We start from the raw sequence: 57,671 nt of genomic DNA on the forward strand, positions 1-57,671 counted from the left end.
ACCACCCTCCTTTTTCCCCCCCCACCCACTCTGTTTGCTTTTTTTTCCCCCCCCCGGGGGCCTCCCTCGTTTCTTTCGGGGGCCCGCCCCCCGTCCGCACACGGATACCCTTGACAGGTGACCGACGCCCAAGAGACCGCAGCAGACGCTCCACTGCGAACCACCGGAGGCGGCCCTCCGGACGACGGCGGAGCCTCCGCCGCGAAGGCGCCGATCCCTCTGCTCGAGCCCCGCGAGGGCATTCCACCCGTGGTCGCCGACGAAGCGGCGCTCGCCGAGGTGATCGCCGCCTTCGCCGCCGGCACCGGACCCGTCGCCGTCGACGCCGAGCGCGCGTCCGGCTACCGCTACGGCCAGCGCGCCTATCTCGTGCAGCTGCGCCGCGCGGGAGCGGGCACCGCGCTGATCGACCCCGTCGCCTGCCCCGACCTGTCCGGTCTCGGTGCGGCCCTCGCGGACGTCGAGTGGGTCCTGCACGCGGCCACCCAGGACCTGCCGTGTCTGCGGGAGATAGGCATGGTGCCGACCCGGCTGTTCGACACCGAGCTCGCCGGGCGGCTCGCCGGCTTCCCGCGCGTGGGCCTCGGCGCCATGGTCGAGAGCGTGCTCGGCTTCGTCCTGGAGAAGGGCCACTCGGCCGTCGACTGGTCGACCCGGCCGCTGCCCGAGCCCTGGCTGCGGTACGCGACGCTCGACGTCGAGCTGCTCGTCGACCTGCGGGACGCCCTGGAGAAGGAGCTGGACCGGCAGGGCAAGCTGGAGTGGGCGCTGCAGGAGTTCGACGCGATCGCGTCGGCGCCGCCCGCCGAGCCCCGCAAGGACCCCTGGCGGCGGACGTCCGGGATGCACAAGGTGCGCCGGCGCCGGCAGCTGGCCGTGGTGCGCGAGCTGTGGCAGACCCGGGACCGGATCGCGCAGCGGCGCGACGTGTCGCCGGGCAAGGTGCTGTCGGACGGGGCGATCGTGGAGGCCGCGCTGTCCCTGCCGGCGAACGTGCACGCGCTGGCCGCGCTGAGCGGGTTCGGGCACCGGATGGGGCGGCGGCAGCTGGAGCAGTGGCAGTCCGCGGTCGACCGGGCGAAGGAGCTCGGCGAGGCACAGCTGCCCGCGCCGGGCCAGCCCGTGACCGGGCCCCCGCCGCCGCGGGCCTGGGCGGACAAGGACCCCGCGGCCGCCGCGCGTCTCGCGACGGCCCGCGCCGCGGTGTCGGCGCTGGCCGAGCGGCTGAACATGCCCCAGGAGAACCTGATCGCGCCGGACACCGTGCGGCGGGTGTGCTGGGAGCCCCCGCAGTCGGTGAGCGCCGAGTCGGTGGCGGAGGCGCTTACGGGGTACGGGGCCAGGCCCTGGCAGGTCGAGATGGTCACGCCGGTCCTGGTGGCCGCGCTGTCCGCCTAGGAGGGCGCGTGGTGCCTCGCGGAGGCACCACGGCGGAGGGGGACGGCGAGATCAGGCCAAGATCTACCGGTGCGTCCGGGTGCGGGGGCTGGGCCGGTGGTGTGACCTTCACCGCTCCCCGCGCCAGGACTGGGCAGCTACGTTACTCATAAGTAGCATGAGTTCTGAGCGCGCGCTCAGCGCGTCGCGCAGCAGTAGTGCCATCCCGCACCCTGGAGGAGAGCCATCGTGCCTCGTACCGTCAGGGATGTCGTCTTCGTCGACGGCGTCCGCACCCCGTTCGGCAAGGCGGGCCCGAAGGGCATCTACCACGAGACCCGCGCCGACGACCTCGTCGTGAAGGCGATCCGGGAGCTGCTGCGCCGCAACCCCGGTCTCGACCCGAAGAAGATCGACGAGGTCGCCATCGCCGCGACCACGCAGATCGGCGACCAGGGCCTGACCATCGGCCGCACGGCCGGCATCCTCGCGGGCCTGCCGCAGTCGGTGCCCGGCTACTCCATCGACCGCATGTGCGCCGGCGCGCTGACCGCCGTCACCACGGTCGCCGGTTCGGTCGCCTTCGGCGCGTACGACATCGCCGTCGCCGGTGGTGTCGAGCACATGGGCCGCCACCCGATGGGTGAGGGCGTCGACCCCAACCCGCGCTTCGTCAGCGAGAAGCTGGTCGACGAGTCCGCCCTGTTCATGGGCATGACCGCCGAGAACCTGCACGACCGCTACCCCACGATCACCAAGCAGCGCGCCGACGAGTACGCCGTGCGCTCCCAGGAGAAGGCCGCCAAGGCGTACGCCAACGGCAAGATCCAGGCCGACCTGGTGCCGATCTCGGTCCGCCGCACCAACGCCGAGGCCGGCGAGACCGGTTGGGGCCTGGTCACCGCCGACGAGCCGATGCGCCCGGGCACCACCCTGGAGAACCTGGCCGGTCTGAAGACCCCGTTCCGCGTGCACGGCCGGGTCACCGCCGGCAACGCGGCCGGTCTGAACGACGGCGCCACCGCCTCCCTCATCGCCTCCGAGGACTTCGCCCGCGAGAACGACCTGCCGGTGAAGATGCGCCTCGTCGCCTACTCCTTCGCGGGTGTGGAGCCGGAGGTCATGGGCTACGGCCCGATCCCGGCCACCGAGAAGGCCCTCGCGCAGGCGGGCCTGTCCATCGGCGACATCGGCCTGTTCGAGATCAACGAGGCCTTCGCCGTGCAGGTGCTGGCCTTCCTGGAGCACTACGGCATCGCCGACGACGACGCCCGCGTCAACCAGTACGGCGGCGCCATCGCCTTCGGTCACCCGCTCGCCTCCTCCGGCGTCCGTCTGATGACGCAGCTGGCCCGCCAGTTCGAGGAGCAGCCGGAGGTCCGCTACGGCCTCACCACGATGTGCGTCGGCTTCGGCATGGGCGCCACCGTGATCTGGGAGAACCCGCACCACAAGGACGCCGGAGGCGACAAGTGAGCACCACCGCTGAGCTCCTGAAGGGCGCCGCCGAGCTGTTCCCGGGCGAGGTCGTCACGCAGGCGCACGTACGCCACTTCGACCTGCCGCTGGGCGCCGGGCGCTTCGCCCTGATCAGCCTGGACAACGGCCACGACCACACCAAGCCGACCACCCTCGGCCCGCAGTCGCTGGCGAACATCGACGCCGCGATCGACCAGGTCGAGAAGGAGGCCGCGGACGGCGACATCGTCGGCGTCGGCGTCACCGGCAAGCCGTTCATCTTCGCCGTCGGCGCCGACCTCAAGGGCGTCGAGCTGCTGAAGGAGCACAAGGACGCGCTGGCCATCGGCAAGGGCGGCCACGACGTCTTCAAGCGGCTCTCGCAGCTGGCCGTGCCGACCTTCGCGTACTACAACGGCGCCGCCATGGGTGGTGGCGTCGAGGTCGGTCTGCACTGCACCTACCGCACGGTGTCCGCGGCGCTGCCCGCGTTCTCGCTGCCCGAGGTGTTCCTCGGCCTGGTGCCCGGCTGGGGCGGTTGCACCCTGCTGCCGAACCTGATCGGCGCCGAGAAGGCCGTCTCGGTGATCATCGAGAACAGCCTCAACCAGAACAAGCAGCTCAAGGGCAAGCAGGTCTACGAACTCGGCATCGCGGACGCGCTGTTCGAGGGCGCGGACTTCCTGGAGCAGTCGCTGATCTGGACCGCGGCCGTCCTCAAGGGCGAGATCACGGTCGAGCGTCCGGTGATCGACCGCGGCGAGGCCTGGGACCAGGCCGTCGCCAAGGGCCGCTTCCTCGCGGACGGCAAGGTGCACGGTGCCGCTCCGGCCGCCTACCGCGCCCTCGACATCATCGCCGCCGTCAAGAACGGCGACCTCCAGCAGGGCTTCGACGCCGAGGACCAGGCGCTCGCCGACCTGATCATGGGCGGCGAGCTGCGCTCCGGTATCTACGCCTTCAACCTGGTGCAGAAGCGCGGCAAGCGTCCCGCCGGCGCGCCGGACAAGAACCTGGCCCGCCCGGTGACCAAGGTCGGCGTCGTCGGCGCCGGTCTGATGGCCTCTCAGCTCGCGCTGCTGTTCCTGCGCCGCCTGGAGGTCCCGGTCGTCCTCACGGACATCGACCAGGAGCGCGTCGACAAGGGTGTGGGCTACGTCCACGCCGAGATCGACAAGCTGCTCGGCAAGGGCCGTGTCAACCAGGACAAGGCCAACCGCCTCAAGGCTCTGGTGACCGGCGTTCTGGACAAGGCGGAGGGCTTCTCCGACGCGGACTTCATCATCGAAGCCGTGTTCGAGGAGATCGGCGTCAAGCAGCAGGTGTTCGCGGAGGTCGAGGCGGTCGCCCCGGCGCACGCGATCCTGGCGACGAACACCTCGTCGCTGTCGGTGTCGGAGATGGCGTCGAAGCTGCAGCACCCCGAGCGGGTCGTGGGCTTCCACTTCTTCAACCCGGTGGCCGTCCTCCCGCTGCTGGAGATCGTCCGCGGCGAGAAGACCGACGACGCCTCGCTGGCCACGGCGTTCGCCGTCGCCAAGAAGCTCAAGAAGACGGCGGTTCTGACGAAGGACGCCCCGGCGTTCGTCGTGAACCGCATCCTCACCCGCTTCATGGGCGAGATCCAGAACGTCATCGACGAGGGCACGCCGGTCGAGGTCGCCGAGAAGGCCATCGAGCCGCTCGGTCTGCCGATGTCGCCGCTGGTGCTCCTGGAGCTGGTCGGTCCCGCGATCGGTCTGCACGTCTCCGAGACGCTCAACAAGGCGTTCCCGGACCGCTTCACGGTCTCCCCGAACCTGAAGGCGGTCGTCGAGGCGGGCAAGCGCGGCTTCTACGTCTACGACTCCGGCAAGCCGGAGCTGGACCCGGAGGTCGCCGCGCTGCTGAAGCAGGGCGACACCGTCCTCACCGAGGAGCAGGTCCGCGACCGCGTCCTGGACGCCGTCGCCCAGGAGATCGGGCTCATGCTCGACGAGGGTGTCGTCGCCGAGGCCCAGGACATCGACCTGTGCCTGATCACGGGCGCCGGCTGGCCCTTCCACCTGGGCGGCATCACGCCGTACCTGGACCGCGAGGGTGTCTCCGAGCGTGTGAACGGCAAGAGGTTCCTGGCGCCGGGCGTGGCCAGCGTCCCCGCGTAAGCGCTCCGCTGTGAACGCCGGTGCCCCGTACGCCCGTTGGCGTACGGGGCACCGGCGTTTCCTCAGAAGGCCTCAGGCCTCCCGCCAGGCCTCCAGGGCCAGTCCGGGTTCGTCCTTGCGGCGGGTCACCAGGAGCCGGCCCGTCGACGGCGACAGGGTCGCCGCCACGACCCGTTCCTCCTCGTCCAGCGCCAGCGCCACCACCGCGTCCGCCGGCAACTGCGGTCCCGACTCGGTCCACCAGGCCCCCGCGGACTCCTGTTCCGTCGGGTACGCGGCGAAGGCGACGCGGCCGCTCGCCGAGCGCTGGGCGAGCACCGTGCAGTCGTGGCCGTCGAGCGCACAGCGGACCGCGGACACCTGGCCGGGCCCGGCCGACGGCAGGACGGTGACCGGTTTGGCGCCGGGGCGCCAGGCGCACAGGTCGCCGGAGTCCTCGGCGTAGTAGAGCGTGGTGCGCTCCGCCGAGGTGGCCAGGGCGTACAGGGTGCCGGGCCGGACGGAGGTCTCCAGCGCCTCCTGGAGGACGGGGACGGCGCCCGGCTCCTCCTGCCGCCAGTGCAGCAGGGCCCCCGGAACGGCCGCGTACAGCTCGACCAGCCCGGACTCCCCCGCCACCGCGGCCAGTTGCTCGTGGACGTCCCGGCCCTTGAGGTCGTGCCAGGCTCCCCAGCCGCCCGCCTGCTTCTGCCCGCGCATGCTCACGCCGCCCGCCTTGTTGCGGACGAACACGTGGGCGCGGCCCTGCGCGTCGACGGTGACGGCCGGCAGGCCCGTACGGTCGCCGCTGCCGTCCGGGTGGCCGACCGGGACCCAGTCGAGTGCGGCCAGCCGGGGCCTGAAGTGCGTGGAGTGCACGATCCCCGACTCCCCCGGCTTGGTGGGACGCCAGGCGGCCAGATGGGTGTAGGCGTCGGCGCCGTGCCCGAGGGCGGGGCCGGGGCGGAGCTTCTGCTCGCCGCCGATCCGGCGCGCGGGGCCCCAGGGGCCGCCGGGTCCCAGCTCCGCGCGGCACAGGACGGCCTCGTCGGTCGGCAGATAGACGCTGAGGCGGCCGTCACGGCCGCGGATGAGCCAGTCGCCGTTCACCGTTTCACCTTATGCGGGTGGCGCACGGCGGAACGCGCCGCCCCCGGGCAAGCTGGACCACGGCACCGTCCGTACCGAGACAGGAAGTCGACGACATGACCGACAAGTTCACCGTGAGCGTGCTGGGCACCGGCATCATGGGGGCCGCGATGGCCCGCAACCTCGTGAAGGCCGGGCACTCCGTCCGCGTCTGGAACCGCACCCGCGCCAAGGCCGAGCCGCTGGCCGCCGACGGCGCCCTGGTGACCGGGACGCCCGCCGAGGCGGTCCGGGACGCCGATGTCGTCCTCACCATGCTGTACGACGGTCCGGCGACTCTGGAGGTCATGCGGGAGGCGGCGCCGGGGCTGCGCGCCGGGGCGGTGTGGGTGCAGTCGACGACCGCCGGTCTGGAGGGGATCGCCGACCTGGCCGGCTTCGCGCGCGAGCACGGCCTCGTCTTCTACGACGCCCCGGTGCTCGGCACCCGGGAGCCCGCCGAGGCCGGCGCGCTCACCGTGCTGGCGGCGGGCCCGGCCGAGAGCCGGCCGGTGGTGGGGACCGTGTTCGACGCCGTGGGGTCGCGGACGGTGTGGACCGGGGAGGACGGCGGGGCGGGCACCGCGACCCGGCTGAAGCTGGTCGCCAACAGCTGGGTGCTGGCCGTGACGAACGCGGCCGGTGAGGTGCTGGCGCTGTCCGAGGTCCTCGGGGTGGACCCGCAGCGGTTCTTCGAGGTGATCGACGGCGGCCCGCTCGACATGGGGTACCTGCGCGCCAAGGCGGGGCTGGTGCTGAACGGGAACCTTTCCCCGGCCGCCTTCTCCGTCCACACGGCGGCCAAGGACGCGCGGCTCATCGTGGATGCCGGTGAGCGCCACGGCGCCCGCCTGGACGTGGCCGCGGCGAGCGCGGAGCGGTTCGCCCGGGCGGAGGCGCAGGGGCACGGGGACGAGGACATGGCGGCGGCGTATTTCGCGAGCTTCCCGGAAGGCGAGAGGAAGTAGCGGCGTACCCGTGCGACCCTGGAACCCATGGACGAGGACGCTCCCCTGCTCGTGATCGTCGATGCCGCGAACGTCGTCGGGTCGGTGCCCGACGGCTGGTGGCGGGACCGCCAGGGCGCCGCGGAACGGCTGCGGGACCGGCTGGCGGCGGAGGGGATGCCGGGGCACGCCGGGCCGGTGGACATCGTGCTGGTGGTGGAGGGGGCCGCCCGGGGCGTGGCGAGCGTGCCGGGCGTGCGGGTGGAGTCCGCCCCGGGGAGCGGGGACGACCACATGGTCGCGCTGGTCGAGCGGGCGGCCGGGCGGCCCGCTCTCGTGGTGACGGCCGACCGGGAACTGCGGCAGCGGGTGCAGGCGTTGGGGGCGGACGTGACGGGGCCGCGTACGGTCCGGCCGTAGCCGGGCTGCCGTACGCGGACCGGGACCGGTACCGCCTCCTACTTCACGTCGGCCGCGGGTGTCTCCTCGCCGCGGGCGAGACGGCTGTGGGTACGGCCGTAGAGGAAGTACACGACGAGGCCGACGACCATCCAGATGGCGAACCGGACCCAGGTCTCGGCGGGCAGGTTGATCATCAGCCACAGCGAGGCGCACACCGACAGGATCGGCAGGACCGGCACCCAGGGGGTACGGAAGGACCGGGGCAGGTCGGGGCGGGTCTTGCGAAGGATGATCACGCCGATGGCCACGACCACGAAGGCGAACAGGGTGCCGATGTTCACCAGCGCGGCCAGCTCCGTCAGGGGCGTGAAGCCCGCGAGGACCGCGATGAGCACGCCCAGCAGGATCGTCGGGCGGTGCGGGGTCTTGAAGCGCGGGTGGACGTGCGAGAAGAAGCGGGGCAGCAGTCCGTCGCGGCTCATGGCGAAGAAGACCCGGGTCTGGCCGAGCAGCAGGATCATGCAGACCGTCGTCAAACCGACCGCGGCGCCGAAGCTGATGAAGCCCGCGTACCAGGGGTGCCCGGTGTCCTTGAACGCGTCGGCCAGCGGTGCGTCCACGGAGAGCTTGGTGTAGTGCTGCATGCCCGTGACGACGATCGACACGAGGACGTACAGGGTCGTGCAGATGACGAGGGAGCCGAGGATGCCGCGTGGCATGTCGCGCTGCGGATTCTTGGTCTCCTCGGCGGCCGTCGCCACCACGTCGAAGCCGATGAAGGCGAAGAAGACGACGGAGGCCGCGGTGAAGATGCCCATGACACCGTAGTTCGACGGCGCCCAGCCGAACATGAGCTGGATCAGTGGCGCGTCGAGACTGCCCGAGGCCTCGACGGTGTGGCTCGGCGGGATGAACGGGTCATAGTTGTCGGGGTCGATCAGGAACGCCCCGGCGATGATCACCGTCAGCACGACGGCCAGCTTGATCGCCACGACCAGGGCCGTGATCCGCGCCGACAGCTTCATGCCGAGGACGAGGATGAAGGTCAGGACGAGGACGAGCGCGGCGGCCAGGATGTCGAAGCCGAAGGTGTCGGCGCCCTCCCTGCTGCCGAGCGCCGCCGGCATGTGCCAGCCCACGTTGTCCATCAGGGACTGGATGTAGCCGGACCAGCCGACGGCCACCACCGCGGTGCCCAGCGCGAACTCCAGGACGAGGTCCCAGCCGATGATCCAGGCGGGCAGCTCTCCGAGGGAGGCGTACGCGAAGGTGTACGCCGAACCGGCGACGGGGAGCGTGGACGCGAACTCGGCATAGCACAGGGCGGCCAGTGCGCAGGCGATGCCGGAGACGACGAACGCCAGGGCCACCGCGGGTCCGGCGTTGTTCTTGGCGACGGTGCCGGTGAGCACGAAGATGCCCGTACCGATGATGACGCCGACCCCGAAGACCGTCAGGTCCAACGCGGACAAGGACTTCTTGAGCGCGTGCTCGGGCTCCTCGGTGTCGCTGATGGACTGCTCGACTCTCTTCGTCCGGAAGAGTGTGCTGCTCACGGTCTTACCTCCCACGCTTGTCGTCCCGACATGATCGAGAGGGGGCGTGGTACGCCTGCCCCGGCGCGAGCGATGTCACACAGATGGGCCGGTTTCACCACTCGTGTCGGTGGTGAAACCGGCCCGTTCGGACCTGTGAGGACCCGTCAGTCGCGCGCGGCCTCCACGGCGTCGACCTCGGCCGCGGTGCGGTCGAACCGGCCGTCCAGCTTGGAGACCAGACCGGTGACCTGGCGGGCGATGTCGGGGGCGGTCAGACCGATCTCCGCCATGACCTCGGCGCGCGAGGCGTGGTCGAGGAAGCGCGGCGGGATGCCGAAGTCGCGCAGCGGGACGTCGACGCCCGCGTCCCGCAGGGCCTGGGCGACGGCCGAGCCGACCCCGCCTACGCGGCTGTTGTCCTCGACGGTGACGACCACGCGGTGCCGCTCGGCGAGCGGGGCCATCGCCTCGTCGACGGGCTTGACCCAGCGCGGGTCGACGACGGTGGTGGAGATGCCCTGCCGGTCGAGCAGACCGGCGATCTCCAGGCACATCGGGGCCAGTGCGCCCACGGAGACCAGCAGGACGTCCGGGCGGTCGGTGCCGGGCTCGCGCAGCACGTCCATGCCGCCGACCCGCCCCACGGCGGGCACGGCCGGGCCCACGGCGCCCTTGGAGAAGCGGACGACGGTCGGGGCGTCGTCGACCCGCACGGCCTCGCGCAGCTGGGCGCGCACCTGGTCCGCGTCGCGCGGGGCGGCCAGCCTGAGGCCGGGGACGACCTGGAGGATCGACATGTCCCACATGCCGTTGTGGGAGGCGCCGTCGGTGCCGGTGACGCCGGCCCGGTCGAGCACGAAGGTGACTCCGCACTTGTGCAGGGCGACGTCCATGAGGACCTGGTCGAAGGCGCGGTTGAGGAAGGTGGCGTAGACGGCGAAGACGGGGTGCACCCCGCCGGTGGCCAGGCCGGCCGCGGAGACCGCGCCGTGCTGCTCGGCGATGCCGACGTCGTAGACCCGCTCGGGGAACCTCCTGGCGAACTTGTCCAGGCCGACCGGCTGCAGCATGGCGGCGGTGATGGCGACGATGTCGTCGCGCTCCTCGCCGAGCCTGACCATCTCGTCGCCGAAGACGGACGTCCAGTCGGCGCCGGAGGAGGCGATCGGCAGTCCGGTGTCGGGGTGGATCTTGCCGACGGCGTGGAAGCGGTCGGCCTCGTCCTGGAGGGCGGGCTGGTAGCCGCGGCCCTTCTCGGTGAGGCAGTGCACGATGACCGGGCCGCCGAAGCGCTTGGCGCGCGCGAGCGCCGACTCCAGGGCCTCGATGTCGTGGCCGTCGATCGGGCCGACGTACTTCAGGCCCAGGTCCTCGAACATGCCCTGCGGGGCGATGAAGTCCTTCAGGCCCTTCTTGGCGCCGTGCAGGGTCTCGTAGAGCGGCCTGCCGACGACCGGGGTGCGGTCGAGGATCTCCTTGGTGCGGGTGAGGAAACGCTCGTAGCCGTCGGTCGTGCGCAGCGTCGCGAGGTGGTTGGCGAGGCCGCCGATGGTGGGCGCGTAGGAGCGCTCGTTGTCGTTGACGACGATGACGAGGGGGCGGTCCTTGGCCTCGGCGATGTTGTTCAGCGCCTCCCAGGCCATACCGCCGGTCAGGGCGCCGTCGCCGATGACGGCGACGACGTGGTCGTCGCGCTTCCTGAGCTGGTTGGCCTTGGCGAGACCGTCGGCCCAGCCGAGGACGGTCGAGGCGTGCGAGTTCTCGATGACGTCGTGCTCGGACTCGGCCTGCGAGGGGTAGCCGGAGAGGCCGCCCTTCATCTTCAGCCGGCTGAAGTCCTGACGGCCGGTGAGCAGTTTGTGCACATAGGACTGGTGACCGGTGTCCCAGAGGACCTTGTCCTTCGGCGACTCGAACACCCGGTGCAGGGCGATGGTCAGCTCGACCACACCGAGGTTGGGGCCGAGGTGGCCGCCGGTCTTGGAAACCGCTTCGACGAGGAAGGTCCGGATCTCCTCTGCCAGCTGGACCAGCTGCTCAGGGGTGAGCCGGTCCAGATCGCGCGGTCCCGTGATGCGGGTCAGCAGCGGCACCCGTGCCTCCTTGCTTTAGAGCTGTCGAGCTGTTGCCGGGCTTGACGAGTCTAATGTTCCGCTCCGGCGGAAGGTTCCCGGCCCGGGATTCGTACGTCGTGCGAACGGCTCCCGGCACGCCGAAGGGGCGCGGGGAACCGCGCGACCGGCCACAACGGACCGGCACGCGCCAGTTCACCCGCGCCCCGGGGCGCTGTCGCGTCCCGCGCTACGCGCGGCCCGCGGTCTTCTGCGTCTTGCGGGTGATCGAGTCGATCACGACCGTGGTGAGCAGGACACCGGCGGTGATCATGTACTTCACCGGCTCGGCGATGGACTCCAGCTGGAGGCCGTACTGGATCGAGACGATGACCAGGACACCCAGGAGGGCGTTCCAGGTCCGGCCGCGGCCGCCGAAGAGGGACGTACCACCGATGACGGCCGCCGCGATGGCGTTCATCAGCAGGTCACCGGTACCGGCGCTCTGGTTGGCGGAGGCGATCTTGGAGGCCAGGAAGAGGCCGCCGACCGCCGCGAAGCCACCGGAGATCGCGAACACCGAGATGCGCACCGCGGTCACGTTGATGCCGGCGCGGCGCGAGGCCTCGACACTGCCACCGAGCGCGAAGATCTTGCGGCCGTACGACGTCCGGCGCAGCAGGAAGTCCGTGCCGACCAGGAACACCAGGAAGATGACCGTGGCCAGCGGCAGGCCCTTGTACTGGTTGTACATGATCGCCGCGGCGAAGGAGATGATGCCCAGCAGGGCGGTCCGCAGGATCGTGTCGCTCAGCGGACGGAACGGGATGCCCGCGGCCTCGCGACGGCGGTTGCCGAGGAAGGAGCTGAGGAAGAACAGCACCGTCACGACCGCCGCCAGGCCGTAGGCGGCCGCCACGTCCGAGAAGAAGTACGTGGTGAGCTTGCCGATCAGGCCGTCGCTGTCGAGGTTGATCGTGCCGTTCTCGCCCAGCGTCTGGAGCATGAAGCCGAGCCAGAAGAGCAGACCGGCCAGGGTCACGGCGAAGGCGGGGGCGCCCAGCACCGCGAAGAAGAAGCCGTGCACGGCGCCGATGAGGGCACCGACGGCGACCGCGAACAGTACGGCCGCCCACTCGGGCCAGCCCTGGTTCACCGCGAGGACGGCGGCGATGGCGCTGGAGGCGCCGCTGACGGAGCCGACGGACAGGTCGATCTCACCGAGCAGCAGCACGAAGACGATGCCGACGGAGATCATGCCGGTGCCGACCATCGTGACGGTGATGTCGTTGATGTTCTGCGCCGACAGGAACGCGGAGTTCAGGCTCTGGAAGATGATGCAGATGGCGACCAGGCCGAGGATGACCGGCAGGGAGCCGAGCTCACCGGCCTTTATCTTGCGCCGGAACTCGCCGATGTAGCCGGCCAGGCCCTGCTCCTGCACGAGCAGGCGGGGGTCGACCGCGGTCACCGCGGCCGCGGCGGCCTCGGAGTTGACGACCTCGTGCTCGTCCTTGGGCGCGGTGGAGGTGTTGTCGGTGCTCACTTGGAAACCTCCCCGTTCGTGCGCGCCGCACGGCGGGTCACGGCGTTGTCGGTGGCGCCGGTGATGGCGGAGATGATCTCCTCCTGCGAGGTCGTCTTGACCTCGAAGACGCCGTTGTTCTGACCGAGCCGCAGCACGGCGACCTTGTCCGCGACGGCCTTGACGTCGGCCATGTTGTGACTGATGAGGATGACGGCGTGGCCGCGCTCGCGGAGCCGCTCGACCAGGTCGAGGACCTGGGCGGTCTGCTCGACACCGAGGGCCGCGGTGGGCTCGTCGAGGATGACCAGCTTGGGCTCGCCGAGCATGGAGCGGGCGATGGCCACGGTCTGGCGCTGACCGCCGGAGAGCGAGGCGATCGGGATGCGCACGCTGGGGATGCGGATCGAGAGGGTCTGGAGCAGCTCGCGGGAGCGGCGCTCCATCTCGACCTCGTCCAGGATGCCGCGCTTCTTCAGCTCGCGGCCCAGGAAGAGGTTGCCTACGACGTCGATGTTGTCGCACAGCGCGAGGTCCTGGTACACCGTCGCGATGCCGAGGGCCTGGGCGTCGTGCGGCCGGTTGATCGACACGGCCTTGCCTTCCCATTCGATGACGCCCTCATCGATGGGATGCACGCCGGCGATCGTCTTGACCAGCGTGGACTTTCCGGCGCCGTTGTCGCCCACCAGGGCGACCACCTCACCGGCGTGGACCTCAAGCTCTACGTCGGTGAGCGCCTGAACGGCACCGAACCGCTTGGAGACCCCGCGCAACGCCAGCACGGGCGTAGCGGACACGTGAACCATCTCCTTCGCCGCCTGACCCGGCGGAAGGGTTGTGCAGAGAAAAGTTGGGGGGATCCGTCCGGCGCCCCGCGCCGAGCTTGCGGGGCTGAATGATGCGCGGGGCGCCGGAGGAGTCGAGAGCAGTCATGCCCCGTGCGGGAATCCGGTGACGAACTCCCGCACACGCGAGGGGACTCGACTAGCCGATCTTGAGCTTGTCGCACGCGGCCTTGTACTTGCCGGTGCAGATCTCGTCGGCGGTGTAGACGCCGTCCTTGATGACGGTGTCGTTGACGTTGGCCTTCGTCAGCGAGGTGACCGGGACGAGGACGGACGGGACGGCCTTGGCGCTCTCGCTGTCGACCTTGTCCTTGGCGATGGAGTCGAGCGACTTGCCCTGGGCGAGCGCCACGGCCATCTCGGCGGCGGCGGAGGCCTCGGGGGCGTACGGCTTGTAGACGCTCATGAACTGCTCACCGGCGATGATGCGCTGCACGGCGGCGAGTTCGGCGTCCTGACCGGTGACCGGGACGTTGATGCCGGCGGCCTTCAGGGCGGTGATGATGCCGCCCGCCATGCCGTCGTTGGCGGAGTAGACGCCGACGATCTTCTTCTTGCCGAGGGCCGAGATCGCCGCCTCCATGTTGGCGTTGGCGTTCTCCGGCTTCCACTCCTTGGTGTCGTACTCCTTGCCGACCTTGACCTTGCCGTTGAGGGCGGAGTGCGCGCCCTCCTTGAACATGGCGGCGTTCGGGTCGGTGACGGAGCCGTTCATCATGACGATCTGGCCGTCCTTGGCCTTGTCGCCAAGGGCCTCGAGGAGGGCCTCGCCCTGGGTCTTGCCGACCGCCACGTTGTCGAACGAGGTGTAGGCGCTGATCGGGCCCTCGGCCAGGCGGTCGTACGCGACGACCTTGATGCCGGCGTCCACGGCCTTCTGGACGGAGTTCTTGATCGCCTTGGCGTCGACGGCGTCCAGGATGAGGACGTCCACCTTGTTGGTGATCATGGTGTCGACCTGCTGCGCCTGCAGGTTGGCGTCCTGCTTGGCGTTGTTGTAGTCGACCTTGGCCTTGCCGTTCGTCAGCTCCTTGATCTTCTGCTCGATCAGCGGGCGGTCGAACTTCTCGTAGCGAGCGGTCTGGTTCTCGGGGAGCAGCAGACCGACCTTGATGTCGTCGCCCTTGTTGGCGGAAGCGGTGGAGTCCTTGCCGCCGTCCGCCTCCTCGGCGCTGCCACAGGCAGCCAGCGAGACGGCCATCGCACCAGCGGCGATGGCTACAGCGGCGCGACGCATACGCGTGTTCACTTCAGAAACCTCCCTGACGAGGCCGCGACGTTGCGGCCGAGGTGGCTGGAAGTCAACTCGGCCACACGTGCGACGTCAAGAAGTAAATCCTTAACGGGTTGGCAACGGTGCCATCCGTTCTCTAAGTGAAGGCGGGGGCAGCCGCGTGCAAAGTGCTGTCCAAAAGGGTCGAATCGCCCATCTCGCTGAGCGCGAGAGCGAGAGCGCCGAGCACCTCGGCACGGCCTCCAAGGGCCCCTGGAAGGACGCTCAGTTGGCGTGCGGCACTGGGGATGGCATAGCGCCCCACGGACTCCCTGATGGGCCCCAGGACCAGCTCACCGGCCTCCGCCAGGTCGCCCCCGAGGACCACCCGGCTCGGGTTCAGGAGATTGCAGAGCTGGGCGACGCCGCTGCCGATGTGCCGGCCGACGTCGGCGACCACCCGGCGGCAGCCCGGATCCCCGTCCCTGGCCAGGCGTACGACGCCCTCCATGGTCAGGTCCGTGCCGTGACTGGACTGCAGCAGCGGGAGCACGTAGCGCGCGGCCGCGAAGGTCTCCAGGCAGCCGCGGTTGCCGCAGCGGCAGACCGGACCGGACTCGTCCAGGGTGATGTGCCCTATCTCCCCGGCGGTGCCGCCGGGCCCCCGGTAGATCTTGCCGTCGATCACCAGGCCGGCCCCGACGCCGCTGGCGACCTTGATGTACGCCAGGTCCCGCACCCCGCGCCCGCTGCCCCAGACCAGCTCGCCCAGGGCGCCGAGGTTGGCGTCGTTGTCGACGTACACGGGCACGCCGAGCCGCTCGCGCAGCTCCTCCGCGGGTTTGGTGCCGGTCCAGCCCGGCAGGATGGCCGTCGAGCCCAGGGTCCCGGACTCGACGTCGATCGGGCCGGGCACGCCGAGGCCCACCCCGGCGACCTTGGAGCGGTCGACGCCGGTCGCCGCGATCAGCCGGTTGACCAGCTCCTCCGCGCGGTCGAAGCCCTGGGCGGAGGAGGCGTCCACGTCCAGCGGCTCGGACTCCTCGGCCAGCACCTGGTGGGCGAGGTTGCCCACCGCCACCCGCAGGTGCGCGTGGCCGAAGTCGACGCCGATGACGATGCCGGCGTCCCCGCTCAGGGAGACGCTGCGGGCCCGGCGCCCGCCCGCCGACGTGGGCGTGACCTCGACCGTTCCACCGTCCTTGAGCTCCCGGACGATATTGGAGACCGTCGCCGCGGACAGACCCGTGGTCCTCGCGATTTCGGCCTGGGTGAGTGATCCGGCCAGCCGAACGGCCCGGACCACCCGTTCCAGGTTGGCTCGGTGCAGCGACGACTGCGACCCCGGAGTCTCCACGACGACCTCCTGCGCGCGGGACCGCTTCGGTGAGGCCCCGTCCGTGTCCAACTAGTGAACTCTAAGCTGAGCCGTTCGGGTCGCCTCCCGTCAAGAGGTTGAGCCGGATCCGGGTACGTGCACACCAGCACGCACGCCGCTCCCTGGGCGGGGAACGGCGTGCGCATGCTCGGCTCCGGAGCGCTACCCCTGCTTCACTTCAGAGTCGCGGACGTGAGACCCGCCTGTACCTGCCGCTGGAATGACAGGTACACGACCAACATCGGGATCATGGCGATGGTCACGCCGGCGAAGAGGACCGGAAGGTCGGAGGCGTACCCCTGCTGCTGCTGGAGCTGGATGAGCCCCTGGGTGAGGACGTAGCGCTCGGGGTCGTCACCGCTCTGCGGCTGCATGAGGACCGTCGGCAGGATGAACTGGTTCCACTGGCCCAGGGTGTTGAAGATGCCGACGCTCAGCAGACCCGGCTTCGCCATCGGCAGCATCACCTGGAAGAACGTCCGGCTGTGCGAGGCCCCGTCCAGGATCGCCGCCTCGAAGACGGCCGTGGGCAGCGTCCGGAAGAAGGAGTGCATGAAGAACACGGTGAACGGCATCGAGTAGGCGACGTACACCAGGATCAGCCCCTGGTACGTGTTCAGCATGTCCAGGCGCCGGACCATGAAGAACAGCGGCACCAGCGCCAGGAACACCGGGAACATCGCGCCCGCGACGAAGAAGAAGTACAGGAAACGGTTGCCCCAGAACTCGTAGCGGGCCAGCACGTACGCCGCCATCGAGCCGAACAGCATCGTCAGCGGCACCGAGAAGACCAGCACGATGACGGTGTTGAGGAAGTAGTCGCCGATGCCCTTCTCCCAGGCGCGGGCGAAGACGTCCAGCGACCAGTTCTGCGGCCAACCGAAGGCCGAGCCGCCGATCTGGACGTCGGTCTTGAAGGAGCTCAGCACCAGCCACAGCAGCGGCAGCACGATCAGCAGCGCCCACAGGGCGAGGAAGCCGTGCGAGAAGACGTTCAGCACGACGCCTTCGCCGCGCTCGTCGCCGGGGCGGACCGGGTTCTTGCGGACCGAGGGCTGGGCCGGGACCGTGCCGCTCGCCGCGGGGGTCTCCTTGAGGGGTGCGCTCATCGTCGTCTTCTCTCCCGCTCAGAACTCGATGCGCTCGCGGCGGGTGGCACGCAGCGTGAACACGGACACGATCAGGGTGAGGGCGAGCATCACCACGCCCATCGCGCAGGCGTAGCCGCTCTTCCCGTACAGCTGGAAGTTCCGCATCATCACGGTCGCCATGACCTCGCTGTGGTGGTCGGGGCCGCCGCCGTAGTCGCCGGACGTCATCGTGGAGACCAGGATGAACATGTCCATCGCGGCGATCCCGAGATAGACCCACGCGGTCTGCACGGAATCCCACAGCAAAGGCAGGGTGATGCGGAAGAAGGACTGCGAGCGGCCGGCGCCGTCGATGAGCGCCGCCTCGTAGATGTCCCTCGGAATGGACTGCATGGCGGCGGAGAACAGCACGAGATAGAAGCCCACCCCGTGCCAGACGACGACCACCAGAAGGGCCCACAGGACGATGTTCGGCTCGTTGAGCCATTCCACCGGGCTGTTCTCGTCGACCAGTCCCAGTTTGATCAGGAAACCGTTGAGCATACCGCCGCCGTCACTGCGGTAGACGGCCCCGAAGAGCACCGCCATGATCGCGAGTGAGAGCACCTGCGGAAAGAAGTAGACGACGCGGTAGTACTTGGAGCCGGCGACCCCGGAGACCCCTCCCGACCTGCCGCGCCCGCCCGCGTTCAGCATGAACGCGAAGAACAGGGCGATCAGGATGGTGCTCACCGGGATGAAGATCAGGAACAGGATGTTGTGCCAGATGGCTCCCATGAAGACGTCGTCCTGGAACAACGCCTTGTAGTTGTCGAGACCGACGAAGTTGAACGTCTGCGACTGCCCCTTCCAGTCGGTCAGGGAGTACCCGAACGTCTGGATGTACGGCCAGATCACGAAGGTCACGTAGATGGCCACGGGAGCGAACAGAAATCCCGCGACGAACCGGTACTGCCCTTTACGCATTGGCGTCTTCCTGCCCTGTGTTCCCGACGGCGCTGCGGCGACGCCCCGTGGGGTGCGGGTGACGTGCGCGTCACCCGCACCCCACGGGGCATGGGGGACTAGTCCCGGCGGTTCTTCTTGGACTCCGGGTCCTTGGCCTGCTTGTCGACGGCCGCCTGGGCCCGCTTCAGCCACTCCTTGGGCTGGATGCGCTTGGCCATGAGTTCGTTGGACGCGTTCTCGATGGCCGTGCCCATCTCGCTGTACCACTCGGTGTACAGGTACCGGAAGGTGTTGCCGCCCGCCGCCTTGGACGCCTCGACGGTGGACTGGGTGCCCGGGCGCAGCTGGACGCCGGTGTCGACGCCGTCCTTGACGATGGTGAGCGAGTTCGCCTCCTTGGCGAACAGCGTCGACCACTCCTTGGACAGCATCATCCGCATGAACTCCTTGGCCCCGGCGAGGTTCTTGGCCTTGGACGGGATGATGAACGGCTCGCCGGAGCCGGCGCGGATCGCCTCGAAGGGCAGTTTGCTGTCGGGCAGCAGCGGCATCGGCAGGAACTTCATGTCGAAGTCGTCCGGCGTCGTCTTCAGCTGCTCGTTCTCCAGCCAGGAACCGCTGGTGATGAAGGCGGCCTTGTACTGGTTCCAGCGGGTCTGGGACTCGGTGTGGGTCAGGCCGTTCGTGCCGGGCATCAGATAGCCCTTCTCGACGACCTCGTAGATGGCCTCGATGGCGGCGGTCGCCGCCTCCGAGCCCACGAACGCGTCGGGCTCGAGGTTGTCGATCGCCTTCATGGCGTCCAGACCGCCGGTCTTGGCGATGAGGTCCATGATGGCCACGTTGATGTAGTACGGGTACTTGCCCTGGTGCGCGAGTCCACCGATGCCGTCGGCCTTGGCCTCCTTGCAGATGGCGAGGAACTCGTCCCAGGTCTTCGGCGCCGTCCAGCCCTTCTCCTTGAAGAGCTTGCCGGAGTACCACAGGCCCCACACCGTGTAGATGTAGTTCAGCGCGACGACCTTGCCGCCCTGCATGCCGGCGTCGAGCGTGCCCGGGATCAGGGTGTCGCGGACCTTCTTGCTCGGGTCGTCCACGGACGGGGCGTCCAGGACCACCGCGAGGTCCACGAGTTGCCCGTTCTTGTACAGCACGTCGATCGGGATCTGCTGGGCGCCGGAGTCGTCGACGATGTCCGGCGGGTTGCCCGCGTTGAAGCGGGGCTGGAGCTTGCCGGTGATCTCCTGGGTGCCGGTGTGGACGGAGGTGACGCCCCACTTCTTCTTGAAGCCGGCCTCCCAGGCCTTGGCGTAGTCGTCGCCGTAGCCGCCCTTGAAGATGACGACGTCGAGCTTGCTGCCGTCCTTCACTCCGAACGGGTTCGACTTGGACGTCTCGCCCTCGGAGTCATTGCCGGAATCGTCCCCGCCGCCGCTCGCGCACGCGGACAGGAAGCTCATGGTCGGAACGGAGATCAGACCCAGTGCGGCGGACCGCTTGATCAGATCGCGGCGGCCGACTCCCGCGGTGGTACCGCCGTTCTCGGGATTCTGGGCAGAAGTGGATCCCATGCTCAAGTCCTCGCCTTCTCCAGGACTCAGGCGGTGAACCGGATCCTCCCCGGCACCGCGATCGGGTCAAGCTGGGGTCGTGCAGGAAGTGCGGAATCTTGTGAAGTGCCGACAGGTATAGTCCACTTCCCGCCAGCGGAGCAAGATCGAATGCAAGGTTCACCGGTGGTCTTTTCCGAGTTGAGACCTCACGGAAATATGCGGGGCCTGTGCGAGGCTTGCCGGAAAAATCCACGCCATAAGCCCCGAACGGCACACTCAACGCCCTTGACAATGCCCAGCACTTGAGCCACTACTGTTCCTTGCGCAGCGAATCTGACAACGTTGTCCCGCGCGCAGGGAGGGTACCTGGTGAAGCAGCAGAGAGCTCGGCACAGATGGGGTACGGCGGTCGTGTCGGCGACCGCCTTCGCTTTGACCGTGGGCTCGCAGGGCGCAGCGGTGGCCCTGCCCCAGGCCCCCGCGGCGGCCGACCGGGAGTTCGCGTCCTCGTTCGAGGCGGACGACCCCGCACCCGACTGGCTCAATACCGTCGACACCGGGCCCGGCGGCGCGAAACGCGCGTCCGGGGTGGACGGCGGGTACAGCAGCGGCATCCCGGGCAACGTGACCGACCACGTCACGGACGTACGGGCGAACGGGGAGAACTCCGGCGCCGGCGAGGTGAAGGAGAACCTCGCCGACGGGGAGCCCAGCAGCAAGTGGCTGGTGTTCGAGGCCACCGGCTGGGTGGAGTTCGACCTCGACAAGCCGGCGAGGATCACCAAGTACGCGCTCACGTCGGCGAACGACTTCGCCGAGCGCGACCCGCGGGACTGGACCCTGAAGGGCTCCTCCGACGGCAAGGAGTGGAAGACGGTCGACACCCGTTCGGGTCAGACCTTCTCCGAGCGGTTCCAGACCAAGACGTACGACCTCGCCGAACCGGCCGAGTACCGGCACTTCCGGCTGGAGATCACCAGGAACAACGGCGCCTCCGGCGTCCTGCAGCTGGCCGACGTCCAGTTCTCCACGGGCGGCGACGACGGCCCGGTGCCGCAGGACATGCTCTCCCTCGTCGACCGCGGCCCGAGCGGCTCGCCGACCGCCAAGGCGGGCGCCGGCTTCACCGGCAAGCGGGCCCTGCGCTACGCGGGGCGGCACACGGCGGACGGGCGCGGCTACTCGTACAACAAGGTCTACGACGTGGACGTGGCCGTCGGCCGCGACACCCAGCTGTCCTACCGGGTCTTCCCGGCGATGGCGGACGGCGACCGCGACTACGACGCCACGAACGTCTCCGTCGACCTGGCCTTCACCGACGGCACCTACCTCAGCGACCTCGGCGCCGCCGACCAGCACGGCTTCCCCCTCTCGCCGCGCGGTCAGGGCGAGGCCAAGGTGCTGTACGTCAACCAGTGGAACAACGTCGCCTCCCGGATCGGCTCGGTCGCGCGCGGCAAGACCGTCGACCGGATCCTGGTGGCGTACGACTCCCCCAAGGGCCCGGCGAAGTTCCGGGGCTGGCTGGACGACGTGGCGCTGAAGGAGGTCGCGCCCGAGAAGCCGAAGGCGCACCTGTCCGACTACGCGCTCACCACCCGCGGCACCCTGTCCAGCGGCGGCTTCTCCCGGGGCAACAACTTCCCGGCGACCGCCGTGCCGCACGGCTTCAACTTCTGGACCCCGGTGACCAACGCGGGCTCGCTGAGCTGGCTGTACGACTACGCCCGCGCCAACAACGCGGACAACCTGCCGACGATCCAGGCGTTCAGCGCCAGCCATGAGCCCAGCCCCTGGATGGGCGACCGGCAGACGTTCCAGGTGATGCCGTCGGCCGCCTCCGGCACCCCGGACACCGGGCGCTCGGCGCGCGCGCTCGCCTTCGAGCACGAGAACGAGATCGCGCGGCCGTACTACTACGGGGTGCGGTTCGAGAACGGGCTGAAGGCGGAGATGGCGCCGACGGACCACGCGGCGGTGCTGCGCTTCACCTACCCCGGTGACGACGCGAGCGTCCTGTTCGACAACGTCACCGACCAGGCGGGGCTGACCCTCGACAAGGAGAACGGCGTCGTCACCGGCTACTCGGACGTGAAGTCCGGGCTGTCGACGGGCGCGACCCGCCTCTTCGTCTACGGCACCTTCGACAAGCCCGTGACCGACGGGGCCTCCAGCGGCGTGAAGGGGCACCTGCGCTTCGACGCCGGGGACGACCGCACCGTGACCCTGCGGCTCGCCACGTCCCTGATCAGCATCGACCAGGCCGAGGACAACCTGCGCCAGGAGGTCGACGGCGCCTCCTTCGAGGCCGTGAAGGCGCGCGCCCAGCGGCAGTGGGACAAGCTGCTCGGCAAGGTGACCGTGGAGGGCGCGACGCCGGACCAGCTGACCACGCTGTACTCCAGCCTGTACCGGCTGTACCTGTACCCGAACTCCGGCTTCGAGAAGGTCGGTTCGAAGTACCAGTACGCGTCGCCGTTCTCGAGGATGCCGAACCCGGACACCCCGACGCACACCGGCGCGAAGATCGTCGACGGCAAGGTGTACGTCAACAACGGCTTCTGGGACACCTACCGCACCACCTGGCCGGCGTACTCGCTGCTCACGCCGGGTCAGGCGGGCGAGATGGTCGACGGCTTCGTGCAGCAGTACAAGGACGGCGGCTGGACCTCCCGCTGGTCCTCGCCGGGCTACGCGGACCTGATGACGGGCACCTCCTCGGACGTGGCGTTCGCGGACGCGTACGTCAAGGGCGTCGGCTTCGACGCGAAGGCGGCGTACGACGCGGCCGTGAAGAACGCGACCGTCGTGCCGCCGTCGTCCGGTGTGGGCCGCAAGGGCATGGCGACGTCGCCCTTCCTCGGCTACACCAGCACCGAGACGCACGAGGGCCTGTCGTGGGCGCTGGAGGGCTACCTCAACGACTACGGCATCGCGAGGATGGGCCAGGCGCTCTACAAGAAGACGGGCGACAAGCGGTACAAGGAGGAGTCCGAGTACTTCCTCAACCGCGCGCAGGACTACGTCAACCTCTTCGACGCGAAGGCCGGCTTCTTCCAGGGCCGGGACGCCAAGGGCGACTGGCGGGTCGAGTCCTCGAAGTACGACCCGCGCGTGTGGGGCTACGACTACACGGAGACCAACGGCTGGGGCTACGCGTTCACGGCGCCCCAGGACAGCCGGGGCCTCGCGAACCTCTACGGCGGCCGCGGCGGTCTCGCGGACAAGCTCGACACGTACTTCGCCACCCCGGAGACGGCCTCACCCGACTTCGTCGGCTCCTACGGCGGGGTCATCCACGAGATGACGGAGGCGCGGGACGTCCGGATGGGCATGTACGGGCACTCCAACCAGGTCGCGCACCACGTGAACTACATGTACGACGCGGCCGGTCAGCCCTGGAAGACGCAGCGGAACGTCCGTGAGGTGCTGTCGCGGCTGTACGTCGGCAGCGAGATCGGGCAGGGCTACCACGGCGACGAGGACAACGGCGAGCAGTCGGCCTGGTACCTGTTCTCCGCGCTGGGCTTCTACCCGCTCGTGATGGGCAGCGGCGAGTACGCGATCGGCTCGCCCCTGTTCACGAAGGCGACGGTCCACCTGGAGAACGGCCGCAAGCTGGTCGTGAAGGCGCCGAGGAACAGCGCCCGCAACGTGTACGTCCAGGGCCTGCGGGTCAACGGCGTGCCGTGGAAATCGACGTCGCTCCCCCACTCGGTGATCGCGAAGGGCGGTGTCCTGGAGTTCGACATGGGCGCGAAGCCGTCCTCGTGGGGCTCCGGCAAGAACGCGGCGCCCGTCTCCATCACCCAGGACGACAAGGTGCCCACGCCCCGCGCCGACCTGGTGAAGGGCGAGGGCGCGCTGTTCGACGACACGTCCGCCACACAGGCGGCCGTCACCTCGGTGGACCTGCCGGTGGCGAAGGCCGCCAAGGCCGTGCAGTACACCCTGACGTCGCCGTCGGACCGCGCGAAGGCACCCACCGGGTGGACGCTGCAGGCGTCGAAGGACGGCACCGAGTGGAGGACCCTGGACGAGCGCACCGGGGAGACCTTCACCTGGGACCGGCAGACCCGGGCCTTCTCGGTGAAGTCGCCGGGCACGTACGCGAAGTACCGCCTGGTCCTCACCGGTGAGGCGACCCTCGCGGAGGTCGAACTGCTCGGCTGAGCGGGCTGCGCGGGAAACACACGCGGGGTGTCGGTCCGGTCGGACCGGCACCCCGCGCATGTCCTGGACGCGGGCGCATATCGCTGGTGACAGATGGTGAGCGCCATGCCTATGATGCGGGCGATGAAGAACTTCTCCTCTCGTGGATTGGGGGAATCGTCCGCGCAAGGTGAGTGCTGATGGCACCTCACTTCGCGCCCGCGATTCCGACCCGCCTGTCGATGTGGCAGCGCGTACGCGAGTACGCCGTGCCACCGTCCATGATCGAGACCGCGACCGCGCGGCGTCTCGCCGGCGACTGGGCCGGGGCCTGTGCCGCCGCCCGCGTCGACGTCGATCTCGATCTGCGCGCCGTGCGCACACGCCACGGCACCGAACTCGCCGCCCGTCTCCGCGCGGACCTGCGCCGGCTGGCGCCGGACCTGCTGCGCTGGCACATGCCCCGGATCGCCCCCGACGGACGGCTCCGCCCCGGCCTCAGCCTCTCCCTGGCCCGCTATCCGGGCTCCCTGCACCTCGTGGTCCGTACGCCGCCGGCGTGGGCGGACGCCGGACAGCGGATGTCGCTGTCCCTGTGGGACGAGTCCGGCGGCGGGCCCCCCTGGCGGCACCATCCGCACCCGCACCCGGACCGGCGGTTCCGGCTCGATCTGCACCGGCATCTGTGGGACGCCGGGCGCAGTGGCGAGCTGACCCGCCGCTGCGGTGCGGGCGAGGACCCCGACTCCCCCTGGGCCAGCAGGAGTTGGGCCGCCGAGGCCGAGCTGCTGCTGCGGGCCGAGGGGCTCGGCCCTCGTGGGGCGTTCACCGTGCGGCTGGGCACGCGGGACCGGGCAGTACTGCAACTCGTCGCGCCCGACGACAGTCATGTGCCCGGCGTGCGGCCCCTCGCGCTGCCCGCGGGGGATGTGGCCGCGCTTCCGGTGCTGCCGGAGGCGGCGGCACGGGTCCTGCCGGATCTGGAGCTGCTGCGGGCCGGGCTGATCGCGGCGGACCGGCTGCATCCGCTGGTCGCCGCGGCGCTCCCGGCGTCCGGTCCGGCACCGGTGAGCCGCCCGGTTCCGGAGGTCGCCGATCCGCATCGGGTGGAGTGCCGGGGCGAGGTGCACCGGATCGCGCTGCGCGACGGGGTGCTGACCGCCGTCGACCACGACCCCGCCGAAGTGCGCCGGGAGGAACTGCTGGTGGCGCTCGGCGGGCCGCCCCTGGCCTGTCTGCGGGCGATCGACGCCGTGCACCGCAGCCCCGAGCAGTTGCCGGCGGTCCGGGAGCGGCTGCGCCACGGTGACGTCAGCGGGGCGCTGGCCGTCGTCGAGGGGCTGCTCGGCCCGGGTGCCGTGCTGCGGGACGGGCCGCTCCGGGAGGAGCTGGAGTCGGCCTTGGCCCGCCGTGTCGCACACGGGCTGTTCCGCTCCGGGCTGGTCCCCGAGCACCCCGCCGCCGGTGGCGGGGCCGACGCGGGCGCGCCCCGACTCGGCCGGCGGACCCCTCCCGTCTGGCGCCACAAGCGCGCCAGCCGGACCCGGCCGCGCACCGGCCTGGCCGCCTGACCCCTTTCCCGTTCAGCCGTGACGGCTGCCCGCTCTCTCCACCCAGTGTGTTTCCACACACGCGTCTCTCCGCACACGCGTCTCTCCACACACCTGTCTCTCCACACACCTGGTGATGCCCATGACCTCCCCTGCCCTCATGCCCGCCGTCGATCCTCGACTCGCCGTCTCCGAGAGCCTTCTGACGCTCCTACGGAGCACGGCCACCGAGCCGCGCCCCGACGAGCAGCTCGAAGCGCTCACCCTCGCCGTCGCGGCCGATCTGCCGGTCCTGCTCTGGGGCGAACCGGGCATCGGCAAGACCGCGGCCCTCACCCAGCTCGCCGCGTCCCTCGACCTTCCGCTGACCACCGTGATCGCCAGCGTCCACGAGCCCACCGACTTCTCCGGACTGCCCATCGTGGGCGAAGACCCCGCCGTGCGCGGGGTGCCGATGGCACCGCCGCAGTGGGCCGTGGAGCTCGTACGGGCCGGGCGCGGCCTGCTCTTCCTGGACGAGTTGTCCACCGCGACCCCGGCCGTGCAGGCCGCGCTGCTCAGGGTCGTACTGGAGCGGAAGGTCGGCGCTCTGCAACTGCCGCCCGGCGTAAGGATCGTGGCCGCCGCCAACCCGCGCGCGTCGGCGGCGGACGGGTGGGAGCTGAGCCCGCCGCTGGCCAACCGGTTCGTCCACCTGTACTGGGTGCACGACAAGGACGTGGTGGTGCGCGGCCTCGGCGGGGTCTGGCCCCGCGCCGAGCTGCCCCGGCTGGACCCGGAGCGGCTGCCGGAGGCGGTGGCGCTGGCCCGGCGCGCGGTGTGCGGCTTCCTCGAAGCGCGGCCCACATTGATCCACCGTCTGCCCGGCAGCGAGACGCGGCGCGGCGGGGCCTGGCCCTCGCCCCGGAGCTGGGAGGCCGCGCTGACCCTGCTGGCCTTCGGCACGGCGGCCGGGGTGTCCCGGGACGTGCTGGCGCTGCTGGTGCGGGGCGCGGTGGGAGACGGGCCGGGTCTGGAACTCCTCGCCCACCTCGACCGGATGGACCTGCCGGACCCGGAGCTGCTGCTGGCCGACCCGGACGAGGCCGAGCTGCCCGAGCGCGGCGACCTCAGGCAGGCCGCGCTGGAGGCGGTGGTGGCCGCCGTGGGGGCCCGCCCGGAGCGGGAGCGCTGGGAGGCGGGCTGGGCGGTACTGGTCCGCGCCCTGGAGACGGGGGCGCCGGATCTGCTGGTGGCCCCGGCCAAGGCGCTGGCCGCGGTGCGGCGCGACGACTGGCAGGTCCCGGCGGCGGTGGAACGGCTGGCCTCGGTCGTCGGCCTGTCCGAGCGGGTGGAGCGGTCGGTGGCGGTCGCACGGGCACCGAAGGGACGGCGATGACCGGGATCGCGGACGCCGCGCGGCCCGTGCCGCGGCCGATGCCCCCGCCTTCCCCGCCGCGCCCGGTACGGGTCACGGTCCCCACGGCGCCGGCCGGGCGCCGCGACTCCGCCCACCCGCCCGGACTGCCGCTCGACCGGGACAAGCTGATGGCCGCCCGGCTGCACGCGGTGGAGGTCCGGCCCTATCTGGCCGCCGCGCTCTTCGCGCTCCACGTGGTGGAGGACCGCTCGGTGCCGACGATGGCGGTCGACGCGCACTGGCGCTGCTACGTCTCCCCCGGCTTCGTGGCCCGCACGCCGGTGGAGGAGCTGGCGGGCGTCTGGGTGCACGAGGTCTCCCATCTGCTCCGGGACCACCATGAGCGCGGCCTGCGCCACGCGCGCGAGCACGAGGCGTACGGGCCGGGCGAGCGGTTGCGCCGGAACATCGCCGCCGACTTCGAGATCAACGACGACATCTACGGCGACGGCCTGCTCCGGCCGGCCGGGGCGGTGCTGCCGTCGCTGCTGGGGCTGCCCGAGGGGCTGCTGATGGAGGAGTACCTGCGGACGTCCTCCATGACCGGGCTCACCTCGGACCTGTCCTGGCTGGACTGCGGCGGCGGCGCCGACGGCGAGCCACGGCCGTGGGAGCTGGGGCCCGAGGGCGCGGACGGACTGACCCGGCAGCAGCGGGACGCGGTGCGTTTCCGGGTCGCCGAGGGCATCAAGGGCCGGCCGGGCGAGGCTCCGGAGGGGTGGCGGCGGTGGGCCGACGAGGCGTTCCATCCGCCGCAGCCGTGGCGGCAGTTGCTGGGCGCGGCCGTGCGGTCGGCGGCCGGGGCGCCGGGGGCGGGCGAGAACCACAGCTACCGGCGTCCGTCCCGGCGCTCGACCGCCGTCCCCGGGGTGGTGCTGCCGAGTCTGCGCCGCACTCCGCCACGGGTGTGCGTGGTGATCGACACCTCGGGTTCGGTGAGCGACGCCGAGCTGGGCGGCGCTCTGCTGGAGGTGGCGGCGATCGCGCGGGCGGTGGGCGGGCGGCGGGATCTGGTCTCGGTGATCTCCTGCGACGCGGCGGCCGGGATCGCCGTGCCGATCTGCCGCGCGGAGGCCCTCGAGCTGATCGGCGGCGGGGGCACGGATCTGCGCTCCGGCTTCGCGCGGGCGCTGCGCTCCCGGCCCCGCCCGGACGTGATCGTCGCGCTGACGGACGGCCAGACGCCCTGGCCGTCCGGGCAGCCGCCCTGCCGTACGGTCGTCGGGCTCTTCCCGCGTCCGGCCCGCGCCGTGGACGAGAACGACCCGGACTACGTGCCGGACGCCCCGCCGCCCTGGGCGCGGGTCGTCACCATCGGCTGAGGCCGGGTGAGCGTACGGCGGAGGGCCGCATCCCCGTCTCCGGGAATGCGGCCCTCCGCCGTGCCGTACCGCTTGCTCGCGGCGCGCGGACCGCCTACTTGCGGAGCAGGCTGCGCAGCACGTACTGCATGATGCCGCCGTTGCGGTAGTAGTCGGCCTCACCGGGGGTGTCGATGCGGACGACCGCGTCGAACTCGACGCCCGTGTCGGTGGTCACCTTGACCGTGCGCGGCGTGGTGCCGTTGTTGAGCTCCTCGACGCCGGTGAAGGAGAAGGTCTCCTCGCCGGTGAGGCCCAGGGTCGCGGCGGTCTGGCCCTCGGGGAACTGCAGCGGCAGGACGCCCATGCCGATGAGGTTCGAGCGGTGGATGCGCTCGTACGACTCGGCGATGACGGCCTTGACGCCGAGGAGCGCGGTGCCCTTGGCGGCCCAGTCGCGGGACGAGCCGGAGCCGTACTCCTTGCCGGCCAGGATGGCCAGCGGGATGTCCTGCTCGATGTAGTTGCGCGAGGCGTCGTAGATGAACGACACCGGACCGCCGTCCTGGGTGAAGTCGCGGGTGTAGCCGCCCTCGGTGCCCGGCGCGATCTGGTTGCGCAGGCGGATGTTGGCGAACGTACCGCGGATCATGACCTCGTGGTTGCCGCGGCGGGAGCCGTAGCTGTTGAAGTCGCGGCGCTCGACGCCGTGCTCCGTGAGGTACTTGCCGGCCGGGGTGTCGGCCTTGATGGCGCCGGCCGGGGAGATGTGGTCGGTGGTGACCGAGTCGCCCAGCTTGGCGAGCACGCGGGCACCGGTGATGTCGGTGACCGGGGCGGGCTCCATCTGCATGCCCTCGAAGTAGGGGGGCTTGCGGACGTAGGTGGACTCCGGGTCCCACTCGAAGGTGTCGCCGGTCGGGATCGACAGGGCCTGCCACTGGGCGTCGCCCGCGAAGACGTCCTGGTAGGACTTGGAGAACATGTCCTCGCCGATGGCGTTGGCGACGACGTCGTTGACCTCGGCCTCGGAGGGCCAGATGTCCTTCAGGTAGACCGGGTTGCCGTCCTGGTCGACGCCCAGGGCCTCCTTGGTGACGTCCACCTTCATGGAGCCCGCGAGGGCGTACGCGACGACCAGCGGCGGGGACGCCAGGTAGTTCATCTTGACGTCGGGGTTGATCCGGCCCTCGAAGTTGCGGTTGCCGGAGAGGACCGAGGTGACCGCGAGGTCGTGGTCGTTGACGGCCTTGGAGACCTCCTCCGGCAGCGGGCCGGAGTTGCCGATGCAGGTGGTGCAGCCGTAGCCGACCAGGTTGAAGCCGACCTTGTCGAGGTACGGCGTCAGGCCCGCCTTGTCGAAGTAGTCGGTGACGACCTTCGAACCCGGGGCGAGGGTGGTCTTGACCCACGGCTTGCGGGTCAGGCCCTTCTCCACGGCCTTCTTCGCGACGAGCGCGGCGGCGACCATGACGTACGGGTTGGAGGTGTTGGTGCAGGAGGTGATGGCGGCGACCGTCACGGCACCGTGGTCGATCTCGTACGTCGAGCCGTCGGGGGCGGTCACGGTGACCGGGTTGGACGGGGCGCCGTTCGGGATGGTCGACGGGGCGTCGGAGCCGGGGAAGGACTCCTTGCTGGCCTCATACTCGTCGGTGACGTAGTTGCGGACGTCCTGCTTGAACTGCTCGGCGGCGTTCGCGAGGACGATGCGGTCCTGCGGGCGCTTCGGGCCGGCGATGGACGGGACGACCGTGGAGAGGTCGAGCTCCAGCTTCTCGGAGAAGTCCGGCTCGGCCTTCGGGTCCAGCCAGAGGCCCTGCTCCTTGGCGTAGGCCTCGACGAGCGCCAGCTGCTGCTCGGAGCGGCCGGTCAGCTTCAGGTAGTTGATGGTCTCGGCGTCGATCGGGAAGATCGCGGCGGTGGAGCCGAACTCGGGCGACATGTTGCCGATGGTGGCGCGGTTGGCCAGGGAGGTGGCGGCGACGCCCTCACCGTAGAACTCGACGAACTTGCCGACCACACCGTGCTTGCGGAGCATCTCGGTGATGGTGAGCACGAGGTCGGTGGCGGTGGTGCCGGGCTGCAGCTCACCGGTCAGCTTGAAGCCGACGACGCGCGGGATCAGCATGGAGACCGGCTGGCCGAGCATGGCGGCCTCGGCCTCGATGCCGCCGACGCCCCAGCCCAGGACGCCGAGGCCGTTGACCATGGTGGTGTGCGAGTCGGTGCCGACGAGGGTGTCGGGGTACGCCTGGCCGCCGCGGACCATGATCGTGCGGGCCAGGTGCTCGATGTTCACCTGGTGGACGATGCCGGTGCCCGGCGGGACGACCTTGAAGTCGTCGAAGGCGGTCTGGCCCCAGCGCAGGAACTGGTAGCGCTCCTTGTTGCGGCCGTACTCCAGGTCGACGTTCTGCTTGAAGGCGTCGGACGTGCCGAACTTGTCGGCGATGACGGAGTGGTCGATGACCATCTCGGCCGGCGAGAGCGGGTTGACCTTCGACGGGTCGCCACCGAGGGCCTTGACGGCCTCACGCATGGTCGCGAGGTCCACGACACAGGGCACGCCGGTGAAGTCCTGCATGATCACGCGGGCCGGCGTGAACTGGATCTCCTGCGACGGCTGGGCCTGGGAGTCCCAGCCGCCCAGGGCGCGGATGTGGTCGGCGGTGATGTTCGCGCCGTCCTCGGTGCGGAGGAGGTTCTCCAGCAGCACCTTCAGGCTGTAAGGGAGGCGCGCGGAGCCCTCGACCTTGTCCAGCCGGAAGATCTCGTACGACTCGTCGCCCACCTGCAGCGTGCTGCGGGCGTCGAAGCTGTTCGCCGACACGACAGTCTCCTTCATTGATGTGCGCGTACCACCACGATCCTGCCGCGACGACCTGTCGGCCGATCCACTAAGGTAGGGCTAACTTAGGTAACCCTTACCGTACGGACGGCCGCGCCGCGCGGCTGCGGTGCACCTCGGCAGATATCTCGATGTCGAGATAACTCTAGTACATGGGGCCCGGATGGTCATGCCCTGGGGTGCGGCGAGCCCGTACACCCGGAGTCACGCGGGCCCTCATTGCATGACCATGCGAGATGATGCATACTCTTCCTATGTCCAAGGTCCTCACCTCCCTGCCCACCGGCGAACGGGTCGGCATCGCCTTCTCCGGCGGTCTCGACACCTCGGTCGCGGTCGCCTGGATGCGCGACAAGGGCGCCGTCCCGTGCACCTACACCGCCGACATCGGCCAGTACGACGAGCCCGACATCGCCTCGGTGCCCGGCCGCGCCAAGGCCTACGGCGCCGAGGTCGCGCGTCTGGTCGACTGCCGCGCGGCCCTCGTCGAGGAGGGGCTGGCCGCGCTCACCTGCGGCGCGTTCCACATCCGCTCCGGCGGGCGCGCGTACTTCAACACGACGCCGCTGGGCCGCGCCGTCACCGGCACCCTGCTGGTGCGGGCGATGCTGGAGGACGACGTCCAGATCTGGGGCGACGGCTCGACCTACAAGGGCAACGACATCGAGCGGTTCTACCGCTACGGCCTGCTCGCCAACCCGCACCTGCGGATCTACAAGCCCTGGCTGGACGCGGACTTCGTGACCGAGCTCGGCGGCCGCAAGGAGATGTCGGAGTGGCTGGTCGCCCACGGCCTGCCGTACCGGGACGCCACGGAGAAGGCGTACTCCACCGACGCCAACATCTGGGGCGCCACCCACGAGGCCAAGACTCTGGAGCACCTGGACACCGGCATCGAGACCGTCGAGCCGATCATGGGCGTCCGGTTCTGGGACCCGTCGGTCGACATCGCGACCGAGGACGTGACGATCGGCTTCGAGCAGGGCCGCCCGGTCACCGTCAACGGCAAGGAGTTCGCCTCCGCCGTCGACCTGGTGATGGAGGCCAACGCCATCGGCGGCCGCCACGGCCTGGGCATGTCCGACCAGATCGAGAACCGGATCATCGAGGCCAAGAGCCGCGGCGTCTACGAGGCGCCGGGCATGGCCCTGCTGCACGCCGCGTACGAGCGGCTGGTCAACGCGATCCACAACGAGGACACCCTCGCCCAGTACCACAGCGAGGGCCGGCGGCTCGGCCGGCTGATGTACGAGGGCCGCTGGCTGGACCCGCAGGCACTGATGATCCGCGAGTCGCTCCAGCGCTGGGTCGGCGCCGCGATCACCGGCGAGGTGACGCTGCGGCTGCGGCGCGGCGAGGACTACTCGATCCTCGACACCACGGGCCCCGCGTTCTCCTACCACCCGGACAAGCTCTCCATGGAGCGCACCGAGGACTCCGCCTTCGGCCCCGTCGACCGCATCGGCCAGCTGACCATGCGCAACCTCGACATCGCCGACTCCCGCGCCAAGCTGGAGCAGTACGTCGGCCTCGGTCTGATCGGCACCGGCAGCCCCACCATCGGCGCCTCCCAGGCCGCCGCGACCGGCCTCATCGGCACCATGCCGGAGCTGCCCGAGGGCGGCGCCGAGGCGATCGCCTCGCGCGGCGAGGTGTCCGAGGAGGACGCGCTGCTGGACCGCGCCGCGATGGAGTCCGGCACGGACTGACCGGCAGGGACCGACCGGCACCAGGGGACGGACCCGCGAAGGGCCCGGTACGACGCACGGCGCGTCGTACCGGGCCCTTCCCGTGCGCTTCTCCATGGAACCGAACCGGGCATGCCTTAGCGCGCCAAGTCGGGGTAAGCGGGTGAACACCTGACCGACTGAAGACCGACTGGAAAGGGAGGCGCGCATGCCCCTCACGTTCCGCAAGAGCTTCCAGATCCTTCCGGGCGTACGGCTGAACATCAACCGCCGCTCCTGGTCCATCACCACGGGCGGCAAGAACGGCCCGCGACACACCCACAGCAGCACCGGACGTCGTACGACATCGATGGATTTGCCCGGTCCTTTCGGATGGCGGCGCACCCGTTCCGCCAAGGGGCGTTGACGGCCCGTCACCCGAATGGACCCCCCTGAGGGGTGCCATCTCATATGTGAGATAGCCTCAGCCTCATGGCAGACGACTACCTCGTACGCATCGGCAGGCTCATCCGTGACGCCCGGCAACACCGTGGCTGGACACAGGCGCAGCTCGCCGAGGCGCTCGGCACCTCTCAGAGCGCCGTCAATCGCATCGAGCGCGGCAACCAGAACATCAGCCTTGAGATGATCGCCCGTATCGGCGAGGCCCTGGACAGCGAGATCGTGTCCCTGGGATACGCCGGTCCGATGCATCTCCGGGTCGTCGGCGGACGTCGGCTGTCGGGTTCCATCGACGTCAAGACGAGCAAGAACGCGTGTGTGGCGCTGCTGTGCGCCTCCCTGCTCAACAGGGGGCGCACAGTGCTGCGCCGGGTGGCCCGGATCGAGGAGGTCTACCGCCTCCTCGAGGTCCTCAACTCCATCGGCGTGCGCACCCGTTGGATCAACGGCGGCGTCGACCTGGAGATCGTGCCGCCCGCCGAGCTGGACATGGCCGCGATCGACGCCGAGGCCGCCGTGCGCACCCGGTCGATCATCATGTTCCTCGGCCCGCTGCTGCACCGCATGAACCACTTCAAGCTGCCCTACGCGGGCGGTTGCGACCTCGGTACGCGCACCATCGAGCCGCACATGATCGCGCTGCGCCGCTTCGGCCTGGACGTGGCGGCGACCGAGGGTCAGTACCACGCCATGGTCGACCGGTCCGTACGGCCCGACCGGCCGATCGTACTGACCGAGCGCGGCGACACCGTGACGGAGAACGCGCTGCTGGCCGCCGCGCGGCACGACGGCGTCACCGTCATCCGCAACGCCTCCTCCAACTACATGGTCCAGGACCTCTGTTTCTTCCTGGAGGCGCTCGGCGTCCGGGTGGAGGGCATCGGCACCACCACGCTGAGCGTGCACGGTGTGCCGACCATCGACGTCGACGTCGACTACTCGCCGTCCGAGGACCCGGTCGAGGCGATGAGCCTGCTGGCCGCCGCCGTGGTCACCGAGTCCGAACTGACGGTGCGCCGGGTACCGATCGAGTTCCTGGAGATCGAGCTGGCGGTCCTGGAGGAGATGGGCCTCGACCACGACCGCACCCCCGAGTACTTCGCCGACAACGGCCGCACCCGGCTGATCGACCTGACGGTCCGTCCCTCCAAGCTGGAGGCGCCGATCGACAAGATCCACCCGATGCCGTTCCCCGGCCTGAACATCGACAACGTGCCGTTCTTCGCGGCCATCGCGGCCGCCGCGTCCGGCAAGACCCTGATCCACGACTGGGTCTACGACAACCGCGCCATCTACCTGACCGACCTCAACCGCCTCGGCGGCCGCCTCCAGCTCCTGGACCCCCACCGCGTTCTGGTGGAGGGCCCGACCCGCTGGCGCGCCGCCGAGATGATGTGCCCGCCGGCCCTGCGCCCCGCCGTGGTCGTGCTGCTGGCGATGATGGCGGCGGACGGCACGTCCGTACTGCGCAACGTGTATGTCATCAACCGCGGTTACGAGGACCTGGCGGAGCGGCTGAACTTGATCGGGGCGCAGATCGAGATCTTCCGGGACATCTGAGAGCTCTCAGAACACCGGTGCCACCAGATCGAGGAAGCGGAGCAGGAAGAATCCGGCGATGAGCACGGATCCGATCAGGACGAGGGCGAGCCAGAAGTACGGGTGCTCCCAGACGCCACCGTCCGGACGTTCTTCGTGCGCCTCGGCGATCGAGCCCTCCGCGGGGGGCGTCTCAGTCGGCCTGTTGAGTGGTTCGGTCACGTTGCTCACCGCTTTCCTCTCGTAGGCGGGCGCCATTCGGGCGTCCGCCCGTCGCCAGTGCCCTCGGGACTCTGCGTGGCGGGCAGCAGGTGACGCTCCCACCCTGGGTCCGGGAGGGCGGCGGCCGCCTCGCGTTCGCGTGCCGCCTGCTTCGGGTGCCGGAGCTGCCAGTACGGGTTGTCGTGGGACAGCTTGCTGGACACCCGCCCGTACATCCCGAACGTGGCGATGATCAGTCCCATGACGAAACTGAAGATCACGTTGGTCATGCCGAAGTCGAGGATGTTGGCGGGACGGTCCAGTACGAAGACGTGCGCGAAGCCGCTCAGTACGAAGAGCGCGCCGACCGTCATGTTGAGGACGGAGGCGAAGTTGCCGCCGACCACCGCGCCGGCGAGCAGCGCGAGACCGACGACGGTGGAGATGACGCTGAGGGCGACGTTGGTGGTCATGCCGACGATCGTGTCGCCGGCCGTGTCGAACGGGCTCAGCGCGTCGGCGAAGCCGAGTCCCGCGAAGACCAGCAGGACGACGCCGCAGAAGCCTGCGCCGTACCGGTAGACGCTGGCCAGATGGTGATCGACGGGCAGTTCGTCTTTGAGCTTCATGCCCCTTTTTCGCCCTAAATGCGTTCTTTGGATGCGTATGAGAATTATTTGAGCGAAGACGCCTCCCCGAACCGCTGCCGCCCGTCACGCGCCCCCCTGCACGAAGCACATACAACGCGTGTCGCTTGCGTCGTTTGTCGCTTCCAGCACTGGGTGACCAGCGCCCGGCACGGTCGCGTCGCCGCTGACCGGCTGCGACTACAAGATCGGCGGCGGCAGTTCCGCCGTTTCGCTCAGCTGGGCCCAGACCGTCTTGCCGTGGCGGGCGTGGCGGGTGCCCCACTGTTCGGCGAGTTGGGCGACCAGGAGCAGGCCGCGGCCGCCCTCGTCGAAGACGCGCGCGCGGCGCAGGTGCGGGGTGGTGCTGCTGGCGTCGGAGACCTCCAGCAGCAGGCCCCGGTCGTGGATGAGGCGCAGGCTGATCGGGGGGCGGCCGTAGCGGATGGCGTTGGTGACCAGCTCGCTGACGACCAGTTCGGCGATGAAGTCGATGTCGCCGAGTCCCCAGGCGGCGAGTTGGCGGGAGACGGCGCCGCGCGCGCGGGCGACTTCCGCGGGATCGGGCTCGAGGTCCCAGGTGGCGACGCGGTCGTCCCCGAGGGCGTGGGTGCGGGCGAGGAGCAGGACGATGTCGTCGTCCGGCTTGGTGGAGGGCAGCAGGGCCGACAGGACGGTGTCGCAGGCCGCGTCCAGGCTGGGCGCGGGCCGGGCGAGAACCTCCCGGAGGGCGGCGAGCCCGCCCTCGATGTCGTGCGCCCTGGCCTCGATCAGGCCGTCGGTGTAGAGGGCGATGAGGCTGCCCTCCGGCAGATCGATCTCGACCGTCTCGAACGGCAGGCCGCCGAGGCCCAGCGGCGGGCCGGGCGGCAGGTCGAGGAGTTCCGCCTGGCCGTCGCACACCACCACGGCCGGGGGCACATGGCCGGCCCGGGCGAGGGTGCAGCGACGGGAGACGGGGTCGTAGACCGCGTACAGGCAGGTGGCGCCGATGTCGCCGTCGGTTGGACCGTCCTGGTCGCCGGACTCCTCGGCGGACAGCCGCAGCACGACGTCGTTCAGATGGGTGAGGAGTTCGTCGGGCGGCAGGTCGATGTCGGCCAGGGTGCGTACCGCGGTCCGCAGCCGGCCCATGGTGGCGGCGGCACGGATGCCGTGGCCGACCACGTCCCCGACGACGAGGGCCACCCGCGCGCCGGACAGCGGGATGACGTCGTACCAGTCGCCGCCGACCCCGGCGTCCGAGCCGGCCGGCAGGTAGCGGTAGGCGACGTCCACGGCCGACTGCTCGGGCGCGTTGCGCGGGAGGAGGCTGCGCTGGAGCGTGAGGGCGGTGGAGCGGGCATGGGTGTACCGGCGGGCGTTGTCGACGGCGACCGCGGCCCGGGCGGCGATCTCCTCGGCGATGAGGAGGTCCTCGTCGTCGTAGCGGGCGGGGGTGGAGCAGCGGTGGAACTCGGCGAGACCCAGCGTGGTGCCCCGGGCGCGCAGCGGCACCACCAGCGTGGAGTGGATGCTGCGCGGGTCCTGGGACCGGTCGTGCTGGTGCCGGGAGGGCCGCCCGGTGACCAGGGCACGCTCGGTGGGGGAGCCGTCACGGCAATGGTGGACCTCCTGCGGCCGGACGTCCGGTTCGGAGCCCTCGGCGTCCGCGGGCACCTGGGCCATCCGGCGGAGCAGGAAGGGCCTCTGCACGACGGCGTCCTCCCCGCGCAGCAGGGGGTCGAGGAGGTCCACGGTGACGAGGTCGGCGAGGCGTTCGGCGGCGAGGTCGGCCAGTTCCTGCACGGTGCGATCGATGTCGAGGGTGGTCCCGATGCGCATGCTCGCCTCGTTCACCAGCCTCGACCGCCAGCGCAGCCGGCGGTCCCGTTCCTCCTGGAACGCCTCCACGCCCTGTTCGGAGACGCGGTCCACGTAGATGGTCGACACGGTGGTCAGCGCCCGGGCCGCCGCGCTGACCTGCTGGGCGTCGCCGCTGAGCCGGGGCAGCTCTTCCAGGAGCCGGTCGTTGACGATGGCCTGGGCCAGGCGGAACGCGCGCAGGACGGCGCTCAGCGGGGTGCCGTGGCGGGCCAGTCCCAGGGAGTGGGCGGTGTCGGCGGCCGGCAATTCGATCCGGCTCGGTTCGATCTGACGTTCGAGGACGGAGAGCGCGGTGGTGACGTGGTCGAAGATGTTCTGGGACATGGCGCGGGCGACGTCGGGCGCTTCGTAGAGGGCCGGAAGTTCGCGCCGCAGGCACTGCTCCACCTCGGCGGAGAGCTCGCCGGCGCGCCGCCCGAGCTCCTGTGCCGCTCGCGAGAGAAGTTGGCCGGCCGAGGAATCCACACAGACGACGGTACGCCGCTCGGGCCGCCGTCTCAGACCGGGGTGGCGCGCGGGAGGCCCCTCGCCGACCAGGGCGCCACCCGATCGGCCGTACGGGGCGGGCTTCACCCGTCCGCGGAGGAGTTCTCCGGCGTCCTCGCGGCCCGCGCCCCGCGCCGCGCCCACCGGGTCGGCGGGGCGCGGCGGGGCGGTCCCCCGCGGGCGTGGGCCGGGTGGCCGTCAGGCCTTCACGAGGGTCGCGTTCTTCTTCAGCTTCGCGTGGAAGTACGGCAGGGACAGCCCACCCAGCACGTCCACGGGGCGCAGCTCGACGAGGGTGGCCTCGACGTCCGCCTTGCCGGCCCTGAGCGTGGACGGGGTGGGGGTGCCCTCGTTCACCCAGCGGTGCTTCTTGCCGTCGCACTCGGCGAGGGTGCCGCCGATGGCGTGGCGGGTGCCGGACTTCCGCTGGGCCACGGAGGCGCTGACGAAGACGGGGCCCTCGGCGTCGGCGCAGCGGTAGGTGCCCGACACCGTGACGGTGCCGTCGGCGGCCAGGCGGATCTTCTTGTCGACGGTCACGGACTCCGTCACCTCGGTGGTGGAGTCGGTGTCGGCGGCGGGGGCCGAGGGAGCGGCGGCCAGCAGGAGCAGGACGGCGCCGGCGGTGGCGGCGAGCGCGGGGCGCAGGGGCATGGGATGACCTCCCGGTGGGCGGAGTGGGGCGTTCCACTCGTACCCGGCGAGGGGGTCCGGGGACGTGATCGTCACCCCTTCGGTGGCGAGTCCGCCCCGACCGTCGCGGGGCGGTCAGGGAGTTGTCCGCGGGGTGTCACGGTTCGCGACGGGCCGTTCCGGGGCGGGCGCGACGGGAGCATGGTCGAACCACACGGACGGCCCCCACGGCTCGTCCGGTCCATGTGGAGGTGCGCCATGTGTTCCCACCGGTCCTCGTGCCCGTCCGCCCAGGTTGGCTCCGCACATGTGGTCGCGGCACACGTCCCTGCCGCCCATGTGGTCGCGGCACACCCCGAGCAGGGCTGGAGCCTGTTGTGCGACGGCTCGATCGTGTTCGACGACAGCGGTGCGCTGCTGCCCGACGGCAGTGTGGTGGCGCCGCACCGGGTGCCGGCCGCCCGCCTGGCGCAGGCGGCGTGAGCCGACGGATCAACGCGGTCCCGGAGGAGGACGCCGGTTACGGCAGGACGGCGAAGCCGTCCAGCTCCACCAGTGCCCGCTCGTCCCACAGCCGGACGACCTCGACGACCGCCATCGCCGGGTAGTCGCGTCCGGCCAGGCGCCGCCAGACGCGGCCCAGTTCCCGGGCCTGGTCGCGGTAGGCCGCCACGTCGGTGGCGTACACGGTGACGCGGGCGAGGTCGGCCGGGGTGCCGCCGGACGCCGCGAGCGCCGTCAGGAGATTGGCGAGCGCCCGCTCGAACTGCTCCGGCAGCGTCCGTCCGGTCACCTTCCCGTCGGCGTCGAGCGCGGTCTGGCCGGCCAGGAACACCACCCGTGAGCCGGTGGCGACGACCGCGTGCGAGAAGCCCGTGGGCGGGGACAGGTCGGGCGGGTTCACGCGCTCGGCGGTCACCGGACGGCCTCCTCGCAGGCGTAGATCTCCTTGGCGATGATGCCGCGCTGCACCTCGCTGGCGCCCTCGTAGACGCGGGGGGCGCGCACCTCGCGGTAGAGGTGTTCGAGCAGGTGGCCGCGGCGCAGGGCGCGGGCGCCGTGCAGCTGGACGGCCTGGTCGACGACGTACTGCGCGGTCTCGGTGGCGAGGAGTTTCGCCATCGCCGCCCGCTTCGGGACGTCCTCGGCACCCTCGTCGTACGCCGTGGCCGCCGCGTACACCATGAGGCGGGCCGCCTCGGTGCGCAGGGCCATCTCGGCGACCTGGTGGGCGACGGTCTGGAGGTCCTTCAACTTCCCGCCGAAGGCGTCCCGTTCCGCGGTGTGGGCGAGCGTCGCGTCGAGGGCGGCGCGGGCCATGCCGACGGCGAAGGCGCCGACGCTGGGCCGGAACAGGTTGAGGGTGCCCATGGCGACCCGGAAGCCGCGGTCGACCTCGCCGAGCACGTCGTCGGCGGTGACGGGCACGGCGTCGAAGGTGAGGGCGCCGATGGGGTGCGGGGACAGCATGTCGAGGCTCGTCCCGCCGAGGCCGGGGCGGTCCGCGGGGACCAGGAAGGCGGTGACACCGCGAGCGCCGGCGCCCGGCGTGGTGCGGGCGAAGACGGTGTAGAAGTCGGCCTCGGGGGCGTTGGAGATCCAGCACTTCTCGCCGGTGAGCCGCCAGCGGGCGGCGCCGTCGGGCTCGGCGGATGGTGGGGGCGCAGCCGGGGGCGTCTCCGTCACCGGCCCTTCCTCAGCCCGTAGTTCCAGGGCCGCCGCGTCCGAGCCGGCCGCCGGCTCGCTCAGGGCGAAGGCGGCGATCGCGGTGCCCTCGGCCACGCGGGGCAGCCAGCGGTCCCGTTGGGCCTGAGTGCCGTGGGCGTGCACGGGGTGGGCGCCCAGACCCTGGAGGGCGAGCGCGGTCTCGGCCTCGGTACAGGCGTAGGCGAGGGACTCGCGCATCAGACACAGGTCGACGGCGCCGGAGGTGAACAGGCGCTCCAGCAGCCCGAGCTGCCCCAGTTCGGCGACGAGCGCGCGGTTGACGTGCCCGGGTTCGCCCTTCTCCGCGAGGGGGCGCAGCCGTTCGTCGGCGAGGGTGCGCAGCTCGGCGCACCAAGCGGTCTGGGGTGGATCGAGCGAGAATGCGGGCATTGCCGACCTCCTGCGGGCCGCCCCCGGCGGACCGTTCTCGACGGGCCCCGACGAACCTTCTCGACGGGCCCCTCGACGATATCGCGCCCCATTGACTGCCGTCACCAACACGATACGCTCCTGGTGCGAGCCCACACGAAGCCCACGAGGCAAGGGGGGCGAAACCGCCATGGCCGGTCTGCACCGCTCCGCGCACGTCGACACCTTCGCCCGGGACCATCTGCCCCCGCCCGACCAGTGGCCGGAGCTCGTCTTCGACCTGCCGGGGCTGCACTACCCCGACCGGCTCAACGCCGCCGCGGAACTGCTGGCGGGGCCCGACGGCGACCGGCCCGTGTTCCACACCCCGGCCGGCGCCCCATGGACGTACGCCACACTGCGCGCCCGTGTCGACCGCATCGCCCATGTGCTCACCGGGGAGCTCGGGGTCATACCCGGCAACCGGGTCCTGTTGCGCGGCCCCACCACGCCCTGGCTCGCGGCGTGCTGGCTGGCGGTGCTCAAGGCGGGCGCGGTGGCCGTCACGGTGCTGGCCCAGCAGCGGCCGCACGAGCTGCGGACCATGTGCGAGATCGCCGAGGTCCGGCACGCGCTGTGCGACGTCCGGGCCGTCGACGACCTCGCCAAGGCCGAGGTGCCGGGGCTGCGCATCACGACCTACGGCGGTGACGGCCCCGACGACCTGCTGCGCCGGCCCGCGCCCGACACGCCGTACCGGGCCGCCGACACCGCCGCCGACGACGTCGCGCTCATCGCCTTCACCTCCGGGACCACCGGACGGCCCAAGGGCTGTCTGCACTTCCACCGGGATGTGCTCGCGATCGCCGACACCTTCTCCGCCCATGTGCTCCGGCCCCATGAGGACGACGTCTTCGCGGGCAGTCCCCCGCTGGGGTTCACGTTCGGGCTGGGCGGGCTCGTGGTCTTCCCGATGCGGGCGGGCGCCAGTGCCCTGCTGCTGGAACAGGCGGGGCCCCAGCAGTTGTTGCCGGCGATCGCCGAGCACCGGGTGTCCGTGCTGTTCACCGCTCCGACCGCGTACCGGGCGATGCTCGACGCGCTCGACGGGCACGACGTCTCCTCGTTGCGGCGCTGTGTCTCCGCGGGCGAGAACCTGCCCGCCGCCACCTGGCGGGCCTGGCACGAGCGGACCGGACTGCGGATCATCAACGGCATCGGCGCCACCGAACTGCTGCACATCTTCATCTCGGCGGCCGACGAGCGGATCAGGCCCGGGACGACCGGGGTCGCCGTGCCCGGCTGGCAGGCGCGCGTCGTCGACGCCGAGGGCCGGGAGGTGCCGGACGGGGAACCGGGGCTGCTGGCCGTGCGCGGGCCGGTGGGCTGCCGTTATCTCGGCGACCCCCGCCAGCGCGAATATGTGCGCCACGGCTGGAACGTCACGGGCGACACGTATGTCCGCGACGGCGACGGCTACTTCCGGTACGTCGCGCGCGCCGACGACATGATCATCTCAGCCGGGTACAACGTCGCGGGCCCGGAGGTCGAGGAGGCCCTGCTGCGGCACCCGGACGTGCTGGAGACGGCGGTCGTGGGGCGTGCCGACGAGGCACGCGGCCAGGTCGTCGTGGCGTACGCCGTGGTCAGGGAGGGGGCGCGCCCGGACGCGGAGGCGCTGCGCGCGTTCGTCAAGGCCGAGTTGGCGCCGTACAAGTGCCCGCGGGAGATCGTCTTCCTGGACGCGCTGCCGCGCACCGCGACGGGCAAGCTCCAGCGGTTCCGGCTGCGCGGTGCCGGCGACCGGCCCGGCGACCGGCAGTGATCCGCACGACCTAAGATGATCAACGTGTCCGACCAGCATGCACCACGGTCTCTCATCGTCACGCTCTACGGCGCCTACGGCCGCCACATGCCCGGCCCGGTACCCGTGGCCGAGCTGATCAGACTGCTGGCGGCGGTGGGCGTCGACGCGCCCTCCGTCCGCTCGTCGGTGTCCCGGCTGAAGCGGCGCGGCCTGCTGCTGCCGGCCCGGACGGACCGGGGCGCGGCGGGATACGAACTGTCGCCCGAGGCACGCCAGTTGCTGGAGGACGGCGACCGCCGTATCTACGCCACGGCACCGCCCGAGGACGAGGGCTGGGTGCTCGCGGTGTTCTCGGTGCCGGAGTCGGAGCGGCAGAAACGGCACGTCCTGCGCTCCCGGCTGGCCGGGCTGGGCTTCGGCACGGCGGCGCCGGGTGTGTGGATCGCGCCCGCCCGGCTCCATGAGGAGGCCCGGCACAGTCTGGAGCGGCTGCGTCTCGACCCGTACGTGGACTTCTTCCGCGGGGAGCACCTCGGTTTCTCGCCGACCGCCGAGGCCGTCACCCGCTGGTGGGACCTGGCCGCGATCGCCAAGGAGCACGAGGCGTTCCTCGACCGGCACGCGCGCGTGCTGCACGCCTGGGAGCGGCGGGCGGACACCGATCCGGAGGAGGCGTACCGCGACTATCTGCTCGCCCTGGACTCCTGGCGGCACCTGCCGTACACCGATCCGGGGCTGCCCGCGCCGCTGCTGCCGCCGGGCTGGCCGGGCGCGCGGTCGGCCGCCGTCTTCCGCGGGCTGCATGAGCGACTGCGCGACGCGGGGGCCACGTACGCCGGTCTGTGACGCGGGGGCCGTGTACGCCGGTCTCTGACGCGAGGGCCGTGTACGCCGGTCTGTGACGCGGGGGCTCGGACGGTTCGGCGCAGCGTACGCCGGTCCGTGAGGCTCCCGGCGGTGTTCAGCCGCCGAGGGTGAGGCGGGGTTTCGGGGCGTCGGTGCGTCCGGTCTGCGGGCGGCGGCTGCCCGCCCGGTAGGGGGCCGGCCAGACGGCGCCCGGACCGTCGTACGCCTGCTCGGCGGCGGCGTGCAGGGTCCAGTGCGGGTCGTAGAGGTGGGGCCGGGCGAGGGCGCACAGGTCGGTGCGGCCGGCGAGGATCAGGGAGTTGACGTCGTCCCAGGACGAGATGGCGCCGACGGCGATCACCGGGCGGCCGGTGGCGTGCCGGATCCGGTCGGCGTACGGCGTCTGGTAGGACCGTCCGAACTCGGGCCGTTCGTCGGCGACGACCTGGCCGGTGGAGACGTCGATGGCGTCGGCGCCGTGCTCGGCGAAGGCGCGGGCGATGTCCACGGCGTCCTCGGCGCTCGTGCCGCCCTCGGCCCAGTCGGTGGCGGAGATGCGGACGGTCATGGGCCGCTCCTCGGGCCAGACGGCGCGCACGGCGTCGAAGACCTCCAGCGGGAAGCGGAGCCGGCGGTCGAGGGAGCCGCCGTAGGCGTCCGTGCGCCGGTTGGTGAGCGGGGAGAGGAAGCCGGAGAGCAGGTAGCCGTGCGCACAGTGCAGTTCGAGGAGGTCGAAGCCGGCGCGGGCGGCCCGCCAGGCGGCGGCCGTGAACTGCTCGCGGATGTCGGTGAGCTGGGAGCGGGTGAGCTCGCGCGGCGTCCGGGAGTCCGGCCGGTACGGGATCGGGGAGGCGGCGACGAGCGGCCAGTCGCCCTCCTCCAGCGGCTCGTCCATGCCCTCCCACATCAGCTTGGTCGAGCCCTTGCGGCCGCTGTGGCCGAGCTGCACGCCGATGGCGGTGCCGGGTGCCTGGCTGTGCACGAACCGTACGACGCGTTTCCACGCCTCGGCCTGCCTGCTGGTGTAGAGGCCCGCGCAGCCGGGGGTGATGCGCCCCTCGGGGCTGACGCACACCATCTCGGTCATCACCAGGCCGGCGCCGCCGAGGGCGCGGGCGCCGAGGTGGACGAGGTGGAAGTCGCCGGGGACCCCGTCGGTCGCGGAGTACATGTCCATCGGGGACACCACGACCCGGTTGCGCAGGGTCAGTCCGCGCAGCCGGAACGGGGTGAACATGGGGGGCGTGCCGGGCGGGCAGCCGAAGTCGCGTTCCACGGCCTCGGTGAAGGACGCGTCGCGCAGCCGCAGGTTGTCGTGGGTGACGCGGCGGCTGCGGGTGAGCAGGTTGAACGCGAATTGGCGAGGCGGCTGGTCGAGGTAGAGGCCGATGTTCTCGAACCATTCGAGGCTGGCGCGGGCGGCGCGCTGCGTGGAGGCGACGACGGGCTTGCGTTCCGCCTCGTAGACGGCGAGCGCGCCGGTGACGTCGGGTTGTTCGGTCAGGCAGGCGGCGAGCGCGAGGGCGTCCTCGACGGCGAGTTTGGTGCCGGAGCCGATGGAGAAGTGGGCGGTGTGGGCGGCGTCTCCGAGGAGGACGACGTTGCCGTGCGACCAGTGCTCGTTGACGACGGTGCGGAAGCCGGTCCAGGCCGACTTGTTGGACTTCAGGGGGCGTCCGCCGAGGGCGTCGGCGAAGATCTTGGCGCAGCGCGCGAGGGACTCCTCCTCGTCGAGTTCGTCGAAGCCGGCGGCCCGCCACACCTCTTCGCGCATCTCGACGATGACGGTGGACGCGTCGGCGGCGTAGGGGTAGCCGTGCAGCTGCATCACGCCGTGCTCGGTCTCGGCGATCTCGAAGCGGAAGGCGTCGAAGGCGAAGTCGGCGGCCAGCCAGATGTAGCGGCAGCGGTGGGTGGCCACATGGGGGCGGAACACATGGCTGTAGGTGTCGCGGATGGTGCTGTGCACACCGTCCGCGGCGACGACGAGGTCATGGGTCGCGGCCAGCCGGTCCACGTCCGGGGCCTTTGAGCGGAACCGGAGTTCCACGCCGAGGTCGCGGCACCGGTCGTGCAGGATCTGCAGGAGGCGTTTCCTGCCGAGGGCGGCGAAGCCGTGCCCGCCGGAGGTCTGGCGGGTGCCGGCGCGCACGATGTCGATGTCGTCCCAGCGGACGAAGTGCTCCTGGAGGGCGGTGTGCACCACGGGGTCGGCGTGCTCGATGCCGCCGAGGGTCTCGTCGGAGAGGACCACGCCGAAGCCGAAGGTGTCGTCGGGGGCGTTGCGCTCCCAGACGGTCACCTGGCGCGCGGGGTCGAGGCGCTTGAGGAGCGCCGCCGCGTAGAGGCCGCCGGGGCCGCCGCCGACGACGGCGACGCGCAGGGGGCTGTCCGGGACGGCCATGGTCACCGCCCCCGCCACTTGGGGGGCCGCTTCTCGGTGAAGGCGGCGTGGAACTCGGCGTAGTCCTCGCCGTTCATGAGGAGGGCCTGGGTCGAGGCGTCCATCTCGACGGCCGCCGCGAGCGGCATGTCCAGCTCGGCCGTGAGGAGCGCCTTGGTCTGGGCGTACGCGAGGGCGGGGCCGTCGGCCAGGCGGCGGGCCAGGGCCTGGGCGGCCTCGTCGGCCCGCCCTTCCTCGGTCAGCTCGCTGATCAGGCCGATCCGCTCGGCCTCGGGGGCGCGGACCTGCTCGCCGAGCATGAGCAGCCGGGTGGCGTGGCCGAGCCCGACGACGCGGGGCAGCAGATAGGCGGCGCCCATGTCGCCGCCGGAGAGGCCGACCCGGGTGAAGAGGAAGGCGAACCGGACGCTGGGGTCGGCGACCCGGAAGTCGGCGGCGAGCGCGAGGACGGCGCCGGCGCCGGCGGCCACCCCGTGCAGGGCCGCGATCACCGGGAACGGGCACTCGCGTACGGCCCGGACGACCTGTCCGGTCATGCGGTTGAAGTCGAGGAGCTGGGCGGTGTCCATGGACAGGGTCGCGCCGATGATGTCGTCGACGTCGCCACCGGAGCAGAAGCCGCGGCCCTCGCCGGCCAGGACGAGGGCGCGTACCGCCCGCTCCCGGGACAGTTCGGCGAGCAGATCGCGCAGGTCGGCGTAGGCGCCGAAGGTGAGCGCGTTGAGCTTCTCGGGGCGGGCCAGGGTGACGGTGGCGACTCCGTCGGCGTGCTCGACCCGCAGATGCTCCCAGTCGGAGGTGCGGGCGGCGGAGCCGGTGAAGGGACTCATGACGTGCGGCCTCCCCAGGGCGGACGGCGGGCACTGCCTCGGCGAGCTCACCCCTTCGAGCTCTCTCCGAAGTTATCACCTGTCTTTGACCGCCGTCACGACCACGCGATAGCGCTCCGGCACGCTCGGCGACCCTCAGGCGCGCTCCGCGACTCCGGGCCATGACCCGCGGCTGTCACATCCGTCACGACTCGTCGACGCGCGGGTAACGACGGGGCACCCCGGGCGGGGGCGGGCGCCGGCCTGGGTATGCCGCCCAGCAGTCGGGGCGACGGCCCCGAACGGTGCCCGCCGGACGCCCGGAGAGACGGCGCCGTACCATTCATAAGGTTGAAGGCAGGACAGCCTGCTCATGAACGGATCCACCTTGCACGATCGCCCCCCGTCCTCCACCTCCTGGCGCGTCGCACTGCCGCACTCCGCCGCGGCCGTGCCGGTCGCGCGCGCCCTGGTCCGTTCGGCGCTGGCGGATGTCGAGCACGCCGCGGACAGCGACACCGCGGAGTTGCTCACGGCGGAGCTGGTCGCGAACGCCGTGGAGCACACACCCGGGGACAGCCCGATAGAGCTGGTGGTGGATCTGCACCCGTCGGGCTGCCAGGTCGAGGTCCACGACCCGGACCCGGCGCCGCCGGGCCAGCTGACGCGGCCCATGGTGGAGGAGCCCGACCCGTGGCAGGAGCACGGCCGGGGCCTGCTGCTGATCCGCGCGCTCAGCTCGTCGTGCGGCCACCGCCCGACGGCGTCCGGCAAGGCGGTCTGGTTCCGGCTGGCGGTCGTGCCCGCCCAGCGCCGGCCGCACCAGTGAGGACGGCTCAGGCCAGCGTCGCCACCAGGACCGCCTTGATCGTGTGCAGGCGGTTCTCCGCCTCGTCGAAGACCACCGAGTGCTCCGACTCGAAGACCTCGTCGGTGACCTCCAGGGACGTCAGGCCGTGCGACTCGAAGATCTCCTGGCCGACCTTCGTGCCGAGGTCGTGGAAGGCCGGCAGGCAGTGCAGGAACTTCACGTCCGGATTGCCGGTGGCCCGCAGCACGTCCATGGTCACCGCGTAGGGGCCGAGGGCGGCGATCCGCTCGTCCCAGACCTCCTTCGGCTCCCCCATGGACACCCAGACGTCGGTGGCGACGAAGTCGGCACCGAGGACGCCCTCGTCGATCTTCTCGGTGAGGGTGACGCGGGCGCCGCTGACCGCGGCGAGCTCCTGGGCCCGCTCGACGACCGCCGGGGCGGGCCAGTACGCCTGCGGGGCGACGATCCGGACGTCCATGCCCAGCAGGGCGCCGGTGATCAGGTAGGAGTTGCCCATGTTGAAGCGGGCGTCGCCCAGGTAGGCGAACGCGATGCCGGGGACGGGCTTGGCGGAGTGCTCGGTCATGGTGAGCACGTCGGCCAGCATCTGGGTGGGGTGCCAGTCGTCGGTGAGGCCGTTGAAGACGGGCACGCCCGCGCAGGCGGCCAGCTCCTCGACCTTGGCCTGACTGTCCCCCCGGTACTCGATCCCGTCGTACATCCGCCCGAGGACGCGCGCGGTGTCCTTCACGGACTCCTTGTGGCCGATCTGGGAGCCCGTGGGGTCCAGGTAGGTCGTGGAGGCGCCCTGGTCGGCGGCGGCGACCTCGAAGGCGCAGCGGGTGCGCGTCGACGTCTTCTCGAAGATCAGCGCGATGTTCCGGCCGCGCAGGTACTGGGCCTCGTCCCCGGCCTTCTTGGCCGCCTTCAGCTCGGCGGCCAGCTCCACGAGCCCGAGGAACTCCTGCCCGGTGAAGTCGAGCTCCTTGAGGAAGTGGCGGCCGGCGAGGGCGGTCGGGACAGTCGCCATGGGGGCGCTCCAGAGGTGCGGGGAACAAAGATGGTGGAAGTCTATACGACCTTTAGAATTAATATACGGCGCCCACCCCGCACGGCCGTCACGACCGCCCCGTCCGCCTAGACGGCGTCGCGCTCGATGGGGCAGCTCATGCAGCGCGGCCCGCCCCTCCCCCGGCCCAGCTCGCTGCCGGGGATCTCTATCACCTCGACGCCCTGCTTGCGCAGATGCGTGTTGGTGGTCGCGTTGCGTTCATAGGCGACGACGACGCCGGGCTCGACCGCCAGCACGTTGCAGCCGTCGTCCCACTGCTCCCGTTCGGCGGAGTGGACGTCCTGGGTGGCGGTCAGCACGCGGATCTCGCTGAGGCCGAGAGCGGCGGCGATCGCGCGGTGCATGTGCTCCGGCGGATGGTCGGTGACCTTCAGCTCCTTGTCGCCGGCGCCCGGTTCGATCGTGTAGGAGCGGAGCATGCCGAGCCCGGCGTACTGGGTGAAGACGTCGCCGTCGACCTGGGTCATCACGGTGTCGAGGTGCATCAGGGCCCGCCTCTTGGGCATGTCGAGGGCGACGATCGTGCGGGCCGATCCGGCGGCGAACAGCTTGTGGGCGAGCATCTCGACGGCCTGCGGGGTGGTGCGCTCGCTCATGCCGATGAGGACCGCGCCCCTGCCGATGACCAGGACGTCCCCGCCCTCGATGGTGGACGGGTAGTCGGCCTGCCCCTCGGACCAGACGTGGAAGTCCTCGTCCCGGAAGAGCGGGTGGTGCCGGTAGATCGCCTCGAAGTGCACGGTCTCGCGCTGCCGGGCGGGCCAGCGCATCGCGTTGACGGAGACGCCGTCGTAGATCCAGGCGGACGTGTCACGTGTGAACAGGTGGTTGGGCAGCGGTGCGAGGAGGAAGTCGTCGAGCTCCATCACGTGGAAGCGCACCGAGATCGGCTCGGCGTGCGCGTCCAGGAACTCGCGCTTGGTCATCCCGCCGACGAGCGCCTCGGCGAGCTCGGGCGAGGGCAGCCCTTCGAAGGCCGCACGGAGGTGGTCGGTGGCGAGCACCCCGTACTCCTTCTCGTCGAAGACCCGGTCGAGGACGAGCCGCCGGGCCTCCGGGATCTCCAGGGCCTCGGTGAGCAGGTCGCCGAACAGGTGGACCTCGACCCCGCGGTCGCGCAGCACGTCCGCGAACCCGTCGTGCTCGGCGCGCGCCCGGCGCACCCAGAGCACGTCGTCGAAGAGCAGGGCGTCCTTGTTGCTGGGGGTGAGCCTTTTGAGCTCCAGATCGGGCCGGTGAAGGATGACGCGGCGCAGCCGCCCGGCCTCGGAGTCGACATGCAGTCCCATGCCTCCATCCTGACCAAAGGGAGCCGCGTTCACCCCCTCCTTGCCGACGACTTCTTCTCGTCCTGTTGACGACAAGCCGCGCGAGCCTTTATCGTCGCCGTGACGAGAAAGAGGGGACAGGCTCCATGGTCGACATCACCCGGCGCCTCGGCTGGCGCCATCTGCGCGGTGCGCCCACCGCGCACATCCGCCACCACCGCGGCGGAAAGCTGCTGCACGACGGCCCCGGCCTCAGCTTCTGGTACCGGGCGCTGACCGCCGCGCTCTCCGAGGTCCCCGTCGACGACCGGGAGCTGGCGATGACGTTCCACGCCCGCACCTCCGACTTCCAGGACGTGGCCGTGCAGGCGACCGTCACCTACCGGATCAGCGACCCCGCGGTCGCCGCGGCCCGCCTGGACTTCTCCATCGACCCGGACACAGGCGTGTGGCGGGGCGCTCCGCTGGAGCAGCTCGGGACGCTCCTGACGGAGACGGCCCAGCAGCACGCCCTGGATGTGCTGGCCCGTACGCCGCTGGCGGCGGCCCTGGCCGACGGGGTCACCGCGGTGCGGGAGCGGATCGCGGCCGGCCTGGCCGGCGAGCCCCGCCTGCCGGGGACGGGCATCGAGGTGGTCGCCGTACGGGTGGTGGCCCTGCGTCCCGAACCCGAGGTGGAGCGGGCGCTGCGCACCCCGGCCCGTGAGCAGATCCAGCAGGAGGCGGACCGGGCGACGTACGAACGGCGGGCGGTGGCCGTCGAGCGGGAGCGGGCGATCGCCGAGAACGAGCTGGCCAGCCAGATCGAACTCGCCCGCCGCGAGGAGCAGTTGGTCGACCAGCGCGGCACCAACGCGCGCCGCGAGGCCGAGGAGGGCGCCGCAGCGGACGCCGTGCGCGCCGAGGCGGAGGCGGCCCGGACCGTACGCCTCGCGGAGGCGGAGGCCACCCGGTCCGTACGCCTCGCGCGGGCGGAGGCCGAGGGGGCGCGCGAGGTCGGCGAGGCGCGGGCGCAGGCCCAGGCGGCCTGGCTGCGGGTGCACGCCGACGTGGACGTGGCGACGCTGCACGCGCTCACCGGGACCCGGCTGGCGGAGAACCTGCCGCGGATCGACAGCGTGACCGTGACACCGGACCTGCTGACCGGGCTGCTCAGCCGGCTCGGAGCACGGGAGTGAGCCTCGCCCCGCGGGTGGTCCTCGTCCACCGCACCACGGAGTACCAGGAGCTGGTGGCCCGGCACGGCACCCACGGCCAGGCCGCCTTCTTCCTCTCCTCCCGGGGCCGGGACATCGAGGAGATCGCGGACCGTCACCACCGCACCCGCCGGGCGCTGGCCGAGGTGGCCGCGGCGGTCCCGCTGACCTGGCGGCAGGCCCGGGTGGAACGCGCCGACCTGGACCGCTTCCTGTTCGCGCCCGAGGACGTGGTGGTCGTCGTCGGGCAGGACGGGCTCGTCGCGAACGTGGCCAAGTACCTGGCCGGCCAGCCGGTGGTGGGCATCGACACCGACCCCGGCCGCAACCCCGGCGTGCTGGTGCGGCACCGCCCGAAGGACGCGGCCGCCCTGCTGACGGCCACGCAGGCCCGCACGGCCCGCTGCGACGAGCTCACCATGGTCGAGGCCGTCACCGACGACACACAGCGCCTGGTCGCGCTGAACGAGATCTACCTGGGCGCCGCCGGACACCAGACGGCCCGCTACCGCCTGGGCCTGGAGGACGACGGGGGTGTCGTCGAGGCCCAGGCCTCGTCCGGGGTGATCGTCGGGACCGGCACCGGGGCGACCGGCTGGCTCCGGTCGGTGTGGCAGGAGCGGGGCGGGCGGCCGGCGCTGCCCTCCCCGACGGAGGAGCGCCTGCTCTGGTTCGTGCGGGAGGCCTGGCCGTCCCCCGCCACCGGGACGTCCCTGGTCGCGGGGGAACTGGCCGCCGCGGGGCGGCTCGCCCTGACCGTCGAGTCCGAGCGGCTGGTGGCGTTCGGGGACGGCATGGAGTCGGACGCCGTGGAGCTGACATGGGGGCAGACGGTCCGGGTCGGGGTGTGCCCGGACCGTCTGCGCCTCGCCGGCTGAACGTCACAGCCGCGGGTCGACCGGCTCCGACTCCAGCGCCAGCACCCCGAACACCGCCTCGTGCACCCGCCACAGCGGCTCGCCCCCGGCCAGCCGGTCCAGGGCCTCCAGGCCGAGCGCGTACTCGCGCAGGGCGAGGGAGCGCTTGTGGTTCAGGAACCGCTTGCGCAGCCGCTCCAGGTTCTCCGGGCGCGTGTACTCCGGGCCGTAGATGATCCGCAGGTACTCGCGTCCCCGGCACTTGATGCCGGGCTGGACCAGCCGGCCCCGCTCGTCGCGCACCACCGCGCCGAGCGGCTTGACGACCATGCCCTCGCCGCCGCGGCCGGTCATCTCCAGCCACCAGTCGACGCCCGCCCGGACCGACTCCGGGTCACCGGTGTCGACGTACAGGCGCCGGGTGGTCTGCAGCAGGCCGCTGCTGTCGTGCTCCACGAGGCGGTCGAGGAGCGCGAGTTGCTCGTCGTGCGGGAGCGCGGCGAGGCTGCGGCCCTGGACCGCGAGGACCTGGAAGGGCGCGAAGCGTACGCCGTCCAGGCCGTCCGTCGTCCAGCAGTAGCGGCGGTACGCCTCGGTGAACGCGGCCGCGTCGGAGGCCCGCTCCCGCTGGCGCGCCAGCAGTGCGGAGACGTCGACGCCCCGCCCGGCGGCGCCCTCCAGCGCGGCGAGGGCACCGGGGAACACCGCTTTGGCCGCGGCGCCGACCGCCGCGTACTGCGAGCGCAGCAGCCCGGCGGCCTTCAGCGACCACGGCATCAGCTCGGCGTCGAGCAGCAGCCAGTCGGTCTCCAACTCGCTCCACAGGCCGGCCTCGCCGGCCGCCGTGCGGATCCGGTCCAGGATCGACTCCGTCACCGCCGGGTCGTCGAAGAACGGGCGGCCCGTGCGGGTGTGGAGGGAGCCGGTCACGCCGTCCTCCACCCCGAAGTGCCGGCGCGCCGCCTCGGCGTCCCGGCACACCAGGGCCACGGCCCGCGAGCCCATGTGCTTCTCCTCGCACACGACCCGCTCGACGCCGTCCGCCGCGTACTGCGCGAACGCCTCCGCGGGGTGCTCGAGGTAGCCCTCGACCGCCGAGGTCGCCGTCGGCGCCATGGTCGGCGGCAGGTACGGCAGCAGCCGCGGGTCGACCGCGAAGCGGCTCATGACCTCCAGGGCCGCCGCCGCGTTCTCCTCGCGGATCGCGACCCGCCCGTGGTGACGGGTCTCCACCACGCGGCGCCCGTGCACGTCCGCCAGGTCGAGCGGCCGGCCGTCCTGCCCGCCGGGTGCCTCCGTGCGCAGCGGCCTGGCGGGCTCGTACCAGACCTGTTCGGCGGGCACGTCGACCAGTTCGCGCTCCGGCCACCGCAGCGCGGTCAGCTTGCCGCCGAAGACGGCACCGGTGTCCAGGCAGATGGTGTTGTTCAGCCACGTGGCCTCCGGGACCGGGGTGTGGCCGTACACCACGGCCGCGCGGCCCCGGTAGTCCTCCGCCCACGGGTAGCGCACCGGCAGCCCGAACTCGTCGGTCTCGCCGGTGGTGTCGCCGTACAGGGCGTGCGAGCGGACCCGACCGGAGGTGCGGCCGTGGTACCTCTCCGGCAGGCCGGCGTGGCAGACGACGAGCCTGCCGCCGTCGAGCACGTAGTGGCTGACGAGCCCGTCGATGAACTCCCGGACCTCGGCGCGGAACTCCTCGCTCTCGCCCTCCATCTGCGCAATCGTCTCGGCGAGTCCGTGCGTGTGCTGGACGTTGCGGCCCTTGAGGAAACGGCCGTACTTGTTCTCGTGGTTGCCGGGCACGCACAGCGCGGCGCCCGACTTCACCATGCCCATCACACGCCGCAGGACACCCGGGCTGTCCGGGCCGCGGTCGACGAGGTCGCCGACGAAGACGGCGGTGCGGCCCTCCGGGTGCACGCCGTCCACGTAGCCCAGCTTGCCCAGCAGCGCCTCCAGTTCGGACGCGCAGCCGTGCACGTCACCGATGATGTCGAACGGCCCGGTGCGGTCGGTGAGGTCGTTGAAGCGCTTCTCGGTGACGACGGTGGCGTGCTCGACCTCCTCGGCGCCGCGCAGGACGTGCACCTTGCGGAAGCCCTCGCGCTCCAGGTGCCGCAGGGAGCGGCGCAGTTCGCGCACATGCCGCTGGACGACGCGGCGCGGCATGTCGGCGCGGTCCGTGCGGGCCGCGTTGCGCTCGGCGCACACCTCCTCAGGCACGTCGAGCACGATGGCGATGGGCAACACGTCGTACCGCTTGGCGAGCTCGACGAGCTGCCGTCGCGCGTCCTGCTGGACGCTGGTGGCGTCGACGACCGTACGGCGGCCGGCCGCCAGGCGTTTGCCCGCGATGTAGTGCAGGACGTCGAAGGCGTCCCGGCTGGCGCTCTGGTCGTTCTCGTCGTCGGCGACCAGGCCCCGGCAGAAGTCGGAGGAGAGCACCTCGGTCGGCTTGAAGTGCCGGCGGGCGAACGTCGACTTGCCGGAGCCGGAGGCGCCGACGAGGACGACGAGGGAGAGGTCGGTGACGGGCAGGACCCGCCCGTTCGCGGTTCCGGTCATGCGGCCTTCGCCTCCTTCTTCCCACGGGTCACGTCACGAGCGAACACGGCCATCTGCGTCGGCGGCCCCACCTCGGGGTCGTCGGGTCCCACCGGTACGAACTCCACGCCGTAGCCGTGCCGTTCGGCGACGGCCGCGGCCCACGTGCGGAACTCCTCGCGCGTCCACTCGAAGCGGTGGTCGCCGTGCCGGACGTGCCCGGCGGGCAGGCTCTCCCAGCGGACGTTGTACTCGACGTTCGGGGTGGTCACGAGGACGGTGCGGGGGCGGGCCGCCCCGAACACCGCGTACACCAGGGCGGGCAGCCGGGGCGGGTCGACATGCTCGACGACCTCGCTGAGCACGGCCGCGTCGTACCCCTCGAGCCGGCTGTCGGTGTAGGCGAGGGAGCCCTGGAGGAGCTTCACGCGCGCTGCCTGCCGCTCCCCCATCCGGTCCAGCTTCAGCCGACGCCCGGCGATCGTGAGCGCCCGTACGGAGACGTCGACGCCGACGATCTCGGTGTACGCCGGGTCCTTGAGCAGCGCCTGCACCAGCTGGCCCTGCCCGCAGCCCAGGTCGAGCACGCGGGTGGCACCGGCCGCCCGCAGCGCGGCGAGGATGGCCTCGCGGCGCCGCACGGCGAGCGGGGCCGGCCTCTCCTCGGCCTCCGTCTCGTCGGCGACCGCGTTGTCGATGTCCTCGACCTCGCTGTCGTCGGCCTCCGCGAGCCGTACCAGTTCCAGCCGCTCCATCGCCTCACGGGTCAGCGACCAGCGGCGCGAGAGGTAGCGGCTGGTGATCACCTTCTGCTCGGGGTGGTCCGGCAGCCAGCCCTCGCCGGCGCGCAGCAGCTTGTCGACCTCGTCGGAGGACACCCAGTAGTGCTTGGCGTCGTCGAGGACGGGGAGCAGCACGTACAGGTGCCTGAGGGCCTCGGCCAGGGTCAGGGTGGCCGACTCCAGGACGAGCCGGACGTAGCGCGAGTCGCCCCACTCGGGGAACCGCTCGTCCAGGGGTACCGGCTCGGCGGTGACGTCCCAGCCGAGCGGCTCGAACAGGCGCCGTACGAGGGCGGCGCCGCCCCGCGCCGGCAGCGACGGCACCTCGATGCGCAGCGGCAGCGGCCGGGCGGCCAGCTCCGGGCGGGCGGTGCACACGCCCCGCATCGCGCTGGAGAACACCGCGCTCAGCGCCACGGCCAGCAGCGAGGAGGCCGCGTACGGGCGGTCGTTGACGTACTGCGCGAGCGCAGCGTCGGGGGCGCCGCCGCGCCCCTTGCCCTTGCCGCGCCGGACCAGCGCCACGGCGTCGACCTCCAGCAGCAGCGCCGCGGTGCAGCGCTCGGCGTCCGCCTCGGGGTAGAGGACGTGGGCCGTGCCGAAGGAGGTGGAGAACGCCTGGGACTTCTCGGGATGCTTGTGCAGCAGGTAGCCGAGATCGGTGGCCGGGCGCTCCGGGGTGCCGGTGGTGGTGAGGGTCAGGAACACGGTGGATGACCTTGACGTAGTGGTCTGAACTGCGGATACGCACACCGTATCGAGCGGGCGCCGGCGGCACCCGGGAATTTCGGGCGCACGACGACGCCCCGGGGGCGGGTCCCCGGGGCGTACGGACGCGAGCTCCGTGGCCGCTACGACAGCTGCGACTGGACCTCGGCGGAGATCAGCTCCAGGTGGTCCAGGTCGTGCAGGTCGAGCACCTGGAGGTAGGTCCGCTGCGAGCCGGCCTCCTGGTAGCGGCCGATCTTCTCCACGACCTCCGGGGCCCGGTTCCGGTGGGCGTCACCGGGGTCAGCCCGCCTCCCGTTCCGCCAGGACCTCGTCGCGGTCCGCGAGTCTGCGGAGCATCTCCATGACCCGGTCGCGGGATTCGTCCGCGGCGTCGATGGCCTCCATGCAGCGCCAGTACGTCGTCTCGTCGTCGGCCGAGCTGGCCACGCCGACCAGCGCGATTCCGGCCTCGCCGAGCAGACTGCCCAGGTTCATCAGGGCCTGCCGCGCGTCGCCCAGCTCGGTGAGCTGGGCGGCGCGTAACGCACCCTCCGCGAGGTCCGGGACCTCCAGGACGCCGCAGCCCCGGCCCGCGAGCTCGGTCAACCCGATGGCCTCGCCGCGCAGTTCGGGCGGTCCGTAGACGGCGAGCCGGCTGCCGATCGCCTGGGCGAGGGCCTGGGCCTGCCACACCTCGGTCATGATGTCCGGCGCGCCGTCGCTTCCCGCCAGCGCTCGCCTGCTGTTCACGATCAGCCGCACCGCGTCCATCGCAGTCCCCGTCCGTCTGGACGCGCTGCCCACACGTCCACCTGAACTCCGAACTCCCTTGTCCACTACCCAGAGTGAAGGGACTTGAGACGAAAAGCCAGAGGAAGGCGGAAATCTGCGGACAACTTTTCGGATACGGGCCGCCGAATCGCCACGGAGAGTGAAAGTGGAACTATTCACTCAGGGGCACCCGGCTGCTCGCCGGGGCGCGGGAACCTCCGCTCGTTCCGGTCGATCTTCGCGCCCAGCGCGGCGAGCGGGTCGACGCCGAGCACCTCGCACAGCTGGAGCAGATACGCCAGCACGTCCGCGACCTCGTCCCGCACCCGGGCCGCCGTGTCGGCGTCCTCCATGACCCGGGCGGACTGCTCCGGGGTCAACCACTGGAAGATCTCCTGCAGCTCGGCGGCCTCCACACTGAGCGCGGAGACGAGGTTCTTCGGGGTGTGGTACGGCTGCCAGTCGCGCGCGGCGGCGAACTCCGCGAGCCTGCGCTGGAGTCCGGCCACATCAAGGGGTTCCGTCACGGCTCCAGGTGTACCACCGTCACCCCGTCCCTCTCCGCCAGGCCCGAGGGGTCGCTCACCGACCCGACCAGCCGGACGTGCCCCCGCTCCCCCATGCGTGCCGCGAGCCCGGTCAGCTCCGCGCGCTGCACGGGGTCCAGGCCGCGGTCGAGGCCGTCCGCGAGGACGCCCAGCGTCTGCAGGGCGGCGGGCACCTCGCACACCGGGTCGACCTCCAGGACGCCCGGTCCGGTCAGCAGCACCAAGGACAGTGCGAGATAGCGCAGTTCCCCGTGGCCCAGCCGGCCGAGCGCGGTGCGGACGCCGTCGCCCCGGTCGAGCAGTCCGCGGACCGTCCCGTCCGCCAGCAGTTCGGCGGCGACGTCCGTCACCGGGCCGGCGCATCCGGCGCGGGCGGCGGCGACGAGCCGGGCGTGCCGCCGGGTGCACTCGGAGCGGGTGCGCCACAGCACGTCGGCGAGGTTGTCGCAGGAGCTGAGCAGCCGGCCCGAGCCGACCGGGACCGCGGCCCGCATCCGCTCGGGCCGGGGATCACAGGCGAACACCGAGCGCAGGGCCACCACCAGTTGCTCGGCCGCGGCGAGGACCCGCCGCTGCCCGTCCGTCGTGCCGGCCACCCGCAGCGGCAGCAGCGCGGTGCCGAGCCGGTCGTCCGGGAGCGGGGCCCGCGTCACCGGGGTCTGCCCGGCCGTGAGCCAGGCGGCCTGCACACTGCGCCGAGCAGGGTCGCGCAGGGCCGTCTCCAGCAGGACGACGCCGCCCGCGCTCAACCGTTCCCCGACGATGCGCGGTTGGGGTTCCGCCTGCACGGCCACATCGAGCCGTACCGGGCCCTCGGGACCGTCGGCGGTGCAGCCGATACGGAAGCCGCGTCGCCGCTGGGCGTCCGGGC

The 57,671-nt window shown here is 71.4% G+C and carries 44 protein-coding genes and 1 pseudogene (1 of these 45 running past the window's edge); 18 read left to right on the forward strand and 27 right to left on the reverse strand.

All coding sequences use genetic code 11. The features are described 5' to 3' along the window. Positions 1-117: 117 nt before the first annotated feature. From ACFRAC_RS29355 to ACFRAC_RS29365, 3 genes are all read left to right on the forward strand, one after another. Positions 118-1,398, forward strand: coding sequence for a ribonuclease D (locus tag ACFRAC_RS29355; RefSeq protein WP_382934314.1), 1,281 nt, complete (start codon positions 118-120; stop codon positions 1,396-1,398). Between the two features lie 228 nt (positions 1,399-1,626). Further along, entirely contained in the window at positions 1,627-2,853 is a 1,227-nt protein-coding gene (locus ACFRAC_RS29360) for a thiolase family protein (RefSeq protein WP_382934317.1), read from the forward strand. After that, positions 2,850-4,979 carry a 3-hydroxyacyl-CoA dehydrogenase NAD-binding domain-containing protein gene (locus ACFRAC_RS29365; protein ID WP_382934323.1) on the forward strand — a complete coding sequence of 710 codons (2,130 nt, stop codon included), beginning with the start codon at positions 2,850-2,852 and terminating at the stop codon, positions 4,977-4,979. The genes ACFRAC_RS29360 and ACFRAC_RS29365 overlap by 4 nt, the downstream gene beginning before the upstream one ends. 72 nt (positions 4,980-5,051) lie before the next feature. Here ACFRAC_RS29365 and ACFRAC_RS29370 read toward each other — a convergent pair whose 3' ends face one another. Beyond that, positions 5,052-6,068 (reverse strand): hypothetical protein, encoded by a 1,017-nt coding sequence (locus ACFRAC_RS29370; protein ID WP_382934326.1) that lies wholly within the window; start codon positions 6,066-6,068, stop codon positions 5,052-5,054. A gap of 95 nt (positions 6,069-6,163) precedes the next feature. Here ACFRAC_RS29370 and ACFRAC_RS29375 point away from each other — a divergent pair, with 95 nt between their 5' ends. Together ACFRAC_RS29375 and ACFRAC_RS29380 are read left to right on the forward strand one after the other, a co-directional pair. Beyond that, positions 6,164-7,054 (forward strand): NAD(P)-dependent oxidoreductase, encoded by an 891-nt coding sequence (locus ACFRAC_RS29375; protein ID WP_382934329.1) that lies wholly within the window; start codon positions 6,164-6,166, stop codon positions 7,052-7,054. A 27-nt stretch (positions 7,055-7,081) separates the two neighbouring features. Beyond that, complete coding sequence (locus ACFRAC_RS29380; RefSeq protein ID WP_382934332.1) at positions 7,082-7,453, forward strand: NTP pyrophosphohydrolase; 372 nt, start codon at positions 7,082-7,084, stop codon at positions 7,451-7,453. A 38-nt stretch (positions 7,454-7,491) separates the two neighbouring features. On the opposite strand, the gene ACFRAC_RS29385 is transcribed toward ACFRAC_RS29380, so the two are convergent. The 9 genes from ACFRAC_RS29385 to ngcE form a co-directional block, all read right to left on the reverse strand. Next, on the reverse strand, positions 7,492-8,991 hold the full coding sequence (locus ACFRAC_RS29385) for an amino acid permease (protein WP_382934335.1): 1,500 nt from the start codon (positions 8,989-8,991) through the stop codon (positions 7,492-7,494). 146 nt (positions 8,992-9,137) lie between these two features. After that, the gene (gene dxs, locus ACFRAC_RS29390) at positions 9,138-11,066 is read right to left on the reverse strand and encodes a 1-deoxy-D-xylulose-5-phosphate synthase (RefSeq protein WP_382934338.1); all 1,929 of its coding nucleotides are present in this window, start codon (positions 11,064-11,066) and stop codon (positions 9,138-9,140) included. Positions 11,067-11,274: 208 nt separating this feature from the next. Then, positions 11,275-12,570 carry a sugar ABC transporter permease gene (locus ACFRAC_RS29395; protein WP_382934342.1) on the reverse strand — a complete coding sequence of 432 codons (1,296 nt, stop codon included), beginning with the start codon at positions 12,568-12,570 and terminating at the stop codon, positions 11,275-11,277. Beyond that, positions 12,567-13,358, reverse strand: a complete 792-nt coding sequence (locus ACFRAC_RS29400; RefSeq protein ID WP_192806246.1) for an ATP-binding cassette domain-containing protein — start codon at positions 13,356-13,358, stop codon at positions 12,567-12,569. The genes ACFRAC_RS29395 and ACFRAC_RS29400 overlap by 4 nt, the downstream gene beginning before the upstream one ends. A 178-nt stretch (positions 13,359-13,536) precedes the next feature. Then, a complete protein-coding gene (locus ACFRAC_RS29405; RefSeq protein ID WP_382934548.1) occupies positions 13,537-14,634 on the reverse strand; it encodes a sugar ABC transporter substrate-binding protein in 1,098 nt (365 codons plus the stop codon). A gap of 133 nt (positions 14,635-14,767) precedes the next feature. Next, positions 14,768-15,967: an ROK family transcriptional regulator gene (locus ACFRAC_RS29410; RefSeq protein WP_361346721.1), complete on the reverse strand. Its 1,200-nt coding sequence runs from the start codon at positions 15,965-15,967 to the stop codon at positions 14,768-14,770. Between the two features lie 194 nt (positions 15,968-16,161). Further along, on the reverse strand, positions 16,162-17,097 hold the full coding sequence (locus tag ACFRAC_RS29415; protein WP_382934350.1) for a carbohydrate ABC transporter permease: 936 nt from the start codon (positions 17,095-17,097) through the stop codon (positions 16,162-16,164). An 18-nt stretch (positions 17,098-17,115) separates the two neighbouring features. Beyond that, positions 17,116-18,045 (reverse strand): carbohydrate ABC transporter permease, encoded by a 930-nt coding sequence (locus ACFRAC_RS29420; protein WP_382934358.1) that lies wholly within the window; start codon positions 18,043-18,045, stop codon positions 17,116-17,118. 98 nt (positions 18,046-18,143) lie between these two features. Continuing rightward, entirely contained in the window at positions 18,144-19,598 is a 1,455-nt protein-coding gene (ngcE, locus tag ACFRAC_RS29425; protein WP_382934362.1) for an N-acetylglucosamine/diacetylchitobiose ABC transporter substrate-binding protein, read from the reverse strand. Between the two features lie 414 nt (positions 19,599-20,012). On the opposite strand from ngcE, the gene ACFRAC_RS29430 reads away from it, so the two are divergent. The 4 genes from ACFRAC_RS29430 (at position 20,013) to ACFRAC_RS29445 (ending at position 28,003) form a co-directional block, all read left to right on the forward strand. Further along, positions 20,013-23,753 (forward strand): GH92 family glycosyl hydrolase, encoded by a 3,741-nt coding sequence (locus tag ACFRAC_RS29430; RefSeq protein WP_382934553.1) that lies wholly within the window; start codon positions 20,013-20,015, stop codon positions 23,751-23,753. Positions 23,754-23,932: 179 nt separating this feature from the next. Further along, positions 23,933-25,303, forward strand: coding sequence for a hypothetical protein (locus ACFRAC_RS29435; RefSeq protein ID WP_382934364.1), 1,371 nt, complete (start codon positions 23,933-23,935; stop codon positions 25,301-25,303). A 121-nt stretch (positions 25,304-25,424) separates the two neighbouring features. After that, on the forward strand, positions 25,425-26,660 hold the full coding sequence (locus ACFRAC_RS29440) for an AAA family ATPase (protein ID WP_382934369.1): 1,236 nt from the start codon (positions 25,425-25,427) through the stop codon (positions 26,658-26,660). Then, complete coding sequence (locus ACFRAC_RS29445) at positions 26,657-28,003, forward strand: VWA-like domain-containing protein (RefSeq protein ID WP_382934373.1); 1,347 nt, start codon at positions 26,657-26,659, stop codon at positions 28,001-28,003. The genes ACFRAC_RS29440 and ACFRAC_RS29445 overlap by 4 nt, the downstream gene beginning before the upstream one ends. Before the next feature lie 94 nt (positions 28,004-28,097). Here the strand turns inward: ACFRAC_RS29445 and acnA are convergent, their stop codons facing one another. After that, the gene (gene acnA, locus ACFRAC_RS29450) at positions 28,098-30,815 is read right to left on the reverse strand and encodes an aconitate hydratase AcnA (RefSeq protein WP_382934377.1); all 2,718 of its coding nucleotides are present in this window, start codon (positions 30,813-30,815) and stop codon (positions 28,098-28,100) included. 272 nt (positions 30,816-31,087) lie between these two features. Here acnA and argG point away from each other — a divergent pair, with 272 nt between their 5' ends. The 3 genes from argG (at position 31,088) to ACFRAC_RS29465 (ending at position 34,522) form a co-directional block, all read left to right on the forward strand. Further along, on the forward strand, positions 31,088-32,542 hold the full coding sequence (gene argG / locus ACFRAC_RS29455) for an argininosuccinate synthase (RefSeq protein WP_382934383.1): 1,455 nt from the start codon (positions 31,088-31,090) through the stop codon (positions 32,540-32,542). A gap of 187 nt (positions 32,543-32,729) precedes the next feature. After that, on the forward strand, positions 32,730-32,927 hold the full coding sequence (locus ACFRAC_RS29460) for a DUF4236 domain-containing protein (protein ID WP_382934387.1): 198 nt from the start codon (positions 32,730-32,732) through the stop codon (positions 32,925-32,927). 65 nt (positions 32,928-32,992) lie between these two features. Continuing rightward, entirely contained in the window at positions 32,993-34,522 is a 1,530-nt protein-coding gene (locus ACFRAC_RS29465) for a helix-turn-helix domain-containing protein (protein ID WP_382934391.1), read from the forward strand. A 6-nt stretch (positions 34,523-34,528) separates the two neighbouring features. Here the strand turns inward: ACFRAC_RS29465 and ACFRAC_RS29470 are convergent, their stop codons facing one another. The 4 genes from ACFRAC_RS29470 to ACFRAC_RS29485 form a co-directional block, all read right to left on the reverse strand. Beyond that, positions 34,529-34,723: a DUF6480 family protein gene (locus tag ACFRAC_RS29470; RefSeq protein ID WP_382934394.1), complete on the reverse strand. Its 195-nt coding sequence runs from the start codon at positions 34,721-34,723 to the stop codon at positions 34,529-34,531. A gap of 5 nt (positions 34,724-34,728) precedes the next feature. Continuing rightward, entirely contained in the window at positions 34,729-35,331 is a 603-nt protein-coding gene (locus ACFRAC_RS29475; RefSeq protein ID WP_382934397.1) for a DUF4383 domain-containing protein, read from the reverse strand. A 198-nt stretch (positions 35,332-35,529) separates the two neighbouring features. After that, positions 35,530-37,659, reverse strand: a complete 2,130-nt coding sequence (locus ACFRAC_RS29480) for a SpoIIE family protein phosphatase (protein ID WP_382934400.1) — start codon at positions 37,657-37,659, stop codon at positions 35,530-35,532. 219 nt (positions 37,660-37,878) lie between these two features. After that, positions 37,879-38,334 (reverse strand): DUF6299 family protein, encoded by a 456-nt coding sequence (locus ACFRAC_RS29485; protein WP_382934405.1) that lies wholly within the window; start codon positions 38,332-38,334, stop codon positions 37,879-37,881. Between the two features lie 237 nt (positions 38,335-38,571). Between ACFRAC_RS29485 and ACFRAC_RS29490 the strand changes: the two genes are divergently transcribed. After that, a complete protein-coding gene (locus tag ACFRAC_RS29490) occupies positions 38,572-38,796 on the forward strand; it encodes a DUF5999 family protein (RefSeq protein ID WP_382934410.1) in 225 nt (74 codons plus the stop codon). A gap of 37 nt (positions 38,797-38,833) precedes the next feature. Here ACFRAC_RS29490 and ACFRAC_RS29495 read toward each other — a convergent pair whose 3' ends face one another. Together ACFRAC_RS29495 and ACFRAC_RS29500 are read right to left on the reverse strand one after the other, a co-directional pair. Beyond that, positions 38,834-39,232 carry a RidA family protein gene (locus ACFRAC_RS29495; RefSeq protein WP_382934414.1) on the reverse strand — a complete coding sequence of 133 codons (399 nt, stop codon included), beginning with the start codon at positions 39,230-39,232 and terminating at the stop codon, positions 38,834-38,836. Then, complete coding sequence (locus ACFRAC_RS29500; RefSeq protein WP_382934417.1) at positions 39,229-40,410, reverse strand: acyl-CoA dehydrogenase family protein; 1,182 nt, start codon at positions 40,408-40,410, stop codon at positions 39,229-39,231. The genes ACFRAC_RS29495 and ACFRAC_RS29500 overlap by 4 nt, the downstream gene beginning before the upstream one ends. Positions 40,411-40,579: 169 nt before the next feature. On the opposite strand from ACFRAC_RS29500, the gene ACFRAC_RS29505 reads away from it, so the two are divergent. Both ACFRAC_RS29505 and ACFRAC_RS29510 read left to right on the forward strand, forming a co-directional pair. After that, positions 40,580-42,193, forward strand: a complete 1,614-nt coding sequence (locus tag ACFRAC_RS29505; protein ID WP_382934420.1) for an AMP-binding protein — start codon at positions 40,580-40,582, stop codon at positions 42,191-42,193. A gap of 15 nt (positions 42,194-42,208) precedes the next feature. After that, positions 42,209-43,021, forward strand: coding sequence for a PaaX family transcriptional regulator C-terminal domain-containing protein (locus ACFRAC_RS29510; protein ID WP_382934423.1), 813 nt, complete (start codon positions 42,209-42,211; stop codon positions 43,019-43,021). 115 nt (positions 43,022-43,136) lie between these two features. Here the strand turns inward: ACFRAC_RS29510 and ACFRAC_RS29515 are convergent, their stop codons facing one another. Together ACFRAC_RS29515 and ACFRAC_RS29520 are read right to left on the reverse strand one after the other, a co-directional pair. Then, the gene (locus tag ACFRAC_RS29515) at positions 43,137-45,425 is read right to left on the reverse strand and encodes a bifunctional salicylyl-CoA 5-hydroxylase/oxidoreductase (RefSeq protein ID WP_382934556.1); all 2,289 of its coding nucleotides are present in this window, start codon (positions 45,423-45,425) and stop codon (positions 43,137-43,139) included. Between the two features lie 2 nt (positions 45,426-45,427). After that, positions 45,428-46,255, reverse strand: a complete 828-nt coding sequence (locus ACFRAC_RS29520) for an enoyl-CoA hydratase family protein (protein WP_382934425.1) — start codon at positions 46,253-46,255, stop codon at positions 45,428-45,430. A gap of 352 nt (positions 46,256-46,607) precedes the next feature. Here ACFRAC_RS29520 and ACFRAC_RS29525 point away from each other — a divergent pair, with 352 nt between their 5' ends. Beyond that, the gene (locus ACFRAC_RS29525; protein ID WP_382934428.1) at positions 46,608-47,063 is read left to right on the forward strand and encodes an ATP-binding protein; all 456 of its coding nucleotides are present in this window, start codon (positions 46,608-46,610) and stop codon (positions 47,061-47,063) included. 7 nt (positions 47,064-47,070) lie between these two features. Here ACFRAC_RS29525 and argF read toward each other — a convergent pair whose 3' ends face one another. Together argF and ACFRAC_RS29535 are read right to left on the reverse strand one after the other, a co-directional pair. Next, a complete protein-coding gene (argF, locus tag ACFRAC_RS29530) occupies positions 47,071-48,078 on the reverse strand; it encodes an ornithine carbamoyltransferase (protein WP_382934431.1) in 1,008 nt (335 codons plus the stop codon). A 107-nt stretch (positions 48,079-48,185) separates the two neighbouring features. Further along, positions 48,186-49,409 carry an arginine deiminase gene (locus ACFRAC_RS29535; protein ID WP_382934434.1) on the reverse strand — a complete coding sequence of 408 codons (1,224 nt, stop codon included), beginning with the start codon at positions 49,407-49,409 and terminating at the stop codon, positions 48,186-48,188. A 125-nt stretch (positions 49,410-49,534) separates the two neighbouring features. On the opposite strand from ACFRAC_RS29535, the gene ACFRAC_RS29540 reads away from it, so the two are divergent. After that, positions 49,535-50,566, forward strand: a complete 1,032-nt coding sequence (locus ACFRAC_RS29540) for an SPFH domain-containing protein (protein ID WP_382934437.1) — start codon at positions 49,535-49,537, stop codon at positions 50,564-50,566. Continuing rightward, on the forward strand, positions 50,563-51,462 hold the full coding sequence (locus ACFRAC_RS29545) for a hypothetical protein (protein WP_382934438.1): 900 nt from the start codon (positions 50,563-50,565) through the stop codon (positions 51,460-51,462). The genes ACFRAC_RS29540 and ACFRAC_RS29545 overlap by 4 nt, the downstream gene beginning before the upstream one ends. Positions 51,463-51,465: 3 nt before the next feature. Here ACFRAC_RS29545 and ACFRAC_RS29550 read toward each other — a convergent pair whose 3' ends face one another. From ACFRAC_RS29550 to ACFRAC_RS29575, 6 genes and pseudogenes are all read right to left on the reverse strand, one after another. Then, entirely contained in the window at positions 51,466-54,009 is a 2,544-nt protein-coding gene (locus ACFRAC_RS29550; RefSeq protein WP_382934443.1) for a polynucleotide kinase-phosphatase, read from the reverse strand. Continuing rightward, on the reverse strand, positions 54,006-55,478 hold the full coding sequence (locus tag ACFRAC_RS29555; protein ID WP_382934447.1) for a 3' terminal RNA ribose 2'-O-methyltransferase Hen1: 1,473 nt from the start codon (positions 55,476-55,478) through the stop codon (positions 54,006-54,008). The genes ACFRAC_RS29550 and ACFRAC_RS29555 overlap by 4 nt, the downstream gene beginning before the upstream one ends. A gap of 143 nt (positions 55,479-55,621) precedes the next feature. After that, positions 55,622-55,753, reverse strand: a pseudogene (locus tag ACFRAC_RS29560) (LLM class F420-dependent oxidoreductase); the annotation flags it as partial. 28 nt (positions 55,754-55,781) lie between these two features. Continuing rightward, positions 55,782-56,252 carry a DUF6099 family protein gene (locus ACFRAC_RS29565; RefSeq protein WP_382934451.1) on the reverse strand — a complete coding sequence of 157 codons (471 nt, stop codon included), beginning with the start codon at positions 56,250-56,252 and terminating at the stop codon, positions 55,782-55,784. A 176-nt stretch (positions 56,253-56,428) separates the two neighbouring features. Beyond that, the gene (locus ACFRAC_RS29570) at positions 56,429-56,779 is read right to left on the reverse strand and encodes a nucleotide pyrophosphohydrolase (RefSeq protein ID WP_382934454.1); all 351 of its coding nucleotides are present in this window, start codon (positions 56,777-56,779) and stop codon (positions 56,429-56,431) included. Next, positions 56,776-57,671 carry the 3' portion of an ATP-binding protein gene (locus ACFRAC_RS29575; protein WP_382934456.1) on the reverse strand. It continues 373 nt past the right edge of the window, so 896 of the gene's 1,269 nt are visible here — the last part of the coding sequence; the start codon falls outside the window, past its right edge; its stop codon occupies positions 56,776-56,778. Before ACFRAC_RS29575 ends, ACFRAC_RS29570 begins: the two co-directional genes overlap by 4 nt.

The sequence above is a fragment of the Streptomyces sp. NPDC056628 genome, from assembly GCF_042792555.1.
Taxonomy (GTDB): Bacteria; Actinomycetota; Actinomycetes; order Streptomycetales; family Streptomycetaceae; genus Streptomyces.

Coding starts and splice junctions, on each gene's coding strand:
- ACFRAC_RS29460 (WP_382934387.1), top strand. CDS start 32,730: ATGCCCCTCACGTTCCGCAAGAGCTTCCAGATCCTTCCGGGCGTACGG.
- ACFRAC_RS29440 (WP_382934369.1), top strand. CDS start 25,425: ATGACCTCCCCTGCCCTCATGCCCGCCGTCGATCCTCGACTCGCCGTC.
- ACFRAC_RS29550 (WP_382934443.1), bottom strand. CDS start 54,009: ATGACCGGAACCGCGAACGGGCGGGTCCTGCCCGTCACCGACCTCTCC.
- ACFRAC_RS29475 (WP_382934397.1), bottom strand. CDS start 35,331: ATGAAGCTCAAAGACGAACTGCCCGTCGATCACCATCTGGCCAGCGTC.
- ACFRAC_RS29565 (WP_382934451.1), bottom strand. CDS start 56,252: ATGGACGCGGTGCGGCTGATCGTGAACAGCAGGCGAGCGCTGGCGGGA.
- ACFRAC_RS29510 (WP_382934423.1), top strand. CDS start 42,209: ATGATCAACGTGTCCGACCAGCATGCACCACGGTCTCTCATCGTCACG.
- ACFRAC_RS29405 (WP_382934548.1), bottom strand. CDS start 14,634: ATGCGTCGCGCCGCTGTAGCCATCGCCGCTGGTGCGATGGCCGTCTCG.
- ACFRAC_RS29515 (WP_382934556.1), bottom strand. CDS start 45,425: ATGGCCGTCCCGGACAGCCCCCTGCGCGTCGCCGTCGTCGGCGGCGGC.
- ACFRAC_RS29535 (WP_382934434.1), bottom strand. CDS start 49,409: ATGGGACTGCATGTCGACTCCGAGGCCGGGCGGCTGCGCCGCGTCATC.
- ACFRAC_RS29490 (WP_382934410.1), top strand. CDS start 38,572: ATGTGTTCCCACCGGTCCTCGTGCCCGTCCGCCCAGGTTGGCTCCGCA.
- ACFRAC_RS29435 (WP_382934364.1), top strand. CDS start 23,933: ATGGCACCTCACTTCGCGCCCGCGATTCCGACCCGCCTGTCGATGTGG.
- ACFRAC_RS29375 (WP_382934329.1), top strand. CDS start 6,164: ATGACCGACAAGTTCACCGTGAGCGTGCTGGGCACCGGCATCATGGGG.
- ACFRAC_RS29505 (WP_382934420.1), top strand. CDS start 40,580: ATGGCCGGTCTGCACCGCTCCGCGCACGTCGACACCTTCGCCCGGGAC.
- ACFRAC_RS29420 (WP_382934358.1), bottom strand. CDS start 18,045: ATGCGTAAAGGGCAGTACCGGTTCGTCGCGGGATTTCTGTTCGCTCCC.
- ACFRAC_RS29380 (WP_382934332.1), top strand. CDS start 7,082: ATGGACGAGGACGCTCCCCTGCTCGTGATCGTCGATGCCGCGAACGTC.
- ACFRAC_RS29525 (WP_382934428.1), top strand. CDS start 46,608: ATGAACGGATCCACCTTGCACGATCGCCCCCCGTCCTCCACCTCCTGG.
- ACFRAC_RS29465 (WP_382934391.1), top strand. CDS start 32,993: ATGGCAGACGACTACCTCGTACGCATCGGCAGGCTCATCCGTGACGCC.
- argF (WP_382934431.1), bottom strand. CDS start 48,078: ATGGCGACTGTCCCGACCGCCCTCGCCGGCCGCCACTTCCTCAAGGAG.
- ACFRAC_RS29540 (WP_382934437.1), top strand. CDS start 49,535: ATGGTCGACATCACCCGGCGCCTCGGCTGGCGCCATCTGCGCGGTGCG.
- ACFRAC_RS29520 (WP_382934425.1), bottom strand. CDS start 46,255: ATGAGTCCCTTCACCGGCTCCGCCGCCCGCACCTCCGACTGGGAGCAT.
- ACFRAC_RS29500 (WP_382934417.1), bottom strand. CDS start 40,410: ATGCCCGCATTCTCGCTCGATCCACCCCAGACCGCTTGGTGCGCCGAG.
- ngcE (WP_382934362.1), bottom strand. CDS start 19,598: ATGGGATCCACTTCTGCCCAGAATCCCGAGAACGGCGGTACCACCGCG.
- ACFRAC_RS29485 (WP_382934405.1), bottom strand. CDS start 38,334: ATGCCCCTGCGCCCCGCGCTCGCCGCCACCGCCGGCGCCGTCCTGCTC.
- argG (WP_382934383.1), top strand. CDS start 31,088: ATGTCCAAGGTCCTCACCTCCCTGCCCACCGGCGAACGGGTCGGCATC.
- ACFRAC_RS29400 (WP_192806246.1), bottom strand. CDS start 13,358: ATGGTTCACGTGTCCGCTACGCCCGTGCTGGCGTTGCGCGGGGTCTCC.
- ACFRAC_RS29445 (WP_382934373.1), top strand. CDS start 26,657: ATGACCGGGATCGCGGACGCCGCGCGGCCCGTGCCGCGGCCGATGCCC.
- ACFRAC_RS29415 (WP_382934350.1), bottom strand. CDS start 17,097: ATGAGCGCACCCCTCAAGGAGACCCCCGCGGCGAGCGGCACGGTCCCG.